Source organism: Intrasporangium flavum, assembly GCF_001956915.1.
Classification (GTDB): Bacteria; Actinomycetota; Actinomycetes; order Actinomycetales; family Dermatophilaceae; genus Monashia; species Monashia flava.
Genome location: NZ_MLJO01000011.1, coordinates 56,824 through 113,279, shown reverse-complemented (window position 1 = coordinate 113,279; position 56,456 = coordinate 56,824). Strand labels below are relative to the sequence as shown.

52 protein-coding genes (2 of these 52 only partly in view) are annotated in these 56,456 nt (G+C 73.1%); 22 read left to right on the top strand and 30 right to left on the bottom strand.

What is annotated here, in order from left to right:
- From BIV28_RS09610 to BIV28_RS09580, 7 genes are all read right to left on the bottom strand, one after another.
- Positions 1-1,436, bottom strand: partial view of a CoA-acylating methylmalonate-semialdehyde dehydrogenase gene (locus tag BIV28_RS09610; RefSeq protein WP_076261324.1) — the 5' portion only. Its footprint begins 64 nt before the window's first position; 1,436 of the gene's 1,500 nt are visible here — the first part of the coding sequence; its start codon is at positions 1,434-1,436; its stop codon lies beyond the left edge, outside the window.
- Positions 1,437-1,499: 63 nt separating this feature from the next.
- A complete protein-coding gene (locus tag BIV28_RS09605; RefSeq protein ID WP_076261322.1) occupies positions 1,500-2,390 on the bottom strand; it encodes a sugar phosphate isomerase/epimerase family protein in 891 nt (296 codons plus the stop codon).
- Positions 2,387-4,363 carry a 3D-(3,5/4)-trihydroxycyclohexane-1,2-dione acylhydrolase (decyclizing) gene (iolD, locus tag BIV28_RS09600; RefSeq protein ID WP_076261321.1) on the bottom strand — a complete coding sequence of 659 codons (1,977 nt, stop codon included), beginning with the start codon at positions 4,361-4,363 and terminating at the stop codon, positions 2,387-2,389. Before iolD ends, BIV28_RS09605 begins: the two co-directional genes overlap by 4 nt.
- Positions 4,360-5,289: a 5-deoxy-glucuronate isomerase gene (gene iolB / locus BIV28_RS09595; protein WP_076261319.1), complete on the bottom strand. Its 930-nt coding sequence runs from the start codon at positions 5,287-5,289 to the stop codon at positions 4,360-4,362. The genes iolD and iolB overlap by 4 nt, the downstream gene beginning before the upstream one ends.
- The gene (locus BIV28_RS09590) at positions 5,286-6,227 is read right to left on the bottom strand and encodes a Cgl0159 family (beta/alpha)8-fold protein (RefSeq protein ID WP_076261318.1); all 942 of its coding nucleotides are present in this window, start codon (positions 6,225-6,227) and stop codon (positions 5,286-5,288) included. The genes iolB and BIV28_RS09590 overlap by 4 nt, the downstream gene beginning before the upstream one ends.
- The gene (gene iolC / locus BIV28_RS09585; RefSeq protein ID WP_076261316.1) at positions 6,224-7,240 is read right to left on the bottom strand and encodes a 5-dehydro-2-deoxygluconokinase; all 1,017 of its coding nucleotides are present in this window, start codon (positions 7,238-7,240) and stop codon (positions 6,224-6,226) included. Before iolC ends, BIV28_RS09590 begins: the two co-directional genes overlap by 4 nt.
- Complete coding sequence (locus BIV28_RS09580) at positions 7,237-8,241, bottom strand: Gfo/Idh/MocA family protein (protein WP_076261315.1); 1,005 nt, start codon at positions 8,239-8,241, stop codon at positions 7,237-7,239. Before BIV28_RS09580 ends, iolC begins: the two co-directional genes overlap by 4 nt.
- A gap of 475 nt (positions 8,242-8,716) precedes the next feature.
- Between BIV28_RS09580 and BIV28_RS09575 the strand changes: the two genes are divergently transcribed.
- The 5 genes from BIV28_RS09575 to BIV28_RS09555 all read left to right on the top strand — a co-directional run bounded on the left by BIV28_RS09575 (position 8,717) and on the right by BIV28_RS09555 (position 12,951).
- Positions 8,717-9,712, top strand: a complete 996-nt coding sequence (locus tag BIV28_RS09575) for a substrate-binding domain-containing protein (protein WP_076261313.1) — start codon at positions 8,717-8,719, stop codon at positions 9,710-9,712.
- Between the two features lie 95 nt (positions 9,713-9,807).
- Entirely contained in the window at positions 9,808-10,878 is a 1,071-nt protein-coding gene (locus BIV28_RS09570) for an ABC transporter permease (protein ID WP_076261312.1), read from the top strand.
- 1 nt (position 10,879) lies between these two features.
- On the top strand, positions 10,880-11,695 hold the full coding sequence (locus tag BIV28_RS09565; RefSeq protein WP_076261310.1) for an ATP-binding cassette domain-containing protein: 816 nt from the start codon (positions 10,880-10,882) through the stop codon (positions 11,693-11,695).
- Between the two features lie 17 nt (positions 11,696-11,712).
- Complete coding sequence (locus BIV28_RS09560; RefSeq protein WP_083707200.1) at positions 11,713-12,126, top strand: universal stress protein; 414 nt, start codon at positions 11,713-11,715, stop codon at positions 12,124-12,126.
- 84 nt (positions 12,127-12,210) lie between these two features.
- The gene (locus BIV28_RS09555) at positions 12,211-12,951 is read left to right on the top strand and encodes a GntR family transcriptional regulator (RefSeq protein WP_076261307.1); all 741 of its coding nucleotides are present in this window, start codon (positions 12,211-12,213) and stop codon (positions 12,949-12,951) included.
- Between the two features lie 74 nt (positions 12,952-13,025).
- Here the strand turns inward: BIV28_RS09555 and serS are convergent, their stop codons facing one another.
- The 4 genes from serS to BIV28_RS09535 all read right to left on the bottom strand — a co-directional run bounded on the left by serS (position 13,026) and on the right by BIV28_RS09535 (position 16,905).
- Positions 13,026-14,351, bottom strand: coding sequence for a serine--tRNA ligase (gene serS, locus BIV28_RS09550; protein WP_076261306.1), 1,326 nt, complete (start codon positions 14,349-14,351; stop codon positions 13,026-13,028).
- Positions 14,352-14,408: 57 nt separating this feature from the next.
- Positions 14,409-14,960, bottom strand: a complete 552-nt coding sequence (locus BIV28_RS09545; RefSeq protein ID WP_207555885.1) for a hypothetical protein — start codon at positions 14,958-14,960, stop codon at positions 14,409-14,411.
- A gap of 191 nt (positions 14,961-15,151) precedes the next feature.
- On the bottom strand, positions 15,152-16,009 hold the full coding sequence (locus tag BIV28_RS09540; protein WP_076261303.1) for an ABC transporter permease: 858 nt from the start codon (positions 16,007-16,009) through the stop codon (positions 15,152-15,154).
- Positions 16,006-16,905, bottom strand: a complete 900-nt coding sequence (locus BIV28_RS09535; protein ID WP_076261301.1) for an ABC transporter ATP-binding protein — start codon at positions 16,903-16,905, stop codon at positions 16,006-16,008. The genes BIV28_RS09540 and BIV28_RS09535 overlap by 4 nt, the downstream gene beginning before the upstream one ends.
- A gap of 178 nt (positions 16,906-17,083) precedes the next feature.
- Here BIV28_RS09535 and BIV28_RS09530 point away from each other — a divergent pair, with 178 nt between their 5' ends.
- From BIV28_RS09530 to BIV28_RS09520, 3 genes are all read left to right on the top strand, one after another.
- Entirely contained in the window at positions 17,084-18,355 is a 1,272-nt protein-coding gene (locus BIV28_RS09530) for a sensor histidine kinase (protein WP_207555884.1), read from the top strand.
- Complete coding sequence (locus BIV28_RS09525; protein WP_207555883.1) at positions 18,343-19,074, top strand: response regulator; 732 nt, start codon at positions 18,343-18,345, stop codon at positions 19,072-19,074. The genes BIV28_RS09530 and BIV28_RS09525 overlap by 13 nt, the downstream gene beginning before the upstream one ends.
- 155 nt (positions 19,075-19,229) lie before the next feature.
- Positions 19,230-20,900, top strand: coding sequence for an ABC-F family ATP-binding cassette domain-containing protein (locus tag BIV28_RS09520; protein WP_242652874.1), 1,671 nt, complete (start codon positions 19,230-19,232; stop codon positions 20,898-20,900).
- Between the two features lie 21 nt (positions 20,901-20,921).
- Here BIV28_RS09520 and BIV28_RS09515 read toward each other — a convergent pair whose 3' ends face one another.
- Positions 20,922-21,185 (bottom strand): GlsB/YeaQ/YmgE family stress response membrane protein, encoded by a 264-nt coding sequence (locus tag BIV28_RS09515; RefSeq protein WP_076261298.1) that lies wholly within the window; start codon positions 21,183-21,185, stop codon positions 20,922-20,924.
- Positions 21,186-21,282: 97 nt separating this feature from the next.
- On the opposite strand from BIV28_RS09515, the gene zwf reads away from it, so the two are divergent.
- Positions 21,283-22,716 (top strand): glucose-6-phosphate dehydrogenase, encoded by a 1,434-nt coding sequence (zwf, locus tag BIV28_RS09510; RefSeq protein WP_076261297.1) that lies wholly within the window; start codon positions 21,283-21,285, stop codon positions 22,714-22,716.
- Between the two features lie 3 nt (positions 22,717-22,719).
- On the opposite strand, the gene BIV28_RS09505 is transcribed toward zwf, so the two are convergent.
- The 3 genes from BIV28_RS09505 to BIV28_RS09495 form a co-directional block, all read right to left on the bottom strand.
- Entirely contained in the window at positions 22,720-23,121 is a 402-nt protein-coding gene (locus tag BIV28_RS09505) for a DUF2500 domain-containing protein (protein WP_207555882.1), read from the bottom strand.
- Positions 23,122-23,206: 85 nt separating this feature from the next.
- The gene (locus BIV28_RS09500; RefSeq protein ID WP_076261295.1) at positions 23,207-24,289 is read right to left on the bottom strand and encodes a Gfo/Idh/MocA family protein; all 1,083 of its coding nucleotides are present in this window, start codon (positions 24,287-24,289) and stop codon (positions 23,207-23,209) included.
- Positions 24,286-24,855, bottom strand: a complete 570-nt coding sequence (locus tag BIV28_RS09495; protein ID WP_076261293.1) for a DinB family protein — start codon at positions 24,853-24,855, stop codon at positions 24,286-24,288. The genes BIV28_RS09500 and BIV28_RS09495 overlap by 4 nt, the downstream gene beginning before the upstream one ends.
- A 96-nt stretch (positions 24,856-24,951) precedes the next feature.
- Here BIV28_RS09495 and BIV28_RS09490 point away from each other — a divergent pair, with 96 nt between their 5' ends.
- Positions 24,952-26,070, top strand: a complete 1,119-nt coding sequence (locus BIV28_RS09490; RefSeq protein ID WP_076261291.1) for a diacylglycerol/lipid kinase family protein — start codon at positions 24,952-24,954, stop codon at positions 26,068-26,070.
- 84 nt (positions 26,071-26,154) lie between these two features.
- On the opposite strand, the gene xylA is transcribed toward BIV28_RS09490, so the two are convergent.
- The gene (xylA, locus tag BIV28_RS09485; RefSeq protein WP_076261289.1) at positions 26,155-27,342 is read right to left on the bottom strand and encodes a xylose isomerase; all 1,188 of its coding nucleotides are present in this window, start codon (positions 27,340-27,342) and stop codon (positions 26,155-26,157) included.
- Between the two features lie 88 nt (positions 27,343-27,430).
- Between xylA and BIV28_RS09480 the strand changes: the two genes are divergently transcribed.
- On the top strand, positions 27,431-28,771 hold the full coding sequence (locus BIV28_RS09480; protein ID WP_207555881.1) for an ROK family transcriptional regulator: 1,341 nt from the start codon (positions 27,431-27,433) through the stop codon (positions 28,769-28,771).
- On the opposite strand, the gene efeB is transcribed toward BIV28_RS09480, so the two are convergent.
- The 3 genes from efeB to efeU all read right to left on the bottom strand — a co-directional run bounded on the left by efeB (position 28,731) and on the right by efeU (position 32,137).
- Entirely contained in the window at positions 28,731-30,041 is a 1,311-nt protein-coding gene (gene efeB / locus BIV28_RS09475; RefSeq protein ID WP_076261287.1) for an iron uptake transporter deferrochelatase/peroxidase subunit, read from the bottom strand. The two genes, BIV28_RS09480 and efeB, sit on opposite strands and share 41 nt — an antisense overlap.
- Positions 30,038-31,186, bottom strand: a complete 1,149-nt coding sequence (gene efeO, locus BIV28_RS09470; protein ID WP_207555880.1) for an iron uptake system protein EfeO — start codon at positions 31,184-31,186, stop codon at positions 30,038-30,040. The genes efeB and efeO overlap by 4 nt, the downstream gene beginning before the upstream one ends.
- A gap of 96 nt (positions 31,187-31,282) precedes the next feature.
- Entirely contained in the window at positions 31,283-32,137 is an 855-nt protein-coding gene (efeU, locus tag BIV28_RS09465; RefSeq protein WP_076261286.1) for an iron uptake transporter permease EfeU, read from the bottom strand.
- Positions 32,138-32,332: 195 nt separating this feature from the next.
- Between efeU and BIV28_RS09460 the strand changes: the two genes are divergently transcribed.
- The 5 genes from BIV28_RS09460 to BIV28_RS09440 all read left to right on the top strand — a co-directional run bounded on the left by BIV28_RS09460 (position 32,333) and on the right by BIV28_RS09440 (position 37,326).
- Entirely contained in the window at positions 32,333-33,007 is a 675-nt protein-coding gene (locus tag BIV28_RS09460) for a DUF2461 domain-containing protein (RefSeq protein ID WP_076261284.1), read from the top strand.
- A 5-nt stretch (positions 33,008-33,012) separates the two neighbouring features.
- Positions 33,013-34,203, top strand: a complete 1,191-nt coding sequence (locus tag BIV28_RS09455) for a flavin-containing monooxygenase (protein WP_083707199.1) — start codon at positions 33,013-33,015, stop codon at positions 34,201-34,203.
- 99 nt (positions 34,204-34,302) lie between these two features.
- Positions 34,303-35,454 carry an L-talarate/galactarate dehydratase gene (locus BIV28_RS09450; protein WP_076261414.1) on the top strand — a complete coding sequence of 384 codons (1,152 nt, stop codon included), beginning with the start codon at positions 34,303-34,305 and terminating at the stop codon, positions 35,452-35,454.
- Positions 35,451-36,593 carry an L-talarate/galactarate dehydratase gene (locus BIV28_RS09445; protein ID WP_076261280.1) on the top strand — a complete coding sequence of 381 codons (1,143 nt, stop codon included), beginning with the start codon at positions 35,451-35,453 and terminating at the stop codon, positions 36,591-36,593. The genes BIV28_RS09450 and BIV28_RS09445 overlap by 4 nt, the downstream gene beginning before the upstream one ends.
- A 10-nt stretch (positions 36,594-36,603) precedes the next feature.
- Positions 36,604-37,326, top strand: coding sequence for a FadR/GntR family transcriptional regulator (locus BIV28_RS09440; RefSeq protein WP_076261279.1), 723 nt, complete (start codon positions 36,604-36,606; stop codon positions 37,324-37,326).
- Between the two features lie 13 nt (positions 37,327-37,339).
- On the opposite strand, the gene BIV28_RS09435 is transcribed toward BIV28_RS09440, so the two are convergent.
- Genes BIV28_RS09435 through BIV28_RS09415 form a run of 5 tightly spaced genes read right to left on the bottom strand, consistent with a single transcriptional unit; the run spans position 37,340 to position 42,191 of the window.
- A complete protein-coding gene (locus BIV28_RS09435) occupies positions 37,340-38,602 on the bottom strand; it encodes a glucarate dehydratase family protein (RefSeq protein WP_076261277.1) in 1,263 nt (420 codons plus the stop codon).
- Positions 38,599-38,991, bottom strand: a complete 393-nt coding sequence (locus tag BIV28_RS20005) for a universal stress protein (protein ID WP_076261275.1) — start codon at positions 38,989-38,991, stop codon at positions 38,599-38,601. Before BIV28_RS20005 ends, BIV28_RS09435 begins: the two co-directional genes overlap by 4 nt.
- On the bottom strand, positions 38,988-40,562 hold the full coding sequence (locus BIV28_RS09425) for a tripartite tricarboxylate transporter permease (protein ID WP_076261272.1): 1,575 nt from the start codon (positions 40,560-40,562) through the stop codon (positions 38,988-38,990). The genes BIV28_RS20005 and BIV28_RS09425 overlap by 4 nt, the downstream gene beginning before the upstream one ends.
- 13 nt (positions 40,563-40,575) lie before the next feature.
- On the bottom strand, positions 40,576-41,118 hold the full coding sequence (locus tag BIV28_RS09420) for a tripartite tricarboxylate transporter TctB family protein (protein ID WP_207555878.1): 543 nt from the start codon (positions 41,116-41,118) through the stop codon (positions 40,576-40,578).
- 53 nt (positions 41,119-41,171) lie between these two features.
- Positions 41,172-42,191: a tripartite tricarboxylate transporter substrate binding protein gene (locus tag BIV28_RS09415; protein ID WP_076261270.1), complete on the bottom strand. Its 1,020-nt coding sequence runs from the start codon at positions 42,189-42,191 to the stop codon at positions 41,172-41,174.
- Positions 42,192-42,358: 167 nt separating this feature from the next.
- On the opposite strand from BIV28_RS09415, the gene BIV28_RS09410 reads away from it, so the two are divergent.
- The 4 genes from BIV28_RS09410 (at position 42,359) to BIV28_RS09395 (ending at position 47,297) form a co-directional block, all read left to right on the top strand.
- A complete protein-coding gene (locus tag BIV28_RS09410; protein ID WP_076261268.1) occupies positions 42,359-43,282 on the top strand; it encodes a LysR family transcriptional regulator in 924 nt (307 codons plus the stop codon).
- Between the two features lie 159 nt (positions 43,283-43,441).
- Complete coding sequence (gene kdgD, locus BIV28_RS09405; RefSeq protein ID WP_076261266.1) at positions 43,442-44,353, top strand: 5-dehydro-4-deoxyglucarate dehydratase; 912 nt, start codon at positions 43,442-43,444, stop codon at positions 44,351-44,353.
- Positions 44,354-44,368: 15 nt separating this feature from the next.
- Positions 44,369-45,961: an aldehyde dehydrogenase (NADP(+)) gene (locus BIV28_RS09400; RefSeq protein WP_076261264.1), complete on the top strand. Its 1,593-nt coding sequence runs from the start codon at positions 44,369-44,371 to the stop codon at positions 45,959-45,961.
- A 13-nt stretch (positions 45,962-45,974) separates the two neighbouring features.
- The gene (locus BIV28_RS09395) at positions 45,975-47,297 is read left to right on the top strand and encodes an enolase C-terminal domain-like protein (RefSeq protein WP_076261262.1); all 1,323 of its coding nucleotides are present in this window, start codon (positions 45,975-45,977) and stop codon (positions 47,295-47,297) included.
- Positions 47,298-47,333: 36 nt separating this feature from the next.
- Here BIV28_RS09395 and BIV28_RS09390 read toward each other — a convergent pair whose 3' ends face one another.
- The 4 genes from BIV28_RS09390 to BIV28_RS09375 form a co-directional block, all read right to left on the bottom strand.
- Positions 47,334-49,748, bottom strand: a complete 2,415-nt coding sequence (locus tag BIV28_RS09390) for a CHAT domain-containing protein (protein WP_076261260.1) — start codon at positions 49,746-49,748, stop codon at positions 47,334-47,336.
- Positions 49,749-49,946: 198 nt separating this feature from the next.
- A complete protein-coding gene (locus BIV28_RS09385) occupies positions 49,947-50,432 on the bottom strand; it encodes a carboxypeptidase-like regulatory domain-containing protein (RefSeq protein ID WP_076261258.1) in 486 nt (161 codons plus the stop codon).
- A 1-nt stretch (position 50,433) separates the two neighbouring features.
- A complete protein-coding gene (locus tag BIV28_RS09380; RefSeq protein ID WP_076261256.1) occupies positions 50,434-51,015 on the bottom strand; it encodes an RNA polymerase sigma factor in 582 nt (193 codons plus the stop codon).
- On the bottom strand, positions 51,012-52,583 hold the full coding sequence (locus BIV28_RS09375) for a S8 family serine peptidase (protein WP_076261254.1): 1,572 nt from the start codon (positions 52,581-52,583) through the stop codon (positions 51,012-51,014). The genes BIV28_RS09380 and BIV28_RS09375 overlap by 4 nt, the downstream gene beginning before the upstream one ends.
- Before the next feature lie 515 nt (positions 52,584-53,098).
- Between BIV28_RS09375 and BIV28_RS09370 the strand changes: the two genes are divergently transcribed.
- Positions 53,099-53,872, top strand: coding sequence for a peptidoglycan-binding domain-containing protein (locus BIV28_RS09370; RefSeq protein ID WP_076261252.1), 774 nt, complete (start codon positions 53,099-53,101; stop codon positions 53,870-53,872).
- 17 nt (positions 53,873-53,889) lie between these two features.
- On the opposite strand, the gene pheA is transcribed toward BIV28_RS09370, so the two are convergent.
- Both pheA and BIV28_RS09360 read right to left on the bottom strand, forming a co-directional pair.
- Positions 53,890-54,837: a prephenate dehydratase gene (pheA, locus tag BIV28_RS09365; protein ID WP_278247769.1), complete on the bottom strand. Its 948-nt coding sequence runs from the start codon at positions 54,835-54,837 to the stop codon at positions 53,890-53,892.
- Positions 54,834-55,391, bottom strand: coding sequence for a DUF4446 family protein (locus tag BIV28_RS09360; protein ID WP_083707193.1), 558 nt, complete (start codon positions 55,389-55,391; stop codon positions 54,834-54,836). Before BIV28_RS09360 ends, pheA begins: the two co-directional genes overlap by 4 nt.
- Before the next feature lie 110 nt (positions 55,392-55,501).
- Here BIV28_RS09360 and BIV28_RS09355 point away from each other — a divergent pair, with 110 nt between their 5' ends.
- Positions 55,502-56,456, top strand: partial view of a hypothetical protein gene (locus tag BIV28_RS09355; protein ID WP_083707192.1) — the beginning only. The gene runs 1,238 nt beyond the window's last position; the window shows 955 of its 2,193 coding nt (coding positions 1-955); the start codon lies at positions 55,502-55,504; the stop codon falls past the right edge of the window.

Here is a 56,456-nt window from a genome sequence, read left to right as displayed (position 1 = left end):
ACGACCTTGCCGCGGGTGAAGAAGTGGACGCCCTCGATGCCGTGGGCGTGGGTGTCGCCGAACAGCGAGCTCTTCCAACCGCCGAAGGAGTAGTACGACACCGGCACCGGGATCGGCACGTTGACGCCGACCATGCCGACCTCGACGTTGCGCTGGAACTTCCGCGCTGCGCCTCCGTCGTTGGTGAAGATCGCCGTGCCGTTGCCGTAGGGGTTGGCGTTGATGAGCTCGAGGCCCTCGTCGTAGGAGTGCACGCGCACGACCGAGAGCACCGGGCCGAAGATCTCCTCGTCGTACACCGACATGCCGGGCTTGACGTTGTCGAAGAGCGTCGGAGCCAGGAAGTAGCCGTCGCCGTCGGAGTCGAAGTCGCTCTCGCGGCCGTCGACGACGAGCGTCGCCCCGTCGGCCACGCCGGAGTCGAGGTACCCGGCGACCTTGTCGCGGTGCTGCTTCGTGACGAGCGGGCCCATGTCGCAGCCGCGCGTTCCGTCGCCGGTGACGAGCTTGCCCATGCGGTCCTTGATCTTGCTGATCAGCTCGTCCGCGATCGGCTCGACGGCAACGAGGGCGCTGATGGCCATGCACCGCTCGCCCGCCGAGCCGAACCCGGCGTTGACGGCGGCGTCGGCGGCGAGGTCGAGGTCGGCGTCGGGCAGCACGAGCATGTGGTTCTTCGCGCCGCCCAGGGCCTGCACGCGCTTGCCGTGCGCCGTGCCGGTCTCGTAGACGTACTTCGCGATCGGCGTCGAGCCGACGAACGAGACCGACTTGACGTCGGGGTGGGTCAGCAGCGCGTCGACGGCCTCCTTGTCGCCGTTGACGACCTGCATGACGCCGTCGGGCAGTCCGGCCTCCTTCCACAGCGCTGCGACGGCGAGGGCCGCCGACGGGTCCTTCTCCGACGGCTTGAGGATGACGGCGTTGCCGCACGCGATGGCGATCGGGATGAACCACAGCGGCACCATGGCCGGGAAGTTGAACGGCGAGATGACGGCGACGACGCCGACGGCCTGGCGGATCGAGTAGACGTCGACGTTCGTCGAGGCGTTCTCGCTGAAGCCGCCCTTGAGCAGGTGCGGGATGCCGCAGGCGAACTCGGCGACCTCGAGGCCGCGCGTCACCTCACCGACGGCGTCGGACAGGACCTTGCCGTGCTCGGCCGTGATGAGGGCCCCGATCTCCTCCTTGCGGGCGTTGAGCAGCTCGCGGAAGGCGAAGAGCACCTGGGCGCGCTTGGCCAGCGACGCGTCGGCCCACTCCTCCCAGGCGGCCCTGGCGCTCTTGACGGCCTCGTCGACGAGGGCCGCGGACGCGAGGTCGAGGACGCCGGTCTGCTCGCCGGTGGCGGGGTTGAAGACGGGCGACGTGCGCTCGGCGGTGCCGGCCCACGGCCGACCGTCGATGAGGTGGGTGATGCGGGAGGGGGTGCTCATGGTGCTTGTCCTTCGGTGGAACGGGCTGCGCGGCAGCGGAACTCAGATGGTCGAGGGTTCGGCTCAGCGGCCGTAGGGGGACTCGAGGGTGGGCGGCGTAGACCACTTGTCGAGGTAGGAGCGGATCGTGTCGCGCATGTACTGGCTCGACTCGCGGGCACGGTCCTCCCAGGCGAAGACGCAGGAGGTGACGATGCCGTCGAAGCCGATGCGCTCGAGGCCGCGGAAGAACTGCTCGAAGTCGACCTCGCCTTGGCCGATGTCGAGGTGCTGGTGCACGGTGACCTGCGAGCCGGGCGGGTTGACGATGTAGCGCAGCCCGGACGACGCGGTGTGGTCATAGGCGTCGGCGACGTGGACCATCGTCAGCCGCTCTCCGGCCCGGTCCATGATCCCGTCGCAGTCGTTGCCCTGGTGGAAGGTGTGCGGCGCGCAGTAGAGGAAGCTGACGAACGGGCTGTTGATGCCGCGGACGATGTCGACGGCGCGCTTGCCGTCCTCCTCCCAGTCGTCGGGGTGCGGCTCGAGGACGAGGCGGATGCCCGCCCTCTCGAACTCGGGCAGCAGCTCCTCCATCGAGCGCCAGAACATCCGCTCGCACGTCGCCGCCTGGCGCGGGTTGCCGTTGAGCTCGGAGTTCATCGTGTCGACGCCGAGGAGCGAGGCGATCCGGATCGCGCGCTTCCAGTAGCGCACCGCGGCCTGCCGGTCCTCCTCGTCGGGGCCGGACCACCTGAACAGCGGCAGCACCGACGAGACGCCGACCCCGGCGGAGCGCAGGGCCGTGCGGAACTCGGCCACGCCGGCGTCGTCGACGCGGGGGTGGTTGAAGAACGGGATGAAGTCGTCACGCGGCGACAGCTCGATCCACTCGTACCCGAGATCGGCCACGAGAGAGGGCAGCTCGAGCAGCGGCGTCGTGCGGAACATGTACGGGTCGAGGGCGAGCTTCATGACGCGGACTCCGGTGTCGTGGTGGAGCTGGTGGGGGTGACGAGTGGGCGCTGGGTGGCCTTGCGCTCCTCGTACTCGCGGAAGGCCTGCTGCGTGCTGGCGAGGTCGCTGACCTGCGAGACCGGGACGTCCCACCACGCGTCGCTGTCGGGGGCGTACACGGTCGGGTCGGTCTCCACGTGGATGACGACGGGGCCACCGTCGGACGGCCAGGCCTTGGCCTCCTTGATCGCCTGGTGCAGCTCGTCGCGCGAGTGCACCTCGATGACGTGGGCGCCGAGCGACCGGGCGTTGGCGGCGAGGTCGACGGGCAGGACGTCGCCGTCGAGACGACCGGACGAGGCGCCGCGGTAGCGGTACTTCGTGCCGAAGCGCTGCGAGCCGAGCGACTCCGACAGCGACCCGATGGAGTGGAAGCCGTGGTTCTGCACGAGGACGACGACGACCTTGACCCGCTCCTGTACGGCCGTGACGAGCTCGGTCGGCATCATGAGGTACCCGCCGTCACCGACCATCGCGAACACGTCGCGCGACTCGTCGGCGAGGCGGATGCCGATCGAGGCCGGCACCTCGTAGCCCATGCAGGAGTAGCCGTACTCGACGTGGTAGGCCTTGCGGTCGCGGACCCGCCACAGCTTGTGGATGTCTCCGGGCATCGAGCCGGCCGCGCAGAGCACGACGTCGCGCGGGTCGGTCAGCTCGTTGACGGCGCCGAGCACCTCGCCCTGGGTCAGCAGGCCCGTGGCGAGCCGGTCGGTGACCTCGGCGGGCGGGTTGAAGGCCGCCTCGACCGACGCGTCCCACGCACTCCACAGCTCGGCCTGGCGCGAGCGGTATGCGTCGTCGACCGACCAGCCCTCGAGCGCCGTGGTCAGGGCGGTCAGCGCCTCGCGGGCGTCGGCCACCACCGACAGGCCCGAGTGCTTGCCCGCGTCGAACCTGGCGACGTTGACGTTGACGAAGCGGACCCCGCTGTCCTGGAACGCGGTTCGGGACGCCGTGGTGAAGTCGCTCCACCGCGTGCCGATGCCGATGACGACGTCGGCCTCGGCGGCCAGCGCGTTGGCGGCCGTCGTGCCGGTCGACCCTACGGCGCCCATCTCCTGCGGGTGCCCGTGCGGCAGCGAGCCCTTGCCGGCCTGCGACTCCCCGACGGGGATGCCGGTGGCCTCGCAGAACGCCTGGAGCGCCGACTCGGCGCCCGAGTAGTGCACGCCGCCGCCGGCCACGACGAGCGGACGCTTCGCCGAGCGGATGACCGCTGCGGCGTCGGCGACGTCGACGGCCTCCGGCAGCGGCCGGGCCACCCGCCACACCCTCGGCGCGAAGAGCCCGACGGGCCAGTCGTGCGCCTCGGCCTGCACGTCCTGCGGCAGGGCGATCGTCACGGCACCGGTCTCGACCGGGTCGGTGAGCACCCGCATGGCGCCGAGCAGCGCCGCCGGCAGCTGCTCCGGCCGGCTCACCCGGTCGAAGAACTTCGACAGCGGGCGGAACGCGTCGTTGACCGTGATGTCGGCGGCGTGGGGCAGCTCCAGCTCCTGGAGCACCGGCGCACTGACCCGCGTCGCGAACGTGCCGGACGGCAGGAGCAGCACGGGGATCCGGTTGATCGTCGCGAGCGCCGCCCCCGTCAGCATGTTCGTGGAGCCGGGCCCGACCGACGCGGTGCACGCCCACGTCTGCAGGCGGTCCTTCTGCCGGGCGTAGGCCACCGACGTGTGCACCATCGCCTGCTCGTTGCGGGCCAGGACGTACGGCAGGTGCTCGTCACCGTCCGCCAGCTCGTTCTGCAGCAGCGCCTGCCCCAGCCCGGCGACGTTGCCGTGGCCGAAGATGCCGAAGCAGCCGGCGAAGAGCTTCTGCCGCTCGCCGTCGCGCTCGCTCCACTGGTTCGCGAGGAATCGCACGAGGGCCTGCGCCACCGTGAGGCGCACCGTCGCACCGGCGGGCTGCTGGGCGTCACGCGTCATCGGGTGCCTCCAAGCGGGAGTCGGGGGTCGACCTGCTGGGTCGACCACGTGTCACGGACCCAGCCGTGTGCCGGGTCGTCGCAGATGAGCCAGGCCCGCTCCGTGCCGGGGCCGGCCATGACGTTGAGGTAGTAGAGGTCGTAGCCGGGCGGGGCCATCGCCGGCCCGTGCCAGCCGTGCGGCACGAGCACGACGTCGCCGCTGCGCACCTCGGCGAGCACGTCGATCGGCCGCTCGCTGGTGCCGTAGACCCGTTGGTAGCCGACGGGATCCGCGCCGTCGGCGGAGGCGGCGCCACCCTCGTGCTGCACCTCGAAGTAGTAAATCTCCTCGAGCTGCGTCTCGACGCCGGGGCGCTCCTCGTCGTGCTTGTGCGGCGGGTAGGAGCTCCAGTTGCCGGCGGGCGTCACCACCTCGCAGGCGATGATCGAGTCGGCGTCGAGGACGCCCGGCGTGCCGAAGTTGCGCACCTCGCGGCTCGCCACCCCGGCGCCGCGCAGCTCGACGGGCACGTCTGCGGCGGCCACGTGGCGGAACGGCGGCGTGTGCCGCTCCGCCGCGCGGGCGCCGCAGACCGCGACCCGCACCGGGCCCTCGTGCGCCGTCACCGTCAGGGCGGTGTCGCGCGCCGCGTACGCGACGTCGGTGGCGCCCGCGAAGACCGACGCGCGTCCGGCGAGCACGACGTCGCCGACGACGCCGTCGGAGGCGTCCCCGGCCACCGCGACGACCGCGACCGAGCCGGACAGCGGCACGACGACGTGCTCCCACTCCTCGGCGTGCACGGTGCGCGACTCCCCCGCCTCGAGGGAGACGACGCGCAGGCTCGTGCGCGCCCAGCCGTCGATGCCGTCGTCGATGACGACGTCCCACCCGTCGGCCGAGGCCGATCCGAGCGGACGCGTCCAGCGCGCGGTGTCGCTCACGCCAGGCCTCCGTCGGTGTCGTGACCGGCCCCGTGCACGAGCTCGGCCGCGATGTCGACGGCCGCCGCGACGTCGCCGTCCGGCGGGTAGAGCAGGGCACGTCCGACGACGAGGCCGCGCACCGCGGGCAGGTCGAGCGCCCGGCCCCACGAGGCGTAGGTGTCGTGGGGGTCGCCCTGCGGGTCGCCGCCGAGGAGCAGCGTCGGCAGCGTCGTGGCGTCCATGACGCGGTCGAGCTCGTCGACGACGGGCAGCTTGAGCCACGTGTAGGCGCTCGAGGCGCCGAGGCCCTGGGCGATGTGGATCGACTTGATCGTCGAGTCGGGGTCGAGCTGGTTGACGACGCGGCCGCCCTCGCGGGTGGACAGGAACGGCTCGACCATCGCCATGAGGCGGCGCTGCGCGAGCGCGGTGACGGCGTCGGCGCTGGCCTCGAGGGTCGCCACCGTGCCGGGGTCCTCGAGGCAGATGCGGGTCAGCATCTTGCCGCCGTCGAGCCCGCGATCGTCGATCTCGGCCGCCGAGTAGGCGGTGAACCGGTCGTCGAGCTCGAAGCTCGAGCCCTGCAGGCCGCCGCGGTTCATCGACCCGATGGCGAGCTTGTCGTCGAGTGCACCGAGCAGCAGGAGGTCGTCGAGCACGTCGGGCGTGCCGAGGACGCCGTCGACGCCGGGCCGCGAGAGCGCGGTCGCGAGGCGCTCGAGCAGGTCGCTGCGGCTCGCCATCGCCGCACCGGCACCGCGGACGCCGAGGGCGCCCCGGGCCGGGTGGTCGGCGGCCACCACGAGAAGGCGGCCGTCGTCACCGACGAGCGGGCGGCGTCGACGCGCGGCCCAGCCGTCGGCGATGGCCTGCGGCTCGCGGACGCGGATCTCGGTGAGGTCGGCGACCGACACCCGTCCCGCGGGCCGCTGCGTCGGTGGGGTCGTGGTGGTCATCGTGCCTCCTCGGCGACAGGTGGGGCGACGGGGGCGGAGGTGAGGGACGAGGTGAGCCGCTCGTCGACCTCCGCGGTCGTGGGCATGGCGGTGGAGCACTCGAGCCTGCTCGCGACGATGGCGCCGGCGACGTTCGCGAACTCGAGGATGCGCCGCAGGTCCCACCCCGACAGCAGCCCGTGGCACAGGGCGCCGCCGAACGCGTCGCCGGCGCCGAGGCCGTTGACGACGTCGACAGGGAACGGCGGCACCTCGACGCGCTCGTCGCGCGTGGCCGCGAGGACGCCCTTGGGCCCCTGCTTGACGACCGCCAGCTCGACGCCCCGCTCCAGGAGGGCGTCGGCCGCACGCTGCGGCTCGGTCTCGCCGACCGCGACCTCGCACTCCTCGCGGTTGCCGACGGCGACGGTGACGTGCTCGAGCGCAGCGCCGACCTGGGCGCTCGCCTCGGCGGCACCGGCCCAGAACATCGGCCGGTAGTCGAGGTCGAGGACGGTGTGCCGGGCCCGGCCGCGGGCAGCCCACGCGGCGAAGTGCGCCGAGCGGCTCGGCTCCTGGCTCAGCCCCGTGACGGTCGACCAGTAGAGGCGGGCCGTGCGAATGGCGTCGAAGGGCAGCTCGTCGGCCTCGATCATGAGGTCGGGCGCGATCGGGTACCGGTAGAAGTAGAGCGGGAAGTCGTCCGGCGGGAACACCTCGCAGAAGGTCACCGGCGTCGGCGGCCCCTCGACGGCGGTGACGAACCGGTCGTCGACGCCGAAGTCGCGCAGCGCCTCGTGCACGTACCGGCCGAACGCGTCCTGGCCGACGCGGGTCAGCAGGGCGACGCGTCGGCCGTGCCGCGCGGCGGCGACGGAGACGTTCGTGGCGCTGCCCCCGAGGAACTTCTCGAAGGTGCGGACCTTCTCCAGGCCCACGCCGTGCTGCAGGGGGTAGATGTCGACGCCGGTGCGACCGATGGCGACGACGTCGTAGGGCTCGGTGTTCACGGGCGGGCTCACGGGCGTGCTCACAGCGTCTCGACCTCCTCGAGGCGCACGAGGCGCCCCTCGTGGCGCGACAGCTCGCAGGCCTCGGCGACGCGGAACGCGGCGAGGGCGTCGTCGACGGTGCACGGCGACGGGCGCACGCCCCGGGCGACGGCGGCGAAGGCGGTCAGCTCGGCCCGGTAGGCGGGCAGGAAGCGCTCCATGAAGGACCAGTGACGCGGCCCGCTCGGGTAGGTCGCGCCGGGCTCGGCGGACGTGACGGCGAGCGAGTCGTCGTAGCCGACGCCGACCGTGCCCTCGCTGCCGAGAACCTCCATGCGCACATCGTGGCCCCCGCCGTTGTACCGGGTGGCCGTCACCGACACCAGCGTGTCGTCGTCGAGGGTGAGGATCGCGGCCGCAGTGTCGACGTCGCCTGCCTCGCTGAAGAAGTCGGCGCCCTTGTTCGCGCCGGTGGCGTACACCGAGACGACCTCGCGACCGGTGACGAACCGGATGATGTCGAAGTCGTGGATCGAGCAGTCGCGGAACAGGCCGCCGCTCGTCGGGATGTAGGCCGCGTGCGGCGGGGCCTGGTCGTGGGTCATCGCGCGGACCGAGTGGAGGAAGCCGAGCTCGCCGGAGGCGACGGCCTCCTGGGCCCGCTGGTAGCCGGCGTCGAAGCGGCGCTGGAAGCCCACGTGGACCGGCACGTCCGAGCCGCGCACGAGCTTGGCCAGCTCCATCGTCTCGGCGAGGGTCGAGGCCACCGGCTTCTCGCAGAAGGTCGGCACGCCCGCCTCGAGGCCGAGGCGCAGCAGGGGCGCGTGCCCCGGCGTGGCCGTCGCGATGACGAAGCCGTCGACGCCGTCGGCGAGCAGCTGCTCGGGGGTGGGCGAGAAGCCGAGCCCGAGGCGGTCGGCGACCGCGCGGGCCGCGTCCGGCAGGGCGTCGGTGACGACGACCTCGTCGACGTCGCGCAGGTCGCGCAGCGTCTCTGCGTGGAAGGCCCCGATCCGACCGACGCCGGCAAGTCCGATTCGCACAACACACTCCCTTGGGTGGTACCGCTCGTTCGGCTCCGATCGTCCTCGTCGCCGTCGCGCCATGTCAAGCAAATGTTAGAACATTCTGATGTTTGGTCAATTGCTTGACATGCCTTGCAGACCTGTTGCATCCTCCCAATTGCTGGCACCGACGCCGGGGTCGACGGACATCCCCGACAACGACGGCGGAGCCGGGCATGCGGCAGGCCACCACGGTGACCCGCAACGGTCGAGGCGACACCACGCCGCCCTCCACGTCCGACCCGGACGCACACAGCCAGATCTGAATAGGCACCGGCGGGACGCGGCACAGCCCCCCGCCCGACGAGCAGCAGCCAGGACGCACGAGCCCGTCAGGGGATCTCGTGCACCACGGGCCGGACCGAGGGGACCGGCCTCCCCGCCTGCACCCGTCACCCTCACGTCGCGCCGAGTCAGGCGACCGGAGCCCGCGACACGACGAAAGGAATCAACGATGATCCCGTCCCGGACTCGAAAGAGTTTGACCACCGCCGTCGGCATCGCCGCAGCCGCGTCCCTGGCCCTCGCCGCCTGCAGCAGCGGCGGAGCCCCCAGCACCACGTCGACCGGTGGGGGCGGGGGTGGCGGCAACAGCGGCTACACCTTCGCGATGATCACCCACGAGACGCCGGGCGACACCTTCTGGGACCGCATCAAGGCCGGCGCGCAGCAGGCCGCGAAGGACACCGGGTCCACCCTGAAGTACTCCTCCGACCCGGACGCCACCAAGCAGGCCGTCCTCATCCAGAACGCCATCGACTCCAAGGTCGATGGCATCGCCACGACCCTGGTCACGCCGGACGCGCTCATCCCGACGATCAAGAAGGCGACCGCGGCCGGCATCCCCGTCGACACCTTCAACTCGGGCATCGACTACTTCCAGCAGGCCGGGGCGCTGACGCACTTCGCCTCCAACGAGAAGCTCGGCGGGCAGCAGGCCGGCAAGAAGGCCGCCGCCGCCGGCGCCACGAAGATCCTCTGCACCATCCAGCAGACCGGCTCGGTGGCCCTCGAGGACCGCTGCGCCGGCGTCAAGGACTCCTTCCCGAACACCGAGAACCTGCAGGTCAACGGCGCCGACGACGCCGCGGTCACCACGGCCATCCAGGCCAAGCTGACCGAGGACAAGACGATCAACTGGGTCATCACGCTCGGTGCACCGCAGGCCCTCGACACCATCAAGGCCGCCCAGGGCGCCGGCGTCACCGTCAAGATCGGGACGTTCGACACCAACCCCGACGCGGCCCAGGCCGTCCAGGACGGCAAGATCGAGTGGTTCATCGACCAGCAGCCGTACCTGCAGGGCTACATGGCCATCACGCAGCTCTACCTCTACAAGAAGAACGGCAACATCCTCGGTGGCGGCCAGGCCGTGCTGACCGGTCCGTCCTTCGTCGACAAGACGAACATCGGCCAGGTCCTCCCGTTCATCAAGCAGAACACTCGATAACCGCCTCCAGGGGGCCGGGCGCGTCCCGTCCGACTCGAGTCGGACTCGCGTCAGGCCAGGCAGCCCGGCCCCCGCCGAACAGCACTGGAGCTGTCATGAGTAGCACCCCCGTCAAGACGGACCCTTCACCCTCGGCACCGGCCGAGGCGTCCAACCGGGTCACCCTCGGCTGGTCCAACCGCCTGCTGGCCCGTCCCGAGATCGGCGCCCTCGTCGCGGCGGTCGTCATCTTCATCTTCTTCCTCATCGTGGCGCCGGCCTTCCGCACACCGGCCTCGTTCTTCACCGTCCTCTACCAGTCCTCGACGATCGGCATCGTCGCCGTCGCGGTCGGGATGCTGATGATCGGCGGCGAGTTCGACCTGTCGGCCGGCGTCGTGGTCACCACCGCCGGGCTCTTCAACGCGATGTTCTGCTACCAGCTCGGCATCAACCTCTGGGTCGGCGCGATCCTCTCGCTCGTGCTCTGCCTGGCGATCGGGTTCCTCAACGGCTACCTCGTCATGCGGACCGGGATCCCGAGCTTCCTCATCACGCTCGGCACGTTCTTCGTGCTGCAGGGCGCCAACCTCGGCGTGACCAAGCTCGTCACCGGGTCGGTCTCGAGCCCGAACATCAACCAGATGGCCGGGTACAGCTCGCTCAACTGGATCTTCGCCAACGAGTGGCAGATCGGCTCGGTGACGCTGTCGATCACCGTCATCTGGTGGTTCCTCTTCGTCGCTCTGTCCGCGTACGTCCTGCAGCGCACCCGGATCGGCAACTGGATCTACGCGGTCGGCGGCAACGCCGCCTCGGCTCGCGCGGTCGGCGTGCCGGTCACCCGGGTCAAGATCGGCCTCTTCATGACCGTGTCCTTCCTCGGCTGGTTCGCCGGCATGCACTACCTCTACAACTTCAACACCCTGCAGGCCGGCAACGGCGTGGGCAACGAGTTCCTCTACATCATCGCCGCGGTCGTCGGCGGCACGCTGCTGACCGGCGGCTACGGCAACGCGATCGGCGTGGCCATCGGCGCCTTCATCTTCGGCATGACGAGCCTCTGCATCGTGTACGCCGGCTGGGACCCGAACTGGTTCAAGGCCTTCCTCGGCGTCATGCTCCTGCTCGCCGTCATGGTCAACCTCTACGTCAAGCGACTCTCGACCGCCCGGAAGGTGGGTTGACATGACCGACACCCTGCACGACCACGCCGACCCGGAGCTGCACAAGGGCGAGCCGCTCGTCGAGATGATCGACATCGGCAAGACCTACGGCGCGATCCGCGCGCTCAAGGGCATCAACCTGACCGTCAACGCCGGCGAGGTCACCTGCGTCCTGGGCGACAACGGCGCCGGCAAGTCGACGCTGATCAAGATCATCTCCGGCCTGCACCCGCACAACGAGGGCACGATGAAGGTCGACGGCAAGGAGGTCAGCTTCACCAGCCCGCGCGACTCCCTCGCCCACGGCATCGCCACCGTCTACCAGGACCTCGCGGTCGTCGGCCTCATGGAGGTCTGGCGCAACTTCTTCCTCGGCGCCGAGCTCACCAGCTCCTCGCTCCCGCTGGCACCGCTCAGGGCCAAGGAGATGCGGGAGATCGCCGACCAGGAGCTGCGCAAGATGGGGATCGTCGTCAAGGACATCAACCAGCCCATCGGCACGCTCTCCGGTGGCCAGCGCCAGTGCGTGGCCATCGCCCGTGCCGTGTACTTCGGCGCCCGCGTCCTCATCCTCGACGAGCCGACGGCGGCCCTCGGCGTCAAGCAGTCCGGCGTCGTGCTCAAGTACACGGCGGCCGCGCGCGACGCCGGCCTCGGCGTCGTGTTCATCACCCACAACCCGCACCACGCGCACCTCGTCGGCAACCACTTCGTCATCCTCAAGCTCGGACAGGCGGTGCTCGACAAGAAGCGCTCGGAGGTGACGCTCGACGAGCTGACGCGTCAGATGGCCGGTGGCGACGAGCTGACCGAGCTGTCGCACGAGCTGCAGCGCTGAGCCGGGAGGAGAGCACCATGACTGTCGCAGTGGCACACCAGGTGCGGTCCTCCAGCGACCTCGTGCTCCAGGAGGCGGCCCGCCAGGCCGGCTACCGGGGCACGGGACTCGTCGTCGTCCACGTCGTCGACGCGCTCGACAACGACGTCGCCGAGGCGACGCGGGCCGGCATCTCCGACGCCGTCGAGAGCGCCCTCGCCTCGGCGGGCGTCGGCCCGCTGGACGTCCGCGTCCACCTCGTCGCGGGCGGCCACGACATCGGAGACGTGTCCGAGGCGATCCTCGGCGCGACGCGCGAGCTGCGCCCCGACCTGCTCGTCATCGGCGCACGGCGTCGCTCGCCGATGGGCAAGGCGTTCCTCGGCAGCGTCGCGCAGAACGTCATCCTCGACGCGGAGGTGCCGGTCCTGGTCGTCAAGGCACCCCGGTGACGACGCGTCGTCCTCGGGACACGCCGAGGTGTCAGGTTGTGAGCACCTGCGAACATGCGGGAGCGCACTGGCTAGTCTGCGGCCATGGCCAAGACCGTTGACGTCCGCATCGACCGCGAGACGCCGGTTCCGCTCTACCACCAGCTGGCCCAGCAGCTGAGCGGGGCCATCTCCCGCGGCGACCTCCAGCCCGGCGACCCGTTCGAGAACGAGGTGGCGATGGCGGACCGGCTCGGGCTCTCGCGCCCGACGGTTCGCCGCGCCATCCAGGAGCTCGTGTCGCAGGGCCTGCTCCTGCGCCGCCGCGGCCTCGGCACCACCGTCGCCGGGCGCCAGATCCACCGGCGCGCCGAGCTGACGAGCCTCTACGACGACCTGCGGCGTGACGGCGGCGCCGACCCGCGCACCGAGGTCCTCAAGCACGAGGTCGTCGAGGACGCCGTCGCCGCCTCCGCCCTCGGACTGCCCGTCGACACCCCGCTGCTCCACGTCGTGCGGCTGCGCAGCAACGGCGACCGGCCGCTCGCGATCCTGCAGAACTGGCTTCCGCCGCGCTACTCCGACATCTCCCTCGAGGAGCTCGAGCGCGACGGTCTGTACGCGCTGCTCCGGGCCCGCGGCGGCAAGCCGGTCGTGGCCCACCAGCGCATCGGCGCCCGCACCCCGACCGCGTCCGAGCGGCGACACCTCGGCCTACGGCCCTCGCAGCCGGTGCTGACGATGTCGCGCACCGCCTTCGACGCGGTCGGCGACCCCGTCGAGTACGGCGACCACTGCTACCACGCCGAGGACTACAGCATCGAGGTCATGCTCGACGAGCGCTGACCAACGACGCGGTTCGAGGTGATCCGCGACTGCATACGGTCGCGGAACACCTCGAACCAGAGGGGGAGAGCCGGTCAGGCGAGGGGCTTGAGGACGTCCAGGCCGAGGAAGGGGCGCAGGGCCTCGGGCACGACGACCGAGCCGTCGGGCTGCTGGTGGTTCTCGAGGATCGCGACGAGCCAGCGCGTCGTGCCGAGCGTGCCGTTGAGCGTCGCGACGGCGCGGGTGCCCGAGCCGTTCGGGTCGCGCTCGCGGGTGTTGAGCCGGCGCGCCTGGTACGTGGTGCAGTTCGACGTCGACGTCAGCTCGCGGTACTTGCCCTGCGTGGGCACCCAGGCCTCGCAGTCGAACTTGCGCGCGGCCGGGCCGCCGAGGTCGCCGGCAGCCGTGTCGATGATCCGGTAGGGCACCTCGATCTTGGCGAGCATCTCGCGCTCCCAGCCGAGGAGGCGCTGGTGCTCGGCCTCGGCGTCCTCGGGCCGGCAGTAGCTGAACATCTCGACCTTGTGGAACTGGTGCACGCGGATGATGCCGCGGGTGTCCTTGCCGTGCGAGCCGGCCTCGCGTCGGTAGCAGGCCGACCAGCCGGCGTAGCGCTTCGGACCGTTCGCGAGGTCGATGATCTCGTCGGCGTGGTAGCCCGCGAGCGCCACCTCCGAGGTGCCGGTGAGGTACAGCTCGTCGTCCTTGAGCTTGTAGACCTCCTCGTCGTGCGCGTCGATGAAGCCGGCGCCGGCCATGATCTCGGTGCGCGCGAGCGTCGGGGTGATCATCGGCGTGAAGCCGTTGGCCGTCGCGTGTGCGATCGCCATGTTGAGCAGCGCGAGCTCGAGCTGGGCACCGACGCCGGTCAGGTAGTAGAACCGCGCGCCGCCGACCTTGGCACCGCGCTCCATGTCGATGGCGCCGAGCTTCTCGCCGAGCGCGAGGTGGTCGAGCGGCTCGAAGCCCTCGGCCGCGAAGTCGCGCGGGGTGCCGACGGTCTCGAGCACGACGTAGTCGTCCTCGCCGCCGGTGGGCACGCCGTCGACGATGACGTTGCCGACGCGTCGGAGCAGGCGGTCGAGCTCGGCGCCCGCGGCGTCGGCCTCCTCCTCGAGGCCCTTGACGCGGTCGCTCAGCGTCGCGGCGTGCGAGCGCGCCTCGTGCGCCCTCTTCTCGAGGTGCTCGGCGTCGGCGTCGCCGGCCTTCTTGGCCTTCTGGAACGCGCCCATCGCCGCACCGACCGCCTTGCTGACGGTCTTCTGCTCGGCGCGGAGGCGCTCGAAGTCGGTGAGGGAGGATCGACGGCGCTCGTCGGCGGCGAGGATCGCGTCCACGATCCCCGGGTCCTCTCCACGGGCCTGTTGCGAGGCGCGGACCCGGTCGGGTTCGTCGCGCACGAGCTTGATGTCGATCACGCGGGCCAGCCTAACGGCGCGCGCCCGTGCCGCTCGACCGAGTTCGCGCCGGCCCCGTCACCCGGGGCTGATCACGGCGTAGGCCTCGACGGCGTCGGCGGGCAGGCCGCGCACGTCGATCTGCACCGGGCCCGCCGGCAGCCCGAGGTCGACGGTGCGCTGCACCGTGCCGTCGCACGCGAACGGCCGCGAGTAGAGCGGCTCGCCGTGGCCCCACGTGCCCGGCGCGGCGTCGTAGATGGCATAGGTCGTGCCGGACGTGCCGGTGCCCGGCCGGGCCGCGGCGCAGGCGACCTCGACCGTGTAGGTCCGCCCCACCGCGACGGCCTCGCCCGGCACGTTGCGGAAGGCCTTGCCCGGGCCGCTGCGCGTCACGACGACGCGGGCCACCTCGCCGGCCCGACGCGGAGGCACCGTGATCGTCGGCGGGGGGCCGGGGTCGACGGGGGTGAAGGTCACCCCCGGCGCGACGACGGCGCCCGACGCCGGACGCGTCGCCTCGCTCAGCCCCGGATCCGCGGACGTGCAGCCGACCAGGGAGGCAACGGCGGCCGCGCCGAGGACCGCGCCCACGACGGGACGCCACCGACTGACCACCGCCCGGCCCACGCGTCGACTGTAGGACGCCGCACCCACCCACCCCAACCGTCGAGAGGCCACGAGTGGCTGCTCGCCCAACCGTCGAGAGGCCACGAGTGGCTGCCCCCGACACGTCGAGTGGCCACCTCCCCCCGCCGGAAGGTGGCCACTCGACGGTCATCAGGCCACCGAACGTGGCCTTTCGACGGTTGGGTGTCGTGCTACTTGACCTCGGAGCGGGTCAGGCGCCAGATGCCGACGGCGAGCGGCAGGACGACCCAGAGCGCGACGGACGCGCCGAGGTGCGTCCACTGCTCGCCGGTCAGCGAGCCCTGGAAGAGCGGGTTCATCGTCTGGTTCATGTCGAGCCACTCCGAGGCCGTGCGCAGCCACGAGACCATCGAACCGAGGATCGACCAGGCGGTCGGCAGCACGAAGTACACGACGATGGCGGCCGGCGTGTTCTTGAAGAGCATGCCGAAGCCGACACCCTGCGCCACGCCGAGGAGCACGTAGCCCGCAGCCCCCAGCAGGACCAGCCCGCCGATCGACCAGTCGGCGTCGATGCCGCGGAAGGTGATCGCGGCCTGGTGCGCGATGCCGGCGAGCGCGACGGCCAGCGCGAATGCGCCCACCCCGACGCCGAGGGCGGAGACGAGCTTGGCCCAGGCGACCCGGATGCGGCGCGGCTCGAGGCCGAACGTCACGAGGCCGGTGCGCTGGCTCCACTCGGAGGTGACGGCGAGGATGCCGACGACCGGCAGGATGATCGCCATCGGCATCGTCGTGGCCTGGAGGTAGTCGCCGAACGAGTGCTGGCCGCCGTTGTTGAAGAACATGATCGTCAGGGCGACCGCGATGATCGCCGCGATGCCGATGAGCAGCCAGCGGCCGGCGCGGGTGTCGAGCATCTTGCGCAGCTCGACGTGGACGAGGCGCGTGAACGGCACCCCGGTCGTGGGCCGCTCGCCGCTGATGCGGGCCGGCACGGTGGCGCGGGCCGGGAGGGCGGACTCGGTGTGCTTCGGGGACGCCTGTGCGGCAGGCGTGCTGGTCGTGCTCGTGGTCGTGGTGGTCATGCCGCCACCTCCTCTCGGGCGGCGTCGGCCGTGAGGTCGAGGAACATCTCCTCGAGACCCCGGCTGTCGCCACCGCGCAGCTCGGTCAGGACGATCTGGTGGGCGGCCGCGACGCGTCCGACCGCGAGCGGCTCGGCCTCCACCTGCAGGCCGCCGGTGGGGGTGCGGTGCGCGACGACCGACTCGGCGGCGAGCGCCGCGAGCAGGGCGTCGTCGTCGGTGGAGCGGGCGTAGGTGCCGGCGCCGGCGAGGAGGTCGTCCTTGGTGCCGTGCGCCACGATCTTGCCGTGGCCGATGACGACGATCTCGTCGGCGACGCGCTCGATCTCGTTGAGCAGGTGCGAGGACAGCAGCACGGTGCCGCCCTCGTTGGCGTAGCCGCGGAGCAGGTCGCGCATCCAGCGGATGCCGGCCGGGTCGAGGCCGTTGGCGGGCTCGTCGAGGATGAGCACCTCGGGGTCGCCGAGGAGGGCGTGGGCGATGCCGAGGCGCTGGCGCATGCCGAGCGAGTAGTTGCGCACGCGTCGGTTGGACTCCTTCTCGGTGAGCCCGACGAGCTCGATCATCTCGTCGACGCGGCCGCGGCCGACGCCCATGAGGATCGCCCCGAGCGTCAGCACCTCGCGGCCGGTGCGGCCGGCGTGCTGGGCCGAGGCGTCGAGGAGGAGGCCGACGTGGCGGCCGGGGTTGGGCAGCGCGCCGTAGGGCTTGCCGAGGACGGTGGCGCGGCCGGAGGTGGCCGGGGTGAGGCCGGACATGACGCGCATCGCCGTCGTCTTGCCGGCACCGTTCGGTCCGAGGAAGCCGGTGACGAGACCGGGCTTCACCTCGAACGAGATGTCGTCGACGGCCGTGAACGGGCCGTACCGCTTGGTGAGTCGCTCGACTGTGATCATGGGCTCCACCCTGACGTGCGGGCGGGGGCGCGCACATCGGTCATGAGCCTGATTCCGACCCCTACCCAGGTCGTAGTCGACCCTGACCGGAGTCAGGGTCGGACCTCGGGGTGCCCCCTGCCCGACCCCTACCCCGGACGGATGCGGGGGCCGCGGGTCGCTGCCTACGCTGGGCCCCGTGCCACTGCCCCGGATCGCCCGCACCCGACGCGGCCACGTCTGGGGCGAGGTGTGGCGCGTCTCCGTCGCCGTGCTCTTCGGGGCGGCCCTGTGGGGCTCGGTCCAGGCCCAGCTCGACCACCGCGGCGTCGAGCCGACCCTCGGCAAGGACTGGCTGCTCGTCGACGCCGCCGTCGGCCTCGCCTGTGCCGTGCTGCTGCTCTGGCGGCGGCGGTACCCACGGACGGTCGCGTGGGTCACCGCGCTGGCGTCGGCGGTGTCCATGGCCGCCGTCGGCGCGAGCATCCTCGCGCTCGTGTCGCTGGCGACGCGTCGGCGCTGGCGCGAGCTCGCGGCGGTGGCGGTGCCCTTCCTCGGGGCCGGGTTCGTCAACGCGCTGCTCTACCCCACCGAGGACTCGGCGGCCAGCGTGTCGGGGATCGTCATCTCGGTGCTCATCCTGGCGGCCAGCCTCGCGAGCGGGTGGGCCATCGGCGAGCGCCGGGCCTTCGTCGCCGCGCTGCACGAGCGCGCCCTCACGGCCGAGCGCGAGCAGGCGATGCGCGTCGCCCAGGCCCGCGTCGCCGAGCGCACGCGCATCGCCCGCGAGATGCACGACGTGCTCGCCCACCGGATCTCCCTGGTGGCCATGCACTCCGGCGCCCTGGCCTACCGCGACGACCTGAGCCGCGAGGAGGTCACCGCCACGGCGGAGGTCATCCGCTCGAGCGCCAACCAGGCGCTGTCCGAGCTGCGCGACGTGCTCGGCGTGCTCCGCGACGTGCCACTGCCGAGCAGGCCCGACGCAGCGGGTTCTCCTGACGCGCAGAAGGTTCCGGACGCGTCGGTGCCGGAGCGGCCGCAGCCGACGCTCCACGACGTCGAGGAGCTCGTCGCCGAGGCGCGGGCCGCCGGGACCGACGTCGTGCTCGAGCAGTCCGGCAACGCCGCGGCGGTCCCGGACCGGGTGTCGCGCAACGCCTACCGGATCGTCCAGGAGAGCCTGACGAACGCCCGCAAGCACGCCCCGGGCCGACGCGCCACGGTGACCCTCGCGGTCGTGGCCACCGCCGAGGGGGCGGGGCGGGTCGACGTCACCGTCCGCACCCCGGCCGGGGCCACGGTCGGCGCCCCGGCCGGCGGTGACGGGTCCGCGGCCGGAGTGACCGGCAGCGGCCTGGGGCTCCTCGGGCTCACCGAGCGCGCCGTGCTCTCCGGCGGAGAGCTGACCTACGGCCCCGACCGGCGGGGGGACTTCGTCGTCGCGGCCCGGCTACCGTGGGCGTCGTGACGGGGGTCGAGAGCTCGGGGCAGGATGCGGCGACCCGCGTCGTCATCGTCGACGACGACGCGCTCGTGCGGGCCGGGCTGCGGATGATCCTCGGCGGCGCACCCGACGTCGAGGTCGTGGCCGAGGCCGGCGACGGCATCGACGGCGAGGCCGTCGTGCGCGAGCACCGCCCCGACGTCGTCCTCATGGACATCCGGATGCCGCGCCGCGACGGGCTCGAGACGACCCGCCGCCTCCTCGACACCGCAGATGCCGCCGCCGCCACCGGCGCCGGCGCCGCCCCGCGCGTCATCGTGCTGACGACGTTCGACGCCGACGACATGGTCGTGCAGGCGCTGCGCGCGGGCGCCAGCGGCTTCCTGCTCAAGGACACCGAGCCGCGTCGGCTCGTCGAGGCGGTCCGGCTCGTCGCGGCCGGCGAGCCGATCCTGTCCCCGAGCGTCGCGGCGGCGCTCATGGCCCGCGTCGCGGCCGACCCGGACCCCGACGCCGGCGAGGCCCGCCGCACAGCCGCGCTGGGACGGCTTGCCCTCCTGACCGACCGCGAGCGCGAGGTGGCCGTCGCGGTGGGTCGCGGGCTGTCGAACGCCGAGATCTCGCGCGAGCTGTACCTGTCGGTACCCACGGTCAAGGCGCACGTGTCGAAGGTGCTCGAGAAGCTCGGCGGCCTCAACCGCGTCCAGGTCGCGATCACGGTGCACGAGGCCGGGCTCGTCTGACCGGCGGGAAAATGGATGGACGCCGCGCGCCGGCGCCCCTAGGGTCTCGTCCCGTGTGGATCTCCTGATGCCTCGAGCCCGCCCGCCCGGCTGACGTCCGACGCCTGACGCGTCCGTCCCCGGCGGGGCCCTGCCGACCGTCAAGGACCTCGCTCATGTCTTCCATGCCGTCCACCACCCTCACCGTCTCCGGCCTCGACGTCGCCTTCGGCGCCCGCGTCCTCTTCTCGGGCCTCGACCTGACGCTCACCGGCGGCGAGGTCGTCGCCGTCGTCGGGCCCAACGGCTCCGGCAAGTCGACGCTGATGCGCACCCTCGTCGGCGAGCTGCCGATCGAGGGCGGCTCGGTCCGCGTCGCCCCCGCCGACGCGACGATCGCCTGGCTGCCGCAGGTTCTCCCCGACTCCCAGGAGTCGCTGCTCGCCTACGCGCGGCGCCGCACCGGCGTCGGTGCTGCCGACGTCGAGCTCGAGGCGGCGTCGGCCGCCCTGGCCGAGGGCGCCCCCGGCGCCGAGGACCGGTACGCGCTCGCCCTCGAGCGGTGGCTCGCACTCGGTGCCGCCGACCTCGAGGAGCGCCTGCCCGAGGTGTCGGCGCGCGTCGGCCTCGACGTCGACGCGTCGCGTCCGCTCGGCACGCTCTCGGGCGGGCAGGCGGCGCGGGCCAGCCTCGTCGCCGTGCTGCTCAGCCAGTACGACGTGCTGCTGCTCGACGAGCCGACCAACGACCTCGACGCGCGCGGCCTCGACCTCATGGCCGAGTTCGTCCGGTCGCACGACGGGCCGGTGCTCGTCGCGAGCCACGACCGCGCCTTCCTCGACCGCGTCACGACGAGCGTCGTCGAGCTCGACCTGCCGCAGCAGCGGATCGGCCACTACACCGGCACGTACAGCGACTTCGTCGAGCAGCGCGCGCTCGCCCGGTCGCAGGCGTGGGACGCCTACGAGGAGTACGCGTCCGACCGCGACGCCCTCCTCGGCCAGGCCCGGCAGCGCGCCGACTGGGCGGTCAAGGGCCGCACCGGCCCGAAGGCGACGAAGGAGCCGGACAAGCACATCCGCGAGAAGCACCGCGCCCGCGCCGACCGGCAGGCCGCCAAGGGGGCGCGTCTCGAGCGGGCGGCCGACCGGCTCACGGTCGTCGACCAACCGCGCAAGGAGTGGCAGCTGCGCTACTCGATCACCGAGGGGCGGCCGTCGGCCGACGTCGTCGCGACGCTGTCCGACGCGGTCGTCGAGCGGCACGGGTTCCGGCTCGGGCCGGTGTCGCTGACGCTCGGCCGCGGCGACCGCGTGGCCCTCGTCGGCGACAACGGCAGCGGCAAGACGACGCTGCTCGGCGCGCTCCTCGGCGACCTCCCGCTGACGTCAGGGCGCCAGACGCTCGGCACCCGCGTGTCCGTCGGCGTGCTCGACCAGCGCCGCCAGCTCCTCGACACCGACGCCACGGTGCTCGACGTCGTGCGCCGCGAGCTCGGGCCGCACCCGCGGACCGGGTCGGACCGGCCGGTCGGCGAGGTGCGGACGCTGCTGGCGAAGTTCGGCCTCGGGGCCGAGCACGTGGGCCGCCCGGCACGGAGCCTGTCGATGGGTGAGCGGACCCGCGCCCTCATGGCCCTGTTCCAGGGCCGCGAGGTCAACGTCCTCGTGCTCGACGAGCCGACCAACCACCTCGACGTCGCGGCCATCGAGCAGCTCGAGGGCGCCGTGGCGGCCTTCAGCGGCACCGTGCTCGTCGTCAGCCACGACGAGGCGTTGCTCGACGGCCTGGGGCTGACGCACCGCTGGGTCGTCAGGGCCGGGCGCGTCCGCGTCGAGGCGCTGTAGCCGCCGGGCGCGCCGGGGTCGTCAGCGGGTGACGCTGCGGCCCCGGCTCCAGCGCCAGGCCGCGGTCACGACGAGGGCGCCGACGACGGAGCCGATGATGCCGCTCGGGCGCAGCTCGAGCCCGTCGCCCGACAGGAGGCTCGCGAGCAGGCCGCCGACGAACGAGCCGACGAGGCCGGCCACGATTGCCATCGTCCAGTCGATGCCCGTGGAGCCCTTGCCGAGGATGAGCTGCGCCGCTGCGCCGACCAGCATTCCGAAGAGGATGATGGCGATGATGAGCATGGTTCGAGGGTAGGCCCCCGCCTCCTCGGGCGCCCCCGGTTCGCGGCACCCGCCCCGTCCCCTCCCGCTGGGGCCGGATTTGCGCCACGCTGAGGACATGCCCGCCACCACGGTCGTCCTGTTCGGCGCCACCGGGGACCTCGCCAAGCGCAAGCTGCTCCCCGGCATGCTCCACCTGCACGAGACGCAGCTGCTCGAGGGCCTGCGCGTCGTCGCCACCAGCCTCGACGACCTCTCCCGCGACGAGTTCCTCGACCTCGTCTTCACCTCGATCCGCGAGCACTCGAGCCACGACGTCACCGACGACGACCTGCGCGAGTTCGCCGACCGCATCCACTGGGTTCCGGGTTCGGCCGGCCCACAAGGGATCCGGGCCGCCGTCGAGGAGTCCGAGGAGATCCTCGGGCCGGACGCGTGGCGGTTGCACTACCTGTCGGTGCCCCCGAAGGCGGCGCTGGCCGTCGTGCGGCAGCTCGAGGAGGCCAAGCTCGTCGAGCGCAGCCGGATCATCATGGAGAAGCCGTTCGGCACCGACCTCGCGAGCGCCCGCGCCCTCAACGCCGAGCTGCACGAGGTGTTCGCCGAGGAGCAGATCTTCCGCATCGACCACTTCCTCGGCAAGGAGGCGGCCCAGAACATCCTCGCCTTCCGGTTCGCCAACGGCCTCTTCGAGCCGATCTGGCACCGCAACCACATCGACCACATCCAGATCGACGTGCCCGAGACGCTCGGCCTGTCCCAGCGCGCCGACTTCTACGAGGGCACCGGCGCCTACCGCGACATGGTCGTGACCCACCTGTTCCAGGTGCTCGCGTTCACGGCGATGGAGCCGCCGACCTCGCTCGAGCCGCACGCCATCAGCGAGGAGAAGAACAAGGTCTTCCGGTCGATGGCGCTCATCGACCCGCACGACGTCGTCCGCGGCCAGTACGTCGGCTACCGCGACGAGCCCGGCGTCCGGGCCGACAGCGACACCGAGACGTTCGTCGCGCTCAAGTGCTTCGTCGACAACTGGCGCTGGGCCGGCGTGCCGTTCTTCCTGCGCACCGGCAAGCGCCTCGCCGAGGGCTCGCGCATCATCTCCATCGCCTTCAAGGAGCCGCCGCGCTCGATGTTCCCGGCCGGCTCCGGCGTCGGCGACAACGGCCCGGACCACCTGACCTTCGACCTCGCGGACAAGTCGCGGATGTCGTTGTCGTTCTACGGCAAGCGCCCCGGCCCGGGCATGAAGCTCGACAAGCTGTCGATGCAGTTCTCGGTGCAGGAGACCCACTGGGCCGGCTCGGTGCTCGAGGCCTACGAGCGGCTCATCTACGACGCGGCCCGCGGCGACCGCACCCTGTTCACCTCGGCCGAGGGCATCGAGCGGCTCTGGGAGGTGAGCCAGCCGCTGCTCGACAACCCGCCGACGGTGCGGCCCTACCAGGCGGGCACGTGGGGGCCCAACCAGATCCACCAGCTCGTCGCGCCGTTCACGTGGCGGCTGCCGTTCGAGCGGCCCTGGCGCGACCCGAACGACTTCGGAGCCTGACGCTCAGTCGCGGACGGCGGCGCGGGTGAAGCCCTTGTAGCGGCTGCCCTGGTGGATGAGGTGGCCCCGGTCGCCCTCGGCCAGCTGGCCGTACTCGGAGCCGCTGACCTGCAGCTCGCGCCGCTGCCCCGAGTCCTCCTCGAACGTCACGTAGTACGTGGACGTCGAGGTGGCTCGCGCGTCCGTGCGCGTGTGCCGGCGCACGTCGGTGCGACGCGACACGACGAGTGCGTCGACGCTGCGCAATGGCGACGCCTCGTCGGCCCGCCACTGCGAGATCCCCTTGACGAGCGTGTAACCGATGCCGGCGACGACGAGCGCCGCGACGAGGCCGAAGAAGAGGAAGAACCCGGTCGGCGGGCCGGTCATGGCCGGGTCGAACGGGACGAAGTCGTCGGTGAGCATGCGGACCCCTGTGTCTCGAGCATGTGCGGTCCGCAGTATGACTGCTCGGCAGGCCCGGTGGGTTGCATTCGCGAACCCTCGACGTTCACTCCCCCGGGTAGACGACCCCGACCTGGCGGCGCACCTCGTCCATCGTCTCCATGACCCGCAGCGTCGCGGCGTGCGTCATGAGGGGCGACTCGGTCTCGCCGGCGACGAGGCAACGAGCGAACTCGGCTGCCTCGTAGGAGAACCCGCGCACGTCCTCGGGCAGCCCGCCCGGACGCTCGTCGAGCACCTCGTTGTCGCGGCCGACGAGGCGCAGCGTCGAACCGGCGCCGTAGAACGCGCCGGACAGCTCGAGCCGCGCGTTGGTGCCGGCGACGACGGCGGTGCACGGCGTGACTCCGGCCATGGTGCACGACAGGACGCCGTGCGCGCCGGCGGCGTTGGTCACGGAGACGGTGCTCGTGGCGTCGACGCCGAGGTCGGTGAGCGTGCCCGACGCCTTGACGGACGCGACGGACGCGACGGACGCGAGAGGCTGGGCGCCGCCGAGCACGACGTCGGCGAACGACACGGGGTAGACGCCGAGGTCGAGCAGCGCACCGCCGGCGAGCTCGGGCTGCGAGAGGCGCTCGGGGCCGTCCGGGTAGAGCCGCTGCCCGTGGTCGGCGAAGACGGCGACGACCTCGCCGATGAGACCGGACTCGACGACGTGGCGCACGACGTCGTAGTGCGGCAGGAAGCGGCTCCACATCGCCTCGACGACGAGCAGGTCGCGCCGGGCCGCGGCGTCGAGCACCTCGCGCGCCTCGGCGGCGCTGCGGGTGAAGGCCTTCTCGACGAGGACGGGCTTGCCGGCCTCGACGGCGAGCAGGGCGTGGGCCCGGTGCTCGGAGTGCGGCGAGGCGACGTAGACGGCGTCGACGTCGGGGTCGGCGACGAGGTCCTCGTAGCTGCCGTACGCACGGCCGATGCCGTACTCGTCGGCGAAGTCCCGGGCCCGGGCGTGGCTGCGCGAGCCGACGGCGACGACCTCCGAGGCGGTGCCGACCGCGACGGCCTCGGCGAAGGCGTGCGCGATGCCGCCGGGCGCGAGGACGCCCCAGCGGATGGCGGGGGCGTCGTGCGGGTCGGGGGTGCGGGCGTCGGGGAGGGCGAGCGGCACGTCGATCGGCAGCGTCATGCGTTCACGTCCCAGAGGTGGTGGCGGATGTCGTGGGCGAAGTAGACGGCGAGCGTGCCGGCCGTGAACTCCGAGCCGTTGCTGCGCACGGCGGGCCAGCCCCACTCGTCGCCGTCCGGGCGCTCGTAGCCGGCGGCCGCGGCCTCGAAGGCGGTGCGCAGCTCCTCACGCAGCACCTCGGGGTCGGCGCGCCAGTACTGCTTCTCCAGGGCGGTCGCGTCCTGGTCCCAGTCGGTGAACCGGACCACCTCGCCGCCACCGGCAAGGATCTGCTCGAGCCGGCCGCGCATGACGTCGCAGACGTCGCGCACGTGGCACGCGTACTCGACGGGCGACCAGACGCCCTCGCGCGGACGCGTCTGCGCCTGCGGGCGCGCGAGCGCCGACACGTACCGGGCCGACGCGTCGCGCAGCAGTGCCGGCACGGCCGTGGGCTCGAGCCGCGAGGGGTCGAAGCCGCAGTCGGGGCACGGCTGGCGCAGCACCCAGGTCCAGTCGGCGGTGTCGGGGGTGGCGGGACCGGGATCCTCGACGCGCAGGGGCCCGGGGCCCGTCGGCTCGCTCATGCGGGCCAGCCTAGGGCCGGCGTGCGGGGGTGGTGCCCCGCGTCCGTCCGCCGACCGGATTCCGGACGGAGCGGGGTCGGGCGATACCGTGCTCTGGTGCTCAAGGACTACCTGCCGTGGATCGTCGCCGGGGTCGTGGTCCTGGCCCTGGTCGTCGGTGGCGTGGTCTTCACGCGTGTCGCGCCCGAGGCCACGGCGACGCTGCGTCGCCGCCCCCGACCCCCGCGCGACCACTTCCGCTCCGGCGACGACGACACCCCGGTCCCGCTCAAGCGGGCCGCCGTCGTCGTCAACCCGACGAAGTTCACCGACCTGCCCTCGGTCCGCGAGCGCATCACCGTGGCCTGCCACGCGCAGGGCTGGGGCGACCCGGTCTTCTACGAGACGACGCCCGAGGACACCGGGGCCGGCCAGGCCGCGCTCGCGGTCCGTGAGGGTGTCGACCTCGTGTGCAGCCTCGGCGGCGACGGCACGGTCCGCAACGTGGCGCACGCCCTCGTCGGCACCGAGATGCCGCTCGGCATCCTGCCCGCGGGCACGGGCAACCTGCTGGCCCGCAACCTCGACCTGCCGGTGGCGCTGGAGAACGCCCTCGAGGTGGCCCTGACCGGCCGTAACCGCCGCATCGACGTCGGTGAGGTGCTCGTCGGCGCGGCGCCCGAGGACGCGTCCGGCGACGACTCCGACGACGCCGAGGACCGTCGGCCGCTGCACCACTTCCTCGTCATGAGCGGCCTCGGCATGGACGCCGAGATCATGGCCGCGACGAACGAGAACCTCAAGAAGAAGGTCGGCTGGCCGGCGTACATGGTCTCGGGCCTGAAGTCGCTCGTGTCGCCGGAGTTCCGGGTGCGCATCAAGGTCGACGACGACCTCGAGTTCCGCCGCCGGGCCCGGATGGTCGTCATCGGCAACTGCGGGCGGCTGCTCGGCGGGCTCGTGCTCATGCCGAACGCCCGGGTCGACGACGGACGCCTCGACGCCGTCATCGCCTCCCCCAAGGGCGTCGTCGGCTGGGTTCCCGTGGCGACGCGGGTGGCCACCCGCCAGCGCAAGGGGCACCCGACGCTCGACCACAAGGTGTGCCAGGAGATCCGGGTGCGCGCCGACCGGCCGATCGCCCTGCAGGTCGACGGCGACGTCATCGGCGAGGCCGCCGAGGTCTTCGCGCGGATCCGCCCGGCCGCCCTGACGGTCCGCGTCAGCCAGTCCTGACGAGCAGCTCCCCCACCACTCCCTCACGCACTGCTCCCACCACGGGAGCAGCGCGGGAGCAGTGCGTGAGGAGAGCGGGTTTGCTCAGCGGGCGCCGAGGGCGTGCTCGACGGCGAGCTGGTTGAGCGCGACGAACGCGTAGCCGGCCTCGGCGAGCGCGTCGGCGTCGACGTCCTCGTAGGCGGACCGGTCGGCGAGGAGGTCGGTGAGCGTCTCGCCCGCGCCAAGCGTCGGCTCGGCCAGCTCGAGCACCCGGCTGGCCGCGAACGCCGCCTGCACCTCGGGGTCGGCGCGGTAGGCCGCGGCCCGCTCGGCGAGCAGGACGTAGGTGCTCATGTTCGCCGCCGCGGAGGCCCAGACGCCGTCGACGTCCTCGGTGCGCGAGGGCTTGTAGTCGAAGTGGCGCGGACCCTCGTAGCGCGGGCCGCCGCCGGGGAAGCCGTTCTCGAGCAGGTCGACGGTGAAGAACGCCGAGAGCAGGTCGCCGTGGCCGAAGACGAGGTCCTGGTCGTACTTGATCGAGCGCTGGCCGTTGAGGTCGATGTGGAAGAGCTTGCCGGCCCAGAGCGCCTGCGCGATCCCGGCCGTGTAGTTGAGCCCGGCCATCTGCTCGTGCCCGACCTCGGGGTTGAGCCCGACGATGTCGCCGTGCTCGAGCTGGGCGATGAAGCCGAGGGCGTGCCCGACGGTCGGCAGGATGATGTCGCCGCGTGGCTCGTTCGGCTTGGGCTCCAAGGCGATCCGTAGGTCGTAGCCCTGCTGCTTGATGTAGGCCGCGACGGTGTCGATGCCCTCGCGGTAGCGGTCGAGCGCGGCGTTGAGGTCCTTGGCGCCGTCGTACTCGGCCCCCTCCCGGCCGCCCCACATGACGAACGTCTGTGCTCCCAGCTCGGCCGCGAGGTCGACGTTGCGGACCACCTTGCGCAGGCCGTACCGGCGAACGTCGCGGTTGTTCGAGGTGAACGCGCCGTCCTTGAAGACGGGGTGGCTGAAGGTGTTCGTCGTGACCATCTCGCACACGAGGCCGGTCTCGTCGAGGGTCTTGCGGAAGTCGGCCACGATCCGGTCCCGCTCGGCCTCGCTGCTGCCGAAGGGCACGAGGTCGTCGTCGTGGAACGTGACGCCCCACGCGCCGAGGTCGGCGAGGCGGCGGCAGGACCCGAGCGGGTCGAGGTGCGGCCGGGACGCGTCGCCGAACTGGTCGCGCGCCTCCCAGCCCACGGTCCAGAGGCCGAACGAGAACCGGTCGTCGGGGGTCGGGGTGCGGACCATGTGGGGCTCCTCCTCGAGCGGGGCGGCACCGTCGCCGCTATTTGTATGATGGAAAAACATATTGCCGGGAGGGCGGTAGGGTCAACGGGTGAGGACCGGCGCGACGACGAGCCAGGGCCCGACACGTCCGCCGGGCGGGATGGCCGACCGGGTGCGGCGCGGGGCCGTGCAGCAGGCGACGCTGCGCACCCACAACCTCTCCGAGGTGCTCCGTGCCGTCGTCGAGGCACCGGAGGCCCCGACCCGCGCTCGCATCGCCTCGGCCCTCGGCGTCACCCGGGCCACGGCCTCCGACCTCGTCGACCGTCTCATCGCTGCAGGCCTGCTCGTCGAGCTCGAGCAGGAGGCGCTCGGCCGCGCCGGACGCCCGGGCATGCTCCTCGGGGTGGGCACACGCGCGGTCGTCGGGCTCGGGCTCGAGGTCCAGGTCGACCACCTGGCGGTCCGCGCCACCGACCTCACCGGGGCCTCCGTCGCCGAGGCGCACCGCCCGGGCGACTACCGCGGCAGCGACCCCCGCGTCGTCGCCCGCCAGCTGGCCCGCCTCGCCGCCCCGATCGTCGAGGGACTCGACGGCGGCCCGCACGCGCCGGGCTCCGGCCCCGTGGTCGGCGCCTGCGTCTCGGTCCCGGCCCTCCTCGACCAGGGGCTCGTGCGCCTCGCACCGAACCTCGGCTGGCAGGACGTCGACCTCGCCGCCCTCATCGCCGCCGACGACGCCCTGCAGGGCATCGCCGTGCGCGTCGGCAACGACGCCGACCTCTCCGCCCGCGCCGAGGTGCAGGCCCGCGCGCACGCCGAGGGCACGCCCCGGGCCGCGCAGTCCTTCCTCTACGTCGCGGGCGAGGTCGGCATCGGCGGCGCGATCGTCGTCGACGGCGAGGTGTCGGCCGGCCGCGGCGGCTGGTCCGGCGAGATCGGCCACGCCGTCATCGACCGGTCCGGCCCGCGCTGCGGGTGCGGCGCGACCGGCTGCCTCGAGACCTACGCCGGGCGCGACGCCATCACCGACGCCGCCGGCCTGCCGCGCGACACCCCGGTGGCCGAGCTCGCCGCCGCGGCGTCGACCGGCCCGCGCCGCAACCGGGTCCGCCGCGCCCTCGACACCGCGGCCGAGGCCCTCGGCGTCGCGGTTGCCACGGCCCTCAACCTCGTCGACGTCGAGCACGTCGTCCTCGGTGGCGTCTACGGCGCACTCTTCGAGCACCTCGAGGGCGGCATCCGTGCCCAGATCACGACACGCGTGCTCGCGGCCCGCTGGGCCGAGGTCGCCGTCAGCCGTGCCGTAGCCGGCCCCGACGCCGCCGTCACCGGAGCGGGGCTGCGGGTGCTCGACGACGTCGTCCGCGACCCGTCGCTCTGGATGGGCGAGGCCCGGCCTCCCTCGATCAGGCGAAGAGGGCCTGGCCCCAGTGCTCCCCGTCCTTGAGGCCGGGAGGGCACGCGAACACCGCTGAGCCGGTGTGCTCGACGTACTCGTTGAGGGCGTCCTTCGCCGCGAGGGCCCGCTGCATCGGGACGAACTGCTTCTGCACGTCGCGGACGAACGCGATGAAGAAGAGGCCGGCATCGAGGTGGCCGACGCCGTCGGTGCCGTCGGTGAAGTTGTAGCCGCGACGCAGGATGCGGACGCCGCCGAGGTTGCTCGGGTGCGCCAGGCGCACGTGCGAGGCGAGCGGGATCGCGGGAGCGCCGTCGGGGCCCGCGCGCGCGAAGTCGGGCTCGGCGTGCTCCCCGCTCTGGCCCAGGGGCGCACCGTCCTTCTTGTCGCGGCCGATCGTGTCCTCCTGGTCCTGGAGGGTCGAGCGGTCCCACACCTCGATGTGCATCCGGATGCGGCGCGCGACGAGGTAGCTGCCGCCGGCCATCCACGCCCCGCCGGTCGAGGCGGTCCCGGGCTCGTCGCCCGGCGCGACCCACACGTGCTCGGTGAGCGCGTCGGCCTCCTCGGCCTTGATGTTGGCCGTGCCGTCCTTGAACCCGAACATGTTCCGCGGCGTGGCCTGCGTGGTCGAGGTCGAGGACGTGCGCCCGAAGCCGAGCTGGGACCAGCGCACCGACACGACGCCGAAGCCGAGCCGCACCAGGTTGCGCACCGCGTGGACCGCGACCTGCGGGTCGTTGGCGCACGCCTGGATGCAGAGGTCACCGCCGGAGCGACGCGGGTCGAGCGCGTCGCCGCGGAAGGCCGGCAGGTCGCGCAGGCCCTCGGGCCGGCGGTGGGCCAGGCCGAACCGGTCGTCGAAGAGCGAGGGCCCGTAACCGATGGTGATCGTCAGTCCCGACGCCGCGAGCCCGTACGCCTCGCCCGTGTCGGCGGGCGCCCGGTACGGTCCGCCGCCGACGAGGCCTCCGGGCGATGCCTCGGCCCCGGCCGTCATCCGCTCGGCGGCGCGGGTCCACTCCTGCAGCATCCGGGCCAGCTCGTCGCGGTCCTTCGTCACGACGTCGAGGGCGACGAAGTGGAGCCGGTCCTGCGCCGGGGTCACGATGCCCGCCTGGTGGGTGCCGCGGAAGGGCACCGCGGCGTCGAGCGTCGACGCCCCGACGGTGCCGGCGCCCGGGGTCCCCGACGCGTCGCCACCGCTCGAGCGCCCGGCCGCCCAGCCGGCACCCGCGCCGGCCACGGCACCCGTCGCGGCACCGGCGGCGGCGACGCCGGTGGCGCCGAGGACGTGTCGGCGGCTCGGCGTCGTCACCTCGCCTCCACGACGCCGGGGACCTTGGCGACCTGCTCGCTCAGCGCGTCGAGGGCGACCGTGAGGTCCTTGACCTGGGCCGCGGACAGGGCCGTGTAGCTGACGAACTCGCCGCCGGCCCGGTGGCGGTTCAGCATCGTGGACAGCGCCGTGAACTTCTCGTCGAGGGCCTTCTGCAGGGCCGGGTCGCGCTCGGTGACGACCGGCCGCAGCGTCGCGAGCGCCTGCTTGGAGCCCTCGAGGTTGCCGTCGAAGTCCCAGAGGTCGGTGTGGGAGTACCGCTCCTCCTCGCCGGTGATCTTGCCGGTGGCCACCTCGTCGAGCAGCGCCTTGGCGCCGTTCGCGATCGACAGCGCCGTCGGCTCGACGGTCTTGCTCTTCGCGGCGATCTCCTTGACGTCGGCGAGCAGCCGGTCGGCGATCACGCCGGAGTCCTTCTGCAGCCCGTCCTTCCACAGGTCCTTCTCGAGGCGGTGGTAGCCGGTGAAGGCCATGCCCTCGGCGGTGACGTCCTCGCGGCCGTCGATCCTCGGGTCGAGGTCGCCGAAGCTCTCGGCGACCGGCTCGATGCTCTCCCACGGGTGGCGGGCCTCGGGGTAGAGCGTCTTGGCCTTCTCGACGTCGCCGGCCTTGACCGCGGCCACGAAGGCGGCGGTCTTCGTCTCGAGCTCGTCGGCCTCGGCGGCCACGAACGCCCGGTAGTCGGCGATGGCCTTCTTCACCTTCGCGTCGGCGCTGCCGGCCGTCGCCGTGCCGGTGACGGTGAAGGACCCGCGGATGCCGTCACCGACCATGCCCGGCTTGCACGCCGTCGTGAAGGTGCCGGGCTCGGTGATCTCGACCTTGAGCTGGCGCGAGAGGCCCGGTGCGATGTTCTCCACCTCGGAGACGATGCGGTCACCCTCGGCGTAGAGGTAGAACTCGTTGACCTTGCTGCCGGCATTCGTGATCTCGAACGTGACCGTCCCGGCCCTGGCCGTCGTGGCGCTCAGCTCACACGCCGTGTCGGTGGCGTTGACGGCTATGGCTCCGGCGGCCGTCGAGCCGGACCCGCCGCCGGTCGAGCCGGAGCAGGCCGTCAGGGCGAGGGCGGCGACGGCGGCCGGGGCGACGAGGGTCGCGAGGCGCAGGGCAGGGCGGGGCATGGTTCTCCTGTGGGGCGGCGCGGGCGACGGGCGGTCGCGGGCGTGCTGGCGTGAGCTGTGGCGGGTGGCCGGCAGGCGCCGGCGGTGGCGGACGCGTCAGGCGGCGAGGGGCGTCCGGGGTGCGTCGGCGACGGCGGGCTTCGGCGGCGTCTTGACTGGGCGCAGGAAGAGCGTGAGGACGACCGCGACGTAGAGCGTCCACGCGACGGCCTGCAGCCACGTCGTGTTCGGCGAGAAGTTGAAGATGCCCTTGAGCAGGGCGCCGTACCAGCTGTCGGGGCTGATCGTGGAGCTGACGTCGAAGGCGAGGCTGTTCAGCCCGGGCAGGATGCCGGCCTCCTGGAGGTCGTGCAGGCCGTAGGCGAGGATGCCGGCCGCGACGAGGACGAGCAGGACGCCGGTGTAGCGGAAGAACGTCGCGAGGTTGATGCGCACGGCACCGCGGTAGATGAGCCAGCCGAGGACGATCGCCCCGGCGAGGCCGATGACCCAGCCGAGCAGCGGCTGGCTGTTGCCGCGTCCGGCCGCCTCGGTGGTGGCGTAGAAGAAGATCGCGGTCTCGAGGCCCTCGCGGCCGACGCCGAGGAAGGCGACGAGGACGACGGCGGCCGGGCCGAGGTCGAGGGCCTTGTCGAGGCGGCCCTTGAGCTCGCCGGAGATGGTGCGCGAGGCCGAACGCATCCAGAAGACCATGCCGGTGACGAACACGACGGCCAGGATCGAGGCCGAGCCGCCGATGAGCTCCTGCTGCTCGAAGGAGAGCTGGCTCGTGCCGTAGGTCAGCAGGGCGCCGAGCGCCACGGACAGGGCGACGGCCACGCCGACGCCGGTCCACACGTACCGCAGCGCCCACTGCCGCCCGGACTTGACGAGGAACGCGACGAGGATGACGACGACGAGGGCGGCCTCGAGGCCTTCGCGGAGCCCGATGAGCGCGTTGCTGGCGAGCACGGCGTCCTTCTTCCTGGAGGTCTTCCTGGAGGTCTTCCCGATGGTCGTCGGGTCGGCGTCCCCGGCGGGCAATTAGGGCACGCCGGACTGACGGAATTCAGGAAAGCACAGGTAAGCCTTGCCTAACAAGCCGACCCCGGCCGGTGAGACGTGGTTCACCGGGGATCCACAGGATGCGGGTGCCAGAGTGGGTGCATGAGCCCCTCCGCCGCGCCCACGGACCACCCGCCCTTCGCCGGCTTCCCGCCCGACGCCCTCGAGCTCTACGCCGGCCTCGAGGCCGACAACTCGCGCACGTACTGGCAGGACCACAAGGGCACCTACGAGGCCGCGGTCCGCGAGCCGATGCTCGCCCTGCTCGACGCCCTCGAGGACGAGTTCGGCCCGGCCAAGCTCTTCCGGCCCAACCGCGACATCCGCTTCAGCGCCGACAAGTCGCCGTACAAGACCCACCAGGGCGCCTTCGTCGCCGACGCCCGGGGCGGCGGCTGGTACGTGCAGGTGAGCGCCGACGGGCTCCTCGCCGGCGGCGGGTTCCGCGCGCACAGCCCGGCCGAGACGAAACGGTTCCGCGCCGCGGTCGACGCGCCCGCGTCCGGCGTCGCGCTGGAGAAGCTGTTGGCGTCGTTGTCGCGCAAGGGATTCGAGCAGCACGGCGAGGCCGTCAAGACCACGCCACGCGGCTACTCCGCCGACCACCCGCGCATCGACACGCTGCGGCTCAAGGAGGTCATGGTGACCCGCCCCTTCGGCGAGCCCGAGTGGCTCGGCACGAAGCGCACCCTGACCGAGGTGCGCCAGGTCTGGCGCGACGTCCGCCCACTCGTCGAGTGGGTCGCCGCCCACGTGGCCGACGGCCCGCTACGTTGAGCCCCGTGACCCAGCGCAGTGCACGCGTCGACGCGTACGTCATCGGCGGCGGACCCGCCGGCCTCGCCACCGCCGCGGCCCTGCGGCACCGGGGCCTGCACGGCGTCGTCCTCGAGCGCAGCGACGGCGTCGGCACCTCGTGGCGCGGGCACTACGACCGGCTCCACCTGCACACCCCGCGCGAGCTGTCCGGCCTGCCGGGCCTGCCGATCCCGCGCGAGATGGGCCGCTGGGTGGCCCGCGACGACGTCGTGCGCTACCTCGAGCAGTACGCCGCCCACCACGACCTCGACGTGCGCACCGGCGCCGAGGTGGCCCGCGTCGACCGTGCGCCCGCCCACCCCGGCTGGGGCGAGGCGTGGACCGTGACCCTCGCCGACGGCTCGACGCTGACGGCGCCCTACGTCGTGGTCGCGACGGGCTTCAACCACACGCCGCGCGAGCCCGACGTGCCGGGCCTCGATGCCTGGCCCGGCGAGGTCGTCCGCGCCCGCGACTACCGCACCGGCGCGGCCTACGCGGGCCGCGACGTGCTCGTCGTCGGCACCGGCAACACCGGCACCGAGATCGCCGTCGACCTCACCGAGCAGGGAGCCGCGCGGGTGCGGATGGCCGTGCGCACCGTGCCGCACATCCTGCGCCGCAACCGCGGGCCGGTGGCCGCCCAGTACACCGGCATCGCCGTGCGCCGCCTGCCCACGGCCCTCGTCGACGCCGTCGCGCCGTGGGTCGAGCGGCTCCAGGTGCCCGACCTGTCCGAGCACGGCCTCCCCCGCCCCGACACCGGGCTGTTGACCCGCGTCGAGCGCGACAACGCCATCCCCGTGCAGGACGTCGGCATCATCGACGCCGTCCGCTCCGGTGCGGTCGAGCCCGTCGCGGCCCTGGCCTCGGTCGAGGGCGAGGACGTCGTGCTCGCCGACGGCAGTCGCATCCGCCCCGACGTCGTCGTGCTCGCCACCGGGTACGACCAGGGCCTCGAGCCGATGCTCGGGCACCTCGGCGTGCTCGACGCCAGGGGCCGACCGGTCGAGCGGGGCGGCGCCACGGCCCGGGGTGCCCGCGGCCTCTGGTACACCGGCTACACCAACCCCATCTCGGGCATGCTCCGCGAGATCGCCATCGACGCGCGCAAGATCGCCCTCGCCATGGCGATGGCCAAGCGCCGCGACACCAGGGCGCTGCGCTCCGCCTGACGCTCACCGCCCCGTCCCGTCTCTTCATCCACCTACTTGTCATACAAGTTAATGACTCATACGATGCCACGGTCATCGCCGACCACGAAGGGCCAGACCATGACCTCGAGCACGACCCCGAGCACGACCGCCGACCGCATCCGCCACGTGTCCCTGTCCTCCGTCGTGCTGCCCCTGCCGACGCCCATCAGCGACGCCAAGGTGCTGACCGGGCGCCAGAAGCCGATGACCGAGGTCGTGCTGCTCTTCGCCGAGGTCGCCACCGAGCAGGACCACCACGGCATCGGCTTCAGCTACTCCAAGCGCGCCGGCGGCCCGGCGCAGTTCGCCCACGCCAAGGAGATCGCCGACCGCCTCATCGGCCAGGACCCGAACGACATCGCCAAGATCTACGACACCCTCCTCTGGGCGGGCGCGTCGGTCGGCCGCTCCGGCGTCGCGACCCAGGCCATCGCCGCCATCGACATCGCGCTCTGGGACCTCAAGGCCAAGCGCGCGCGGCTGCCGCTCGCCAAGCTCATCGGCGCCCACCGCGACTCCGTCCGCACGTACAACACCTCGGGCGGGTTCCTCCACGCCCCGGTCGAGGAGGTCAAGGAGCGCGCCACCGAGTCGCTCGCCGCGGGCATCGGCGGCATCAAGATCAAGGTGGGCCAGCCCGACATCCGCGTCGACCTCGCCCGACTCGCCGCCGTCCGCGAGCACCTCGGCGACGACGTGCCGCTCATGATCGACGCCAACCAGCAGTGGGACCGCCCCACCGCCCTCCGCTTCGGCCGGGCCGTCGAGGACCTCGACTTCGTGTGGATCGAGGAGCCGCTCGACGCCTACGACGCCGAGGGCCACGCGCAGCTCGCCGCCGCGCTCGACACCCCGATCGCCACCGGCGAGATGCTCTCGAGCGTCGCCGAGCACGTCCGCCTCATCGAGGCCCGGGCGGCCGACATCATCCAGCCCGACGCGCCGCGCGTCGGCGGCATCACCCCGTTCCTGCGCCTCGCGACGCTCGCCGACCACGCCGGCCTGCAGCTGGCCCCGCACTTCGCGATGGAGATCCACCTGCACCTCGCGGCGTGCTACCCGCGCGAGCCGTGGGTGGAGCACTTCGAGTGGCTCGACCCGCTGTTCAACGAGCGCCTCGAGACGCGTGACGGTCGGATGCTCGTGCCGGACCGCCCGGGCCTCGGGTTCACGTTGAGCGAGCAGGCCAAGGCCTGGACGGTCGACACCTTCGAGGTCGGCGTCGCGTGACGGCCGACCGCATCGCGTCGGTCCGGCTCGGGCTGCTCGACGTGCCGCTCGCGGCACCGGTCAGCGACGCCAAGGTGCTGACCGGGCGCCAGCGCCCCCTCTCAGAGGTTTCGGTGCTGACGTGCGAGGTGCTCACGGCCGATGGCCTCACCGGGCTCGGCTTCTCCTACACGACGCGTGCCGGCTGCCGCGCGCAGTTCGCCCACGCCCGCGAGGTCGTCGAGAGCATCCTCGGCGAGGACCCGAACGACATCGCCCGGCTCTACGACCAGATGCTCTGGGCCGGTGCCTCGGTGGGGCGCTCCGGCGTTGCGACACAAGCGATCTCGTCGGTCGACACGGCCCTGTGGGACGTCAAGGCACGTCGGGCCGGCCTCTCGCTGGCCAAGCTGCTCGGCGCGCACCGCGACGCCGTCGACGTCTACAACACGTCCGGCGGGTACCTCCAGGCCCCGGTGGAGGAGGTGTGCGAGCGCGCCGCGGCCGCCCGGGCGGCCGGGATCGGCGGCATCAAGGTCAAGGTGGGTCAGCCCGACCTGCGCGAGGACCTGCGACGCGTCGCCGCCGTGCGCGAGCACCTCGGCCACGGCGTCCCGCTCATGGTCGACGCCAACCAGCAGTGGGACCGCGCCACCGCGCTGCGCGCCGGGCGCGCCCTCGGCGAGCACGACCTCGTGTGGATCGAGGAACCCCTCGACGCCCACGACGCCGAGGGCCACGCAGCCCTGAGCCGCGCCCTCGACACCCCGATCGCGACCGGGGAGATGCTGACGAGCGTCGGCGAGCTCGTGCGCCTCGTCGACCTCCGCGCCGTCACCTACCTGCAGCCGGACGTGCCCCGCGTCGGCGGCGTCACGCCCTACCTGCGTGTCGTCGCCCTCGCCGACCACGCCGGGCTGCACGTCGCGCCGCACTTCGTCATGGAGGTGCACGTGCACCTCGCCGCCGCCTACCCGCGCCGCTCGTGGGTCGAGCACATCGAGTGGCTCAGCCCGCTCTTCGAGGAGCGGCTCGAGATCGCGGACGGCACGATGCTCGTACCCGACCGCCCCGGGCTCGGGCTGACGCTCGCCGAGCAGGCCTCCAGATGGGCCGTCGACACCGTGACGCTGTCGGCCGCCGGTGCGGGTGCCCGCTAGGTTGGGCCGCGTGACGCAGGAGGACGCCGGCAAGCTCGACCGGGACACCGGTCGGAGCCTCGCGCACGAGCTCGTCGAGCGGCTCAAGGAGCGCATCCTCGCCGGACAGATGGAGCCCGGGCAGAAGCTGCCCACCGAGGCCGCCCTCGTCGAGCAGTTCGGGGTCAGCCGCACCGTGGTGCGCGAGGCGATCTCGCGGCTGCAGGCCGCCGGCCTCGTCGAGACGTTCCAGGGCCGGGGCACCTTCGTGCTGGCGCTGCCCGAGGCCGAGCGCTTCGAGGTGGGGGCCGACCGCGTGCGCAGCCACCGCGACGTGCTCGACATGATCGACTTCCGCATCGGCGTCGAGTCGGAGGCTGCGGCGCTGGCTGCCACGCGGCGTACCGACGTGCAGCTCAAGGCGATCGAGCGGGCGCTGCGCGACCTCGGCAGGGCCGCCGAGCGCCCGAGCCACGCCGTCGAGGCCGACTACGAGTTCCACCTGCGGGTCGCGACCGCGTCGGGCAACCACTTCTACCGCGACCTGCTCGCTTCACTCGGCCCGATGATGATCATGCTGCCGCGCACCCGCCTCGAGGCCGAGTACACGGTGTCCGACGCGACGCACCTGACCCGCGTCTCGCTCGAGCACGAGAACATCCACCTCGCCATCGCCCGTGGCGACGCGGAGGCGGCCCGGGCCGCGATGCGCCTGCACCTCGCGAACTCGCGGGCCCGCCTCCAGCACGACTAGGCGCGTCGCGGCGTCACCAGCGGGCGGTGTTGGGACGGAAGCCCGGTTGCACCGACTGCATGTACACGGTGTCCTCACGGCGCCGGACGCCGCACGCCAGGTACTGCTCGTGCAGCGCGCCCAGGGCGTCCTCGTCGAGGGTGACGCCGAGGCCGGGACCGGTGGGCACGGCCACCGCGCCGTCGTCGAAGTCGAGCACGCCCGGCTCGACGACGTCCTCGGTCTTCCACGGGTAGTGGGTGTCGCACGCGTAGGTGAGGTTGGGGGTGGCCGCGGCGAGGTGCGTCATGGCGGCCAGGCTGATGCCGAGGTGGCTGTTGGAGTGCATCGACAGGCCGAGCCCGAACGTGTCGCAGATTCCGGCGAGCAGCCGCGAACGGTGCAGGCCGCCCCAGAGGTGGTGGTCGGACAGGACGACGCCGACCGCGCGCGCCCGGACGGCGGGCTCGAGGTGCTCGAAGGCGATGACGCACATGTTCGTCGCGAGCGGCAGGTCGGTGGTCCGCGCCACGGCGGCCATGCCGTCGATGCCGGGGGTCGGGTCCTCGAGGTACTCGACGACCCCGGTCAGCTCGGCGGCGACCTTCGCCGACGTCTCGACGGTCCACGCGCCGTTGGGGTCGATGCGCAGCGCGTGCTGCGGGAAGGCGTCACGCAGCGCATGCATCGCCGCGACCTCCTGCGCGGGCGGCAGCACTCCGCCCTTGAGCTTGATCGCCCCGAAGCCCCAGCCCTCGACCATCCGGCGCGCCTGGGCGACGACCTGCTCGGGCGTCAGCGCCTCGCCCCACGCGTCGCCGGGCTGCCCGGGATGACCGGCCCACTTGTAGAAGAGGTAGGCACTGAACGGCACGCGGTCGCGGACGGCGCCGCCGAGGAGGTCGCTGACGGGCCGGCCGGTCTCGTGGCCCTGTGCGTCGAGGCAGGCCACCTCGAACGGCGAGTACACGGTGTCGAGGGCCGAGTCGACGTCGAGCATCCCGCCGAAGCTCGCGCCCGCACCGGACGTCGAGCCGATCGAGGCTGCCACGGCCCGGCGCAGCCCGGCGAGGTCCCAGACGTCGGTGCCGAGGATGCCGCGCGCCGCTGCCTCGAGCCGGGCCAGGTGGCTCTCGTCGGCGTACGTCTCGCCCAGCCCGACGAGGCCGGTGTCGGTGTGCAGCCGCACGATCGCCCGCAGCGCGTACGGCTGGTGCACGCCGACGACGTTGAGCAGCGGCGGGTCGGCGAAGGCGACGGGCACGACCTCGACGCGGCTGACGCGGTTGCGGGTCACGGCGCCTTCACCGCCAGCACGGGCACCGACGCGTCGAGCAGGATGCGCTGGGCCGTGCTGCCGAGGACGAGCTTGCCGACGGGCGTGCGGCGCCGGAGCCCGATCACCACGAGGGACGCGTCGACCTCGCTCGCGGTGTCGCCGAGGACGTCGGCGAGCGAGTCGCCGTGGACGGGCTGGCGCACCTGCGCCCGGACGCCTGCGGCCGCCGCCTCCTCGACGAGCGCCGCGGCGTCGGCGTCGTCGATCATCGCGGCATCGACGGTCGCGCCGCGCCGGGGTGAGTTGACGACGACGAGGTCGCTGCCGCGCAGGCGGGCCTCGGCGATGCCGGTGGTGAGGGCGGCGCGGCCCTCCGGTGTCGCGACGTAGCCGACGACGATGGTCATCTCGCCTCCGTGGTCTCGCGGTCGGGCGTGTGGTCGGATGCGTGGTCGGGTGCATCGTCGGGGGCCGGCTCCGGCGTCGGCACCGGCTCGCCGCGTCGGACGCGAACCAGCCTGCGCAGCAAGGGGAACAGCGCGACGGCGAGGATCGCGGCCAGGATCGTGCCGGAGATCGGGCGGGTGACGAAGCCGGTGGGGTCGCCGCCGAAGATGAGCAGCGACTGGCGGGCCGAGGACTCGATGAGCGTGCCGAGCACGAACGCGAGGACCATCGGGCCGGGGTCGAAGCCGAACTTCTTCATGAGGTAGCCGACGACGCCGAAGACGATGACGAGGTAGATGTCGAACACCGAGTTGTTGACGGTGTAGACGCCGAGGACGGTGATGAGCGCGGTGATCGGGGCGAGGATCGCCGGGCGCACCTTGAGGATCCGCACGAAGACGCCCACCATCGGGATGCTCATGACGAGCAGCAGGATGTTGCCGATGTACATCGAGTTGATGACGCCCCAGAAGATGTCGGGGTGGGTGTCGACGAGCTGCGGCCCGGGCTGCACGCCCTGGATGAGCAGCGCACCGAACATCAGCGCCATCGTCGCGTTGGCCGGGATGCCGAGCGTCAGCAAGGGGATGAACGACGACGTCGCGGCGGCGTTGTTCGCGGTCTCGGGGGCGGCGACGCCCTCGATGGCTCCGCGGCCGAAGCGCTCCGGCTGCTTGGCGCGGCGCTTCTCCACGGCGTACGCCACGAGTGAGGAGAGCACCGCCCCGCCGCCGGGCAGGACCCCGAGGCCGAAGCCGATGCCCGAGCCGCGCGCGATGGCGCCCTTGGAGTCGGACAGGTCCTTGCGACTGGGCCACACCTTGGTGACCTTGGCCGGTGCGTGGACCTTCTTGTGGTTCTCCTCCAGGTTGTAGAGGATCTCGCCGAGGCCGAACAGGCCCATGGCGATCGGCACGAAGTCGATGCCGTCGGCGAGGTTGAGGTTGCCGAAGGTGAAGCGCTCGGCACCCGTGAAGGTGTCTCGGCCCACGGTCGCGACGAGCAGGCCCAGGCCCGCGGCGATCACGGCCTTGAGCTTGCCCCCGTTGCCGACGGTCGACACGAGCAGGACGCCGAGGAGTCCGAGGGCCGCGTACTCGGGTGGCCCGAAGTCGAGGGCGTAGCCGGCGACGACCGGGGCCAGCACGGACAGGCCGATGATCGAGACGGTGCCGCCGATGAACGAGCCGATGGCCGCGATCCCGAGCGCCGCCCCGGCCCGGCCCTGCTTGGCCATGGCGAACCCGTCGAAGACCGTGACGACCGAGCTCGCCTCGCCGGGCAGCCGCAGCAGCACCGAGGTGATGGTGCCTCCGTACTGGGCACCGTAGAAGATGCCGGCGAGCATGATGATCGCCGAGACCGGCTCGATGCCGTACGTGATGGGCAGCAGGATCGCGATCGTCGCGGCCGGGCCGAGACCGGGCAGCACGCCGATGAGCATGCCGATGACGACACCGACGAGGCAGTAGAGCAGGTTGGTCGGCTGCAGGACGATGCCGAAGCCGTCGATGATCGGGGTGAAGTCCACGGCGCCTCCCCTTTCAGATGAGCCGCGGGAGCGGGATGGCGAGGGCGAGGACGAAGAGCGCGTAGAACGCCGCGACCGTCACGACGCTGACGACGACCGTCGAGCGCCACGACTCCCCGCCGAGGAAGCGCAGCCAGATGACCATGAGCACGAGCGAGGGCACCTCGAACCCGACGACCGGCAGCAGGGCCGCGAGCGCGACCATCGTCACGACGCCGAGGGCGGTCAGGGCGCTGGAGCGGGTGAACTGCTCGGTGTCCGTGGCGTCACGGCCGAAGGCGATCTGCGCCAGCGACAGGGCGGTGACCGCCACGGACACCGCGAAGGGCCAGAGGCCCGGCCCGGGCCGGGTCAGGCTGCCGAGCCCGTAGCCGAGCGACAGGACGATGCCGGACACCCCGATCAGCAGCGTCACGACGCCGGCGGCCACCTGGGCGAGGGGCCCGGCGTGCGGTGGCCGTTCCTCCTCGAGGTCCTGGGCGAGCTCGGCCTTGAGCTCATCGAGGATGTCGACCTCGGCGGCGTCTGGCCGCGTCGGTTCGCTCGTCGTGCTCATCCCTGGCTCCTCTTCGAGTGGGTCGGCGGGTGTGCGATCGGGTGGGGCGACGCTCAGCTGTTCGAGGCGAGCGAGATGCCGAACTGCTTGAGCTTGGCGGTGTTCGACTCGAGGTCGGCCTTGAGCCTCGAGGCGATCTCCGAGCCGGGCAGCTCGAGCGGCGTCAGGTTGTTCTGCTCGTTGAACTTCTTGTACTCGTCGGTGGCGAAGGTCTTCTTCGCGGCCTCGACGAGCTTGTCCTTGACGGCCTGCGGCGTGCCCTTCGGCGTCGTGATGAACCGGTACTGGCTCACCTGCACGTCGTAGCCCTGCTCCTTGGCGGTGGGCACGTCCGGCAGGTACTTCACGCGCTCGGCCGAGAAGACGGCGAGCGGCACGAGCTTGCCGGCGCGGATGTTCTCGATGGCCTCGCCGACCTGCATCGTCGACACGTCGACCTGGTTGCCGAGCAGGGCCGTGAGGTTGGGCGCGCCGCCGTCGAAGGGCACCGCGGTGGCCTTGATGCCGGCCGTGGCGAAGGTGAGCGCCGAGTTGAGCTGGGCCCCGGTGCCGACGCCGGTGGTGCCGTAGCGGATCGTCTTGCCCGAGGCCTTCATGTCGTCGATGCTCTTCCAGCCCGTCTTCGGGTTGGTGGCGAGCACGTAGTCGTCGCGCGAGACGCCGTAGACGATGTCGAAGTCGTCGGCCTTGACCGCCTCCGACTCGGACACCGCGAGGGGCGTGATGGCGAAGAGCGACGCGTTCTGGACGGCGATCGAGTAGCCGTCGGGCGCGGCGTTCTGCAGCTCCTTGGCGACGAGCGCGCCGTTGGCACCCGGCTTGTTGACGACCGGCATCGCGACGCCGAGGGCCTGTCCCATCCCCTTGGACATGGCGCGGCTGATGAGGTCGCTGCTGCCGCCGGCCGAGGCGCCGACGGTCATCTCGATGCTCTTGGCCGGGTAGTCGCTGCCGCCGGACGCCGCCCCGCCACCGCTGCCCGTCTTGACACCCCCGCAGGCGGACAGGGCGAGGGCGAGCGCGGCGGCGCCCGCCACGGTCGCGATGCGGGTCCTCGTTGCAACATTCGTCATTGAAGGTCTCCTACGAGCTGGGGCACCGGCGTCGGTGCGGGGGTCGAAAGGTCGGATGGTCGGTCCCCGTGCCGCCCGACACTACGAATGCCTCTCGATGCCTGTCCAAACCCGATGCTGCATCGGTTGATACCTTCACCGCATCGAAGGCGGTATCGTCGCCGGGCATGATGACCCTCGACCAGGTTCGGGCGTTCGTCGCTGTCGCGGAGGAGCTGCACTTCGGCCGCGCCGCCGAACGGCTCAACATGACCCAGCCGCCGCTGAGCCGCCAGATCCAGAAGCTCGAGCGCAGCGTCGGGTGCACGCTCCTCGAGCGCGACAACCGACGCGTCGAGCTGACCGAGGCCGGGCGCGCCTTCCTCGACGAGTCCTACCGGCTGCTCGCCCTCGTCGACAGCGCCGGCGACGTGGCCCGCCGGATCGACGGGGGCGCCGCCGGCACGCTGCGCCTCGGCTTCACGGCGGTGTCGGCGATCGGCGTGCTCGGGCCGCTGCTCACCGAGCTCGACCGCAGCCTGCCCGGCGTCGAGGTCATCCTCCACGAGCGCGTCACGGCCGCCCAGGCCGACGGCATCCGGCGCGGCGAGCTCGACCTCGGGCTCGCCCGGCCGCCGTTCGACACCTCCGAGCTCGAGTCGCGCGTCGTCTTCCGCGAGCCGCTCTGCGCGGCCGTCCCCGCCGGACACCCGCTGGCGGGCGTGCGACGGCCGCTGACGGCCGGCGACTTCGACGGGGTGCCGGTCATCAGCTACAACCCGGTGCAGTCGCGCTACTTCCACGAGCTGACCGTGCGGTTCCTCACCAACGCGCACCCGCGCGTCGAGCAGCAGGTGCACCAGATCCTCACCGCCGTCCTGCTCGTCGCCGCCGGGCGCGGCTGCGCCCTCGTACCCGCCTCGGCCCGGTCGCTCGGGGTCCAGGGGGTCGTCTACCAGGACCTCGTCGACGGCGGCGGCGACCCTGACGGTAGCGAGGTGCCGGGCCGGCCGGTCGAGCTGCACGCCATCTGGGCACGCGGTCGTCGCAGCCCCATGCTGCGACGCGTCCTGGCGCAGATCGGGCGGATGCAGCTCGGCGACGAGGGCTGAGCACACCCACGACCGTCGATGCCCCAGGGGCATCACAGGATGCGGAATCCGTCTTGGACAGGTATCCAGCCCTGTTCCTAGCCTGAGGTCACTCACTGGCCCAGCGGCGGGCCCGCCGACGTCCGGACGGGCAGCCGCTCTGTCGCAAAGGACCTCGCCGTGCCTCTGGCCCCCGACGAACTCGCTCACCAGCTGGGCACCGGACTGCTCTCCTTCCCCGTCACCCACTTCACCCCCGACCTCGCCTTCGACGAGGCGGGCTACCGCGAGCACCTCTCGTGGCTCAGCGGCTACGACGTGGCCGGCCTGTTCGCCGCCGGCGGCACGGGTGAGGGCTTCTCGCTGCGCACCGAGGAGATCGACACCGTCGTGCGCGTCGCCGTCGACGAGATCGGCGGGCGCGTCCCGGTGCTCGCGCCGGCCACCGGTGGGACCGCCGTCGCCATCGCCCAGGCGAAGGCGGCCGAGGCCGCCGGCGCGGACGGCATCCTGCTCTTCCCGCCCTACCTCACCGAGGCCGGACAGCGCGGCCTCGTCGAGCACGTCTCTGCCGTGTGCCGGGCGACCTCGCTCGGCGTCATCGCCTACTCCCGGGCCAACGCGATCCTCGGCGACCTCGCCGTCGCCGAGGCCGCCGATCGCAACCCCAACCTCGTCGGCCTCAAGGACGGCGTGGGCAACGTCGAGGCGATGACCCGCACCTACGCCCGCGTCGGCGACCGGCTGCTCTATGTCGGGGGCCTGCCGACCGCCGAGACGTTCGCCCTGCCGCTGCTCCAGCTCGGCGTCACGACCTACTCCTCGGCCATCTTCAACTTCGTGCCCGAGTTCGCCGTCGGCTTCTACGAGGACGTGCGCCGCCAGGACCTCGAGGCCGTGTACCGCAAGCTCAACGACTTCGTGCTGCCCTACCTCGACATCCGCGACCGCGAGCGCGGGTACGCCGTGTCCATCATCAAGGGCGGCCTCGCGGCCATCGGCCGACCGGCCGGCCCGGTCCGTCCGCCGCTCACGAACCTCACCGAGCAGGACGTCACCGACCTCAAGATCCTCATCGACAAGATCAGCTGAACGGAGCCCCTCCGCATGACCTCCCTGACCGGACACTCGATCATCGCCGGATCCCCCACGGCGGGAACGCTTCCCGGGTCGGCCGGGGTGGAGGCGGCAACCGGTGCGGCGCTCGAACCCGTCTACACCCACGTCGACGAGTCGCAGCTCGAGGAGGCCACGCAGGCTGCGGCCGACGCCTTCGACGCCTACCGCGCCACCTCACCCGAGGAACGGGGGGCCTTCCTGGAGAGGGTCGCTGCCGAGATCGAGGCCGACGGCGAGGCGATCGTCGCCCGCGCCGTGGCCGAGTCCGGGCTGCCGCTCGCCCGGCTCACCGGCGAGCTCGGCCGCACGACCGGCCAGCTGCGGATGTTCGCCGCGGTCGTGCGCCTCGGGGACCACCTCGAGGTGCGCATCGACCCCGCGCAGCCCGACCGGACGCCGCTGCCCCGGGCCGACATCCGCCAGCGGCACGTGCCCCTCGGCCCGGTCGCCGTCTTCGGGGCCAGCAACTTCCCGCTCGCGTTCTCGGTCGCGGGGGGCGACACCGCGTCGGCGCTCGCTGCCGGCTGCCCGGTCGTGGTCAAGGCGCACAACGCCCACCCCGGCACGAGCGAGCTCGTCGGCGCTGCGGTGACGCGCGCCGTCGCGGCCGCCGGCCTGCCCGCCGGCGTCTTCTCGCTCGTCTTCGGCTCCGGCACCCCCGTCGGCCAGGCGCTCGTGCGCGACCCGCGGATCAAGGCCGTGGGCTTCACCGGCTCCCGGGCCGGCGGGCTCGCCCTCGTCGCCGCCGCGGCGGCCCGTCGCGAGCCGATCCCCGTCTACGCCGAGATGAGCTCGGTCAACCCCGTCGTCGTGCTGCCGGGCAGCATCGCCGGGGGGCGAGCCGAGGCGCTGGCCACCGCGTACGTCGGCTCGCTGACCATGGGATCGGGGCAGTTCTGCACGAACCCCGGCCTGACCTTCGTGCCGGTGGGCCCCGACGGCGACGCCTTCGTCGCGGCCGCGGCCCGGGCGGTCACCGGGGCGGCCGGGCAGACGATGCTCACGAGCGGCATCGCGCAGGCCTTCGACAAGGGCGCCGCGGCCCTGCGCGGCGCTCCCGCCGTGACCGTCGAGGCCGAGGGCGTCGTCGGCGGCGGGGTCAACGCCCCGGCGCCGCTGCTCGTCTCGACGACGACGTCGGCCCTCGGTGAGGACGCCTCGGTGGCCGAGGAGGTCTTCGGCGCCGTGGGCGTCGTCGTCCGGTGGGCCGACGCCGGGGAGCTGGCCGATGCGCTGCGCGCACTCGAGGGGCAGCTGACCGTGACGGTGCAGGCCACCGACGCCGACCATCACCTCGCCGGCACCCTGCTGCCCCTGCTCGAGACGAAGGCCGGCCGGATCCTCTTCAACGGCTGGCCGACGGGTGTCGAGGTCGGCCACGCGATGGTGCACGGCGGCCCGTTCCCCGCCACGAGCGAGCCCCGCACGACGTCGGTCGGCTCGCTCGCGATCTACCGTTTCCAGAGGCCCGTCGCCTACCAGGACGTGCCCGCCGACCTGCTGCCCGACGCCATGCGCGACGACAACCCGTGGGGTCTGACCCAGCGCGTCGACGGCCGCCTGCGGCCCGCCCAGGACTGACAGGAGCACCCGGATGTCACCGAAGATCGCCACCGTCGAGGTGGTGCCCGTGGCCGGCCACGACAGCATGCTGCTCAACCTCAGTGGCGCCCACGGCCCCTTCTTCACCCGCAACGTCGTCATCGTCACCGACAGCGACGGCAACACCGGCCTCGGCGAGGTGCCCGGTGGCGAGAAGATCGCCGGGACGGTCCGCGAGGCCGCGAACCTGCTGCAGGGCCAGGAGATCGCCCGGTTCCGGCAGCTGCTGCGCCTGGTCGCGGACACCTTCGCCGACCGCGACGCCGGTGGCCGCGGCGTGCAGACGTTCGACCTCCGCACGACGGTGCACGCCGTGACCGGGCTCGAGTCGGCGCTGCTCGACCTCATGGGCCAGCACCTCGGCGTCCCCGTGGCCGAGCTGCTCGGTGAGGGGCAGCAGCGCGCCAGCGTCCCGATGCTCGGCTACCTCTTCTACGTCGGCGACACCACCCGCACCGACCTGCCCTACCGCGTCGACGACGGCGGCGAGGACGGCTGGTCGCGGCTGCGGCGGCGGGAGGCGCTGACGCCCGATGCGGTCGTCGCCCTCGCCGAGGCGGCCCGGGAGCGCTACGGCTTCCGCGACTTCAAGCTCAAGGGCGGCGTCCTGCCCGGCGAGGAGGAGGTCGAGGCGGTCACCGCGCTGGCCCTGCGCTTCCCGGACGCCCGGATCACCCTCGACCCCAACGGCGGCTGGCTGCTCGCCGACGCCGTCCGGCTGTGCCGCGGGCTCGGCGACGTGCTCGCCTACGCCGAGGACCCGTGCGGTGCGGAAGGGCGGTTCTCGGGCCGCGAGGTGATGGCCGAGTTCAAGCGGGCGACCGGTCTGCGCACGGCCACGAACATGGTGGCGACCGACTGGCGCGAGATGGCGCACGCGATCCGCACGAACGCCGTCGACATCCCCTTGGCCGACCCGCACTTCTGGACGATGGCCGGCTCGGTCCGGGTCGCGCAGCTGTGCAACGACTTCGGCCTGACGTGGGGGTCCCACTCCAACAACCACTTCGACATCTCGCTCGCGATGTTCACCCACGTGGGGGCCGCCGCACCGGGCGAGATCACGGCGCTCGACACGCACTGGATCTGGCAGGACGGCCAGGCCCTGACGACCTCGCCGCTCGAGATCCGCGACGGTGCGATCGAGGTGCCGACCGCGCCGGGCCTCGGGGTCACCCTCGACCGCGAGGCCCTCGCCGCCGCGCACGAGCTCTACCTCGAGCACGGCCTCGGCGCGCGCGACGACGCCGTCGCCATGCAGTACCTCGTCGACGGCTGGGCCTTCGACCCGAAACGCCCCTGCCTCGAGCGCTGAACCCGACGACGGGGTCAGGAGAGGCTGGGCCCGGCGTCAGGCGTGGGTGAAGCGGCCGCCCAGGTGCAGGAAGGCGGCCGCGATCGGCTCGGCGCCGACGAGCGCCGACGCCAGCGCCTCGTCGCTCGGCACCCCGCGGGCCAGGGCGCGGTGGTGGCGGACCATCGTGTCGGCGGCCACCTCGTCGGGCACCGGCGAGACCGCGGCCACCGCCGAGCGGGCGCCGAGGCTGAGCACCGCTGCGGCGAGGCCGAGCTGCTCCTCGCCGGGTCGGAACGTGGCCGAGCCGACCTCGCAGGCCGACAGGACGACGTGCCGCGCCCGCACGCCGGACGCCTGCAGCTCGTGGGCGAAGACCGGCCCGTCGTGCAGGTGCACGGAGGAGAAGAGCGGCGACTGCACCTGGTGCGTGCCGTGCGCCGCGACGTGGACGACGTCGTCGACGCGCATCGCCTCGACGAGCCCGCGCGCGATCGATGGCTCGGCGACGGAGACGTCGGCGTGGTCGGCCCAGGCCCGCGCCACGGCGGACGCCTCCCCCGACGCACGTCGCAGGGACGGGCCGACGCTGACGTGCACCCGCCCCGGAACCCCTGGTGCCGCTGGAGCGCCCATGTCGTCGGTGCGGCGTGCGAACGACGTCAGCGACGACGCGACGGTGAGCGGCACCCCGCCGAGCGACGGCAGCAGCGACCACGGCAGCGCCGACACCTCTTCGCACGTCACCAGGACGAGCCCGGTGCGGCGCAGCCCCCACGGACGGACGGCCGCCGCGTCGAGACGCTCGGCGGCGGCCCTCAGCGACCCCCACACGGCCGGCGCGAACGGCCCGAGCTCACGCGTCGCGGCCGTGCGCAGGTCGACGCGGATGCGGTGCGCCAGCTCGACCGCCTCGGCCAGCGGCATGAGGTCGCGGACCCGGGCCCGGCCACCGACGACGCCCACGCCCATGAGGCGGCCGCCGTCGGGGAAGAACCAGACGAGGTCGCGGTCGGCGCGGTCGAGGGCCTCGCGCCCCTGCCGCACCCGCACCTCCGCCGCCGTGCCCGACGGCGAGCCGCTGCTCAGGGTCCAGTCGCGGGCCCGGATGTCGCGTTCGAGGCGCCGCACCCGTGCGGTGAGCTCGACCGCCTCGGCCTCCGGCACGTCGCCGCGCAGCAGGGCCTGGGTCGAGCGCAGCTGCTCGGTGAGCGAGGCGAGGACGTCGTCGTCGGGGCGCCCGAGCGAGGGGAGCCGGTCGGTGGCGTTGCGCCAGCGGTCGAGCGCCTCGAGGACGGCCGAGCTGCCGCCGCGCAGCGCGAGGGCGAGGTCGATCCGGGCGAGCCGGACGCCGTGCAGCGCGCGGGCGCTGCGCAGGTCGAGGCTGGCGCTGCCCTCCTGGCCGGCCGCGAGGCCGCGCGCCGCCCGGCCCAGCACGCGTCGGGCCCGGGCCGGCTCACCCGCGGCGACGTGGAGTCCTGCCTCGACGACGGCGCGGTCGAGCTCTCCGGTCAGCGAGGCACCCGGCCCGCCCACGGCGTCGAGACAGCTGCGGGCGGCCTCGACGCGCCCGGCGAGCAGGTGGGCGTCGGCCGCCGCGACGAGGGCCGAGTCGCCGAGCTCGGTGTCGCCGAGCCGGGCCGCCGTCGCGGCCACCTCCTCGGCTGTCGCGAGCACCGCTGCACCGTCGGGGACCCCGTCGGCAGCCGCCCCTCGACGCTGTCGGTCCAGCTCGACGTGGACGCGCGCCAGGCGCGCCTTCGCCGCCCACCCCACGGCCCCCACCCGGTCGAACCCCTCGACGGCGCGCTCGGCGGCCTCCCCGGCCCGGCGGAGGTTTCCCGCGAGCCGGTGCGCCCGGGACAGGCGCAGCTGCAGCTCGGCGGCCGCCTGGTCGTGCTCGGCGTCGGGCGAGCCCGCTGCGGCGACGAGCACCTCGACCGCCTCGTCGATGAGCCCTGCCTCGAGGAGCACGTGGGCCCGGTCGAGGCGCGCGGGCAGCAGCGAGACGTCGGGTGCGTCCTCGACGGCTGCCGCCATCGTCGCGAGCGCCCGGGGCACGTCACCGAGCAGGTAGGCGGCGTAGCCCTCGTTGTGGGCGGCCATGAACTCCTGCGGGCGCCAGCCTCCCTCGCGCGCCGTCGCCGCCGCCCGGGAGAACGCGTCGAGCGCGACGGCGGGCTCGGACAGCTCGAAGGCGAGCATGCCGCGGCTCAGCAGCACCGAGCACTGCTCGCGCGGCGAGAACGCGTCGAGCCGGCGCAGCGCCCCCTCGAGACCGTCGCGCGCCCCGGCGAGGTCGCCCCCGCGTCCGGCGACGTTGGCGCGCTGGTAGGCCAGCCGCGCCCGCAGGTCGTCGTCGCCCAGCGCGTCGACGATCTGCTCGACCTCGGCGAACCGCGCGTGCGCGGCGTCCGCGCCCTCGAGGAGGAACTCGGTCAGGGCCAGGGTGGTCAGCGTGCGGGCACGCACCCGCAGGACGGGCTCGGCACCCCTGCCCCCGCCCGAGGCCTCGAGCCGCTCCAGCGCGTCGCGGAGCAGGCCGACGGCACGGTCGGGGCGCCCGGCACCCGTCTCCGCAGCGGCCTCCTCGCGCAGGGCCTCGACCTCGTCCAGCGTGCGCTGTGCGCTGATCCTGGGCCGCCTCCCTGCACGGCGGGGCTCACGCCCTCACAGCTGGATCGTGGGCGTGATGACCGGTCGCGCGTTCTCGTCGTCGGGGTCGACCCGGATCACGAAGTGGATCGGGCCATGGGGTAGATCATCCAGAACGAAACGCCCGTTCGCATCGGTATCGACCAACGTGCTCCCGTCGGTCGAGACCGCCTCGACCGTGGCGCCGGGCACCGTGACGTAGCCGTCGACCCGGACCCGGCCCTCGAGGTCGCTCGCGTTGACCGTCACCATGAGGCTGACCGACGCCGCGTTGAAGGTCACCGACTCGGTGGGCGTCGGCTCGACCTTCGTGCCGCGCGTCGCCAGCAGGGCCGAGTCCATGAGCTCGGCGACCTCGGCGTGCAGCGCCTGGACGGTCAGCTCGAACTTGATCCGCTCGGTGAGGTCGGACGGTACGGGGTCGGCGTGCGAGAACAGCTCTCGCAGCTGGCGCAGCGCGGCCACGTCGAGGTCGTCAATGGCGTCCTTGTGCGAGCTCATGTCACACCGCCCATCCGGGATCGGAGCCGAGGGTCGTCCTCAGCTTCTGGAGGCATCGGCCGCGGGTCGGGCCGATGCTGCCGACCGGCATCCCGAGCGACTCGGCGATGGCCGCGTAGTCGGGACGGTCGGCGAACGCGATGACCCGGAGCAGCTCCTGGCACCGCGGGGACAGGGTCGAGACGTGCCTCCACAGCACGCCCTGGCGCTCGCTCAGCACCGCCTGCGCCTCGGGGTCGAGGCTCTGCGCCGGGGCCTCCGGCACCTCCTCGACGCCGATCTCGCGCCGGGAGCCGCGCGCGAGGCGCCACACCTCGCGCTTGACGACGACGACGAGCCAGCCGAGCACCGCGGCCGGTTCGTGGATCGACTCGGCGCGGTCGACGAGCTGGAGGAACGCGGTCTGCACGGCGTCCTCGCACGTCGCCGGGTTCGCACCCTGGGAGCGGGCCGCGTTCCACAGCACCGGCGTCACGAGGTCGACGAGCTCGGACAGGCGCTCGCGCTCGCCGCCGAGGTAGGCGGCGAAGGCCTTGCCGGCGAGGGTGCCGAGGCCGTCGGGCGCGGTGGGCGTGGGGGTCATGACGTGGCTCCCTTCGAGATGCAGCGACGCAGGGCGCGCAGGGCGCGCTTGCGCATGACGGCCGGCGCGACGTCGGCGAGGTCCTTCTCCAGGGCGATGGCCGCGGCGACCTCGGCGGCGAAGACCGGCGTCGCGAACGACGTGCCGCTCCAGACGCCGAACCCGCCGGTGTAGTCGTCGGGGTCGACCGTGCAGCGCACCGGGCCGTCGCCGTCGACCTTCGTCGAGGGCTGGCCCATGCCGTTGGTGAGCGGCAGGGTGCTGACGACCGAGACCCCGGGCCGCACGGCTGTGATGACCGGCAGCGGGTTGGAGAAGAGCGCGACCGTCGAACCGTCGGGGTTGTTCGCCCCGACGCTCGACAGCGGCGGCAGCGCCTTGGCCGTGATCCGCTGCGGGAGCGAGGCGGCGAGCGCCGCAGGCACGAACGGTGCGCTCGTGCCGTCGTTGCCGGCACCGGCCACCACGGCCACGCCGGCCTCGGCGAAGCGGTCGAGCAGGTCGGCGACCGGGCCGGAGGTGTAGGTGCGGTCCTCGGCGTAGTAGCCGAGCGACAGCGACAGGACGTCGATGCAGTCCTCCGGGTGGTTGCTGCCCTGCCCGTGGACGTGCCGGTCGAGGAGCGCCTCGAGGACGTCGAGGATGTCGGCCTCGTCGACCTGGCCGTCCTCGCCCATGACGGGGATCGACAGGATCGTCGCCTCGGGGCAGCCCTGGCGCACGAGGCCGGCGATGAAGGTCGCGTGGCCGTGGAGCAGGCCCACCGGCTCCTGCGGCTTCGGGGTGTCGCTGAGGCCCGCGGTGCCCGCCGGCGTCGCGGCGACGTCCTCGGGCGGGCCGGCCGGCACGAGGCGGCCGTTCTCGTACTTGAGGCGCACGATGGTGCGCTCGTCCTTGAACCACGGGTGCTTGGCGACCGCGGTGTCGGGGACGGCGACGACCGGACGGCGCGCGAGCTCGCGGGCCCGCAGCGCCGGGTCGGGCAGGGCCAGGCTCACCGGCATCCGGCCGCCCCGGCCGGGCACGGCGTACTCCTGGAGGGCGTCCATCCCGATGCCGCCCCAGTAGCCGATGCCACCCCAGTAGCCACCGATCCCGCCCCAGTAGCCGCCGATGCCGCCCCAGTAGCCGATCCCGCCCCAGTAGCCGTCGGCCGGGCGCAGGACGTGCTCGAGGCTGAGGCGCTCGGAGATCGGGTCGCCGAGGGCGCGCAGCTGCTGCAGGACGTTCCACGCGTCGACGGTGTCGATCGACCGACGCGGGCGCAGCGTGATGCTCGTGCCCCACTCGGCCGACGCCTCGAGGTCGCGGGTGCCGCCACCGGAGCGCGGCGTCTCGACGTAGTCGAGGCCGAGCGGCTCGAGGGCCTCGGCGAGGTCGCCGAGCCCGCGCGTGCCGCCGGGCTCGTTGCGCACGAGGAGCCGGTCGGACAGGTAGAGCGCCGGGTCGGGCGCCTGGCCGTCGGTCCGGCGCATCGCGGTCGCCGGGTCGAGGACGCGGACGGGCGGCCGGACGGGACGGGGTGCGCCGCCCTGGCCTGCGCCACCGGGCTGACCGGTCTCTGCCATGTGGTGCCTCCTGTGAGGGGTGAGCGTGGGTGAGCGTGGTGGTCGCGAGGGGTGTGCTCGGCAGCCGAGCACGGCAGCGTCGCGGCCGGGCCGGGTTATGTGCCCGACGCTCTCACCGGAATGGTGGCGCGCGGGGCGGAACTGATACACCGCGCTCCGTCAACTTTTTTCGCGGGCACGTATCAGGCCCGCCGGGTCCGGCTCTGTGCTGTCGGGGGACCCACTCGGGGAACTGGTCATCGAGCCGTACGGGGGCCGCGGAGGGGCGGCTGGCTCGGTGACCTGTGGGGCCAGGGCGCGCTGGGGTCGCCCAGGCTCCCGTGGGGCGCCGGCTAGGCAGCGCCGGCGCCCCCTCCCGTGCGCCCCCTGCCGTGCGCCCGGGCCCGGACATGCCGCCCGAAGGTGTCCGTTTCGTCACGAAACGACGTGTCCTGCCGGCCCTCCGGGGCGCCGCGCCGCATACTCGGACCGCGGCCCGGCGAGGGCGGGCCGTCTCGATGACCAGGGGTACCCGCATGACACCGCAGCACCAGACGCTCCCGTCCACGACGCGCACCGCCCGCCGGCTCCGGCGCTGGTCGCCGCTGCTCGCGGCGCTCCTGCTCGCGCCGACGCTCGCCGCGTGCGGCCCTGACGGCCCGGACCGCGCCGCGGGCCAGGCCTCGCTGACGGCGTCCGCGGACGTCCCGGGCGACACCCCGACGACGGACGCCTCGTCCGCGACCGAGGGGCCGATCCCGACCGTCACGGCGGCGCCGTTGACGCCGACGCGTCCGACCCCGACCGCCCCGACCACCTCGGCCACGACGTCGGCCGGCTCGGTCGCGGGCAGCTGCACCCGGACGCTCGACGCCTACCCGCAGCTCGACCCCGGCGCCACCGGCCCGGCCGTCAGCGCGCTCCAGTGCTTCCTCAACGACGCCGACTTCGGCCCCGTCGCCGTCGACGGCACCTACGGCGCCCCGACCCGCGCCGCGGTCGCCAAGGTCGAGGCCACCTTCGAGGGAGGGCCGAGCCGCCCCGGCCGCGTCGACGGCGGGTTCTGGGTCAGCATCATCAGCCGCTCGCTCGGCGACGGCACGCTCAAGCCCGGTTCCAAGGGCGCCGACGTCACGACCCTCCAGCGGGCCCTGCGGGCCGCCGGTGCGAAGCTGGCCGTCGACGGCGCGTTCGGCGCCGAGACGAAGAAGGCCGTCGAGACGCTCCAGGCCGCCAACCGCATCGGCGTCGACGGCATCGTCGGCGAGGAGACCCTCTTCCTGCTCAAGAGCGGCGCGACGATCGGCTGAGCCGCGCCGCAGGCCGGTCAGGCGCGCAGGTCGGCCAGCCAGGCCCGCGCAGCGCGGAAGTCGTCGTCGGACGTGCCCGGACGCGTGCCCGGCAGCCCGCCGTCGGCGCGCGGGTAGGAGCCGAGGAAGCGGACCTCGGCGCAGACCCGGCGCAGTCCCATGAGGGTCTCGCCGACGCGCTCGTCGAGCACGTGGCCCTCGACGTCGATGGAGAAGCAGTAGGAGCCCATCGCCTCACCGGTGGGACGCGACTCGAGGCGGGTCATGTTGACCCCGCGCACCGCGAACTGCTCGAGCAGCTCGAGCAGGCCACCGGCGTGGTCCTCCTTCTGGAAGAGCACGACGGTCGTCTTGTCGGCGCCGGTGGGTGCGGGCAGGGTGCCCGGACGCGAGACGAGCACGAAGCGCGTCACCGCCGCCCGGTTGTCGCCGATGTCGGACGCGAGCACGGTCAGGCCCTCGTTGGCGGCGGCCACCGGGGCGCAGACCCCGGCGTCGAACATCACCTCGCCCGGTGCGCCGAGGGCCGTGGCGCTCGCGGCCGTCGACAGCGTCGGCACGTAGACGGCGTCGGGGAGGTGGGCCCCCATCCACGCGCGCACCTGCGCCCAGGCGTGCGAGTGGGTGCCGACGGCCCTGACCTCCTCGAGCGTCGTGCCCTCCCTCGCGCACAGCACGAAGGTGATCGGCACGAGGACCTCGCCGACGACGACGAGCGGGTCGCCGGTGGCGAGCGCGTCGAGGGTCGCCGAGACCCCGCCCTCGACGGAGTTCTCGATGGGGACCATCGCGGCGTCGATGTCGCCGGCGCGCAGGGCCGCCAGCGCCGCATCGACCGAGCCGAACGGCACGTGCTCGCGGCCCTCGGCGGCGTCCCACGCGTCGAGCGCCATCTGGGTGAAGGTGCCGCGGGGGCCGAGGTAGCCGAAGCGGTGCAGCTCGTCGGGGGTGCGGGGAGGGGTCACGACGCGTCCTTCGTGCGGCCGGCGCTGCCGGTGGGGGTGCGTGCGGGGGTGCGGGCGCCGGGGTCGGTGCCCGGCTCGCCCTTGGTCGCCGACGCGAGCGCCTGCTGCTCCTCGGGCGTCAGCGTGATGCTCGACCGGCCGCCGACGATGCCCTTGGCGTAGGTGCGCGACTCGCCCCGGGCGTGGATCGAGCTGAGGACGATGCCGTCGCCCTCGTCGTCGACGATCGCCGCGGAGAACGAGAGCCGGCCGCCCATGTCGCCGAACGCGTCGTAGCGCACGACGGCGACGTTGCGCAGGCTCTGGCGCACGTCGTCCTCGGCGGCAGCGACGTCGGCGCGCAGGCGGGTGACGTCGGCGGCGAGCCGGTCGAGGCGGCGGTTCTGGTCGGCGGCCACGCGGGCGATGTCGGTGCGGCCGCCGTCGGCGCCGAGCGCCTCGAAGTCGGCCCGGACCCGGCGCAGCCGCCCCTGGGCGACCACGGCCAGGACGAGGGCGAGCAGGGCGACGCCCGCGGCGGCCAGGGCCACGGCGGTGAGCGTCGTGTCGTCCACGAGGCGCAAGGGTAGTCGCGGGACGCATGTGGCGGTCCGGGATTCCAGCCCGTGATCCAGCGGGTGATCGGCGGTCCTCGGGCCCAGATCCGGTTTGTAGTCTGTCCTGCGTGATCCGCCGCCACCCCGTCAAGACGCTCGTCGTCGCGCTCCTCGCCGTGGTGGCCGTGCTGACCCTCGCGTACGTCAAGCGCAGCGAGGTCCCCGTGCCGCCCACCACCGCCCCCAAGCCGGGCGAGTCGCTCGTCGTCGTCGGCATCGGCGGCCTCTCGTGGGACGACGTGAGCCCCGAGAAGACACCGACGCTGTGGGGCCTGCTCCGCGACGGCTCGGCCGCGTCGGTGTCGGTCAAGACGCTCGGCCTCACGACGTGCCCGGTCGACGGCTGGTCGACGGTCGGCGCCGGCGAGTCCGCGGGACCCGCCGCCGAGTCCGACCGGCCCGAGTGCGGGCCGCTGCCCTCCGTGGCCGGCGACGCCACGCAGGGCTTCCGCGTCATCGGCTACGACGCCATCGCCGCGAACTCCGCCCAGTCGGAGTTCCGCGCACAGATGGGCCTGCTCGGGGACAGCTTCGCCAAGGGCAACACGTGCATCCAGGCGGTCGGCCCCGGCGCAGGCCTCGCCGCCGCCACGAGCGACGGCAAGGTCGCCAAGTACTCAGAGTTCTCCGTCACGACGCTCGTGTCCGACCTCGCCCAGTGCCCGGTGTCGATCGTCGACGTCGGCTCCCTCGATGCCACCAACCCGAACCCGGCCCAGCAGGTCGAGCGGATCAACATCCTCGAGCGGCGCCTCGACCAGGTCGTCGACGCCATGCCCAACGGCGCCGACCTCGTCGTCGTCAGCCTGTCCGACCGCGACCGCCAGGAGCGCCTGCGGCTGCTCACGGCCACCGGCCCGCACTACGGGCCGGGCCTGCTCGCGTCGGCCTCGACCCGCACCACGGGCGTCGCGCAGCTGTCCGACATCACCGCGACGATCCTGCAGCGCGGCGGGGTCAACCCCGTCGTCGGCATCGGCGGCCGCGCCCTGTCGGTCGTCCCCTCCGCGAACAACAGCGAGT

What these genes read in the sequence shown, in the direction of transcription:
- BIV28_RS09395 (WP_076261262.1), top strand. Translation starts at nt 45,975, where the DNA reads ATGTCACCGAAGATCGCCACCGTCGAGGTGGTGCCCGTGGCCGGCCAC.
- BIV28_RS09450 (WP_076261414.1), top strand. Translation starts at nt 34,303, where the DNA reads ATGACCTCGAGCACGACCCCGAGCACGACCGCCGACCGCATCCGCCAC.
- BIV28_RS09515 (WP_076261298.1), bottom strand. Translation starts at nt 21,185, where the DNA reads ATGCTCATCATCGCCATCATCCTCTTCGGAATGCTGGTCGGCGCAGCG.
- BIV28_RS09375 (WP_076261254.1), bottom strand. Translation starts at nt 52,583, where the DNA reads ATGGCAGAGACCGGTCAGCCCGGTGGCGCAGGCCAGGGCGGCGCACCC.
- BIV28_RS09560 (WP_083707200.1), top strand. Translation starts at nt 11,713, where the DNA reads ATGACTGTCGCAGTGGCACACCAGGTGCGGTCCTCCAGCGACCTCGTG.
- xylA (WP_076261289.1), bottom strand. Translation starts at nt 27,342, where the DNA reads ATGGTCCGCACCCCGACCCCCGACGACCGGTTCTCGTTCGGCCTCTGG.
- BIV28_RS09420 (WP_207555878.1), bottom strand. Translation starts at nt 41,118, where the DNA reads ATGAGCACGACGAGCGAACCGACGCGGCCAGACGCCGCCGAGGTCGAC.
- BIV28_RS09410 (WP_076261268.1), top strand. Translation starts at nt 42,359, where the DNA reads ATGATGACCCTCGACCAGGTTCGGGCGTTCGTCGCTGTCGCGGAGGAG.
- efeO (WP_207555880.1), bottom strand. Translation starts at nt 31,186, where the DNA reads ATGCCCCGCCCTGCCCTGCGCCTCGCGACCCTCGTCGCCCCGGCCGCC.
- BIV28_RS09400 (WP_076261264.1), top strand. Translation starts at nt 44,369, where the DNA reads ATGACCTCCCTGACCGGACACTCGATCATCGCCGGATCCCCCACGGCG.
- BIV28_RS09415 (WP_076261270.1), bottom strand. Translation starts at nt 42,191, where the DNA reads ATGACGAATGTTGCAACGAGGACCCGCATCGCGACCGTGGCGGGCGCC.
- BIV28_RS09535 (WP_076261301.1), bottom strand. Translation starts at nt 16,905, where the DNA reads ATGATCACAGTCGAGCGACTCACCAAGCGGTACGGCCCGTTCACGGCC.
- zwf (WP_076261297.1), top strand. Translation starts at nt 21,283, where the DNA reads ATGCCCGCCACCACGGTCGTCCTGTTCGGCGCCACCGGGGACCTCGCC.
- BIV28_RS09540 (WP_076261303.1), bottom strand. Translation starts at nt 16,009, where the DNA reads ATGACCACCACGACCACGAGCACGACCAGCACGCCTGCCGCACAGGCG.
- BIV28_RS09380 (WP_076261256.1), bottom strand. Translation starts at nt 51,015, where the DNA reads ATGACCCCCACGCCCACCGCGCCCGACGGCCTCGGCACCCTCGCCGGC.
- BIV28_RS09555 (WP_076261307.1), top strand. Translation starts at nt 12,211, where the DNA reads ATGGCCAAGACCGTTGACGTCCGCATCGACCGCGAGACGCCGGTTCCG.
- BIV28_RS09385 (WP_076261258.1), bottom strand. Translation starts at nt 50,432, where the DNA reads ATGAGCTCGCACAAGGACGCCATTGACGACCTCGACGTGGCCGCGCTG.
- BIV28_RS09460 (WP_076261284.1), top strand. Translation starts at nt 32,333, where the DNA reads ATGAGCCCCTCCGCCGCGCCCACGGACCACCCGCCCTTCGCCGGCTTC.
- BIV28_RS09605 (WP_076261322.1), bottom strand. Translation starts at nt 2,390, where the DNA reads ATGAAGCTCGCCCTCGACCCGTACATGTTCCGCACGACGCCGCTGCTC.
- BIV28_RS09575 (WP_076261313.1), top strand. Translation starts at nt 8,717, where the DNA reads ATGATCCCGTCCCGGACTCGAAAGAGTTTGACCACCGCCGTCGGCATC.
- BIV28_RS09500 (WP_076261295.1), bottom strand. Translation starts at nt 24,289, where the DNA reads ATGACGCTGCCGATCGACGTGCCGCTCGCCCTCCCCGACGCCCGCACC.
- BIV28_RS09520 (WP_242652874.1), top strand. Translation starts at nt 19,230, where the DNA reads ATGTCTTCCATGCCGTCCACCACCCTCACCGTCTCCGGCCTCGACGTC.
- BIV28_RS09505 (WP_207555882.1), bottom strand. Translation starts at nt 23,121, where the DNA reads ATGCTCACCGACGACTTCGTCCCGTTCGACCCGGCCATGACCGGCCCG.
- BIV28_RS09590 (WP_076261318.1), bottom strand. Translation starts at nt 6,227, where the DNA reads ATGACCACCACGACCCCACCGACGCAGCGGCCCGCGGGACGGGTGTCG.
- BIV28_RS09570 (WP_076261312.1), top strand. Translation starts at nt 9,808, where the DNA reads ATGAGTAGCACCCCCGTCAAGACGGACCCTTCACCCTCGGCACCGGCC.
- BIV28_RS09495 (WP_076261293.1), bottom strand. Translation starts at nt 24,855, where the DNA reads ATGAGCGAGCCGACGGGCCCCGGGCCCCTGCGCGTCGAGGATCCCGGT.
- BIV28_RS09565 (WP_076261310.1), top strand. Translation starts at nt 10,880, where the DNA reads ATGACCGACACCCTGCACGACCACGCCGACCCGGAGCTGCACAAGGGC.
- iolD (WP_076261321.1), bottom strand. Translation starts at nt 4,363, where the DNA reads ATGACGCGTGACGCCCAGCAGCCCGCCGGTGCGACGGTGCGCCTCACG.
- BIV28_RS20005 (WP_076261275.1), bottom strand. Translation starts at nt 38,991, where the DNA reads ATGACCATCGTCGTCGGCTACGTCGCGACACCGGAGGGCCGCGCCGCC.
- BIV28_RS09370 (WP_076261252.1), top strand. Translation starts at nt 53,099, where the DNA reads ATGACACCGCAGCACCAGACGCTCCCGTCCACGACGCGCACCGCCCGC.